The organism is Streptomyces sp. NPDC052023 (assembly GCF_044548465.1).
Taxonomy (GTDB): Bacteria; Actinomycetota; Actinomycetes; order Streptomycetales; family Streptomycetaceae; genus Streptomyces.
This window is the reverse complement of record NZ_JBIUBW010000030.1, coordinates 1-57,441: the sequence shown is the minus strand read 5'-3', so window position 1 is coordinate 57,441 and position 57,441 is coordinate 1. Positions and strand designations below refer to the sequence as shown.

General features: G+C 68.5%; 51 protein-coding genes and 4 pseudogenes (1 of these 55 only partly in view). 23 read left to right on the top strand and 32 right to left on the bottom strand.

Features of this window, described 5'->3' with window-relative positions; genetic code table 11:
- The 6 genes from ACIHCM_RS35230 to ACIHCM_RS35205 form a co-directional block, all read right to left on the bottom strand.
- Positions 1-1,122, bottom strand: partial view of a beta-galactosidase gene (locus ACIHCM_RS35230; protein WP_399905388.1) — the 5' portion only. It extends 912 nt beyond the left edge of the window; only the first 1,122 of its 2,034 coding nucleotides appear in the window; its start codon is at positions 1,120-1,122; its stop codon lies off the left edge, out of view.
- Positions 1,119-2,021: a carbohydrate ABC transporter permease gene (locus tag ACIHCM_RS35225; protein WP_399905385.1), complete on the bottom strand. Its 903-nt coding sequence runs from the start codon at positions 2,019-2,021 to the stop codon at positions 1,119-1,121. The genes ACIHCM_RS35230 and ACIHCM_RS35225 overlap by 4 nt, the downstream gene beginning before the upstream one ends.
- A complete protein-coding gene (locus ACIHCM_RS35220) occupies positions 2,018-2,950 on the bottom strand; it encodes a carbohydrate ABC transporter permease (RefSeq protein WP_399905382.1) in 933 nt (310 codons plus the stop codon). Before ACIHCM_RS35220 ends, ACIHCM_RS35225 begins: the two co-directional genes overlap by 4 nt.
- Before the next feature lie 64 nt (positions 2,951-3,014).
- Complete coding sequence (locus ACIHCM_RS35215) at positions 3,015-4,376, bottom strand: ABC transporter substrate-binding protein (protein WP_399905379.1); 1,362 nt, start codon at positions 4,374-4,376, stop codon at positions 3,015-3,017.
- 1,133 nt (positions 4,377-5,509) lie between these two features.
- A complete protein-coding gene (locus ACIHCM_RS35210; protein WP_399905376.1) occupies positions 5,510-5,779 on the bottom strand; it encodes a hypothetical protein in 270 nt (89 codons plus the stop codon).
- Positions 5,780-5,820: 41 nt separating this feature from the next.
- Positions 5,821-6,078, bottom strand: a complete 258-nt coding sequence (locus ACIHCM_RS35205; RefSeq protein ID WP_399905373.1) for a hypothetical protein — start codon at positions 6,076-6,078, stop codon at positions 5,821-5,823.
- A gap of 370 nt (positions 6,079-6,448) precedes the next feature.
- Between ACIHCM_RS35205 and ACIHCM_RS35200 the strand changes: the two genes are divergently transcribed.
- On the top strand, positions 6,449-7,495 hold the full coding sequence (locus ACIHCM_RS35200) for a LacI family DNA-binding transcriptional regulator (RefSeq protein ID WP_399905370.1): 1,047 nt from the start codon (positions 6,449-6,451) through the stop codon (positions 7,493-7,495).
- 291 nt (positions 7,496-7,786) lie between these two features.
- On the opposite strand, the gene ACIHCM_RS35195 is transcribed toward ACIHCM_RS35200, so the two are convergent.
- The 7 genes and pseudogenes from ACIHCM_RS35195 to ACIHCM_RS35165 form a co-directional block, all read right to left on the bottom strand.
- A complete protein-coding gene (locus ACIHCM_RS35195) occupies positions 7,787-10,060 on the bottom strand; it encodes a glycosyl hydrolase family 65 protein (RefSeq protein ID WP_399905367.1) in 2,274 nt (757 codons plus the stop codon).
- Complete coding sequence (locus tag ACIHCM_RS35190) at positions 10,061-10,903, bottom strand: carbohydrate ABC transporter permease (RefSeq protein ID WP_399905364.1); 843 nt, start codon at positions 10,901-10,903, stop codon at positions 10,061-10,063.
- Positions 10,900-11,853 (bottom strand): carbohydrate ABC transporter permease, encoded by a 954-nt coding sequence (locus tag ACIHCM_RS35185; RefSeq protein WP_399905361.1) that lies wholly within the window; start codon positions 11,851-11,853, stop codon positions 10,900-10,902. The genes ACIHCM_RS35190 and ACIHCM_RS35185 overlap by 4 nt, the downstream gene beginning before the upstream one ends.
- A 22-nt stretch (positions 11,854-11,875) precedes the next feature.
- Positions 11,876-13,222 (bottom strand): ABC transporter substrate-binding protein, encoded by a 1,347-nt coding sequence (locus ACIHCM_RS35180; RefSeq protein ID WP_399905358.1) that lies wholly within the window; start codon positions 13,220-13,222, stop codon positions 11,876-11,878.
- A 242-nt stretch (positions 13,223-13,464) separates the two neighbouring features.
- Positions 13,465-14,154: pseudogene (locus ACIHCM_RS35175) on the bottom strand (IS5 family transposase); the annotation flags it as partial.
- 638 nt (positions 14,155-14,792) lie between these two features.
- Entirely contained in the window at positions 14,793-15,875 is a 1,083-nt protein-coding gene (locus ACIHCM_RS35170; RefSeq protein ID WP_399905355.1) for an alpha/beta hydrolase, read from the bottom strand.
- A gap of 340 nt (positions 15,876-16,215) precedes the next feature.
- Positions 16,216-16,929 carry a cysteine hydrolase gene (locus tag ACIHCM_RS35165; protein ID WP_399905352.1) on the bottom strand — a complete coding sequence of 238 codons (714 nt, stop codon included), beginning with the start codon at positions 16,927-16,929 and terminating at the stop codon, positions 16,216-16,218.
- Positions 16,930-17,194: 265 nt separating this feature from the next.
- Between ACIHCM_RS35165 and ACIHCM_RS35160 the strand changes: the two are divergent.
- The 5 genes and pseudogenes from ACIHCM_RS35160 to ACIHCM_RS35140 form a co-directional block, all read left to right on the top strand.
- Positions 17,195-17,356, top strand: a pseudogene (locus ACIHCM_RS35160) (hypothetical protein); the annotation flags it as partial.
- Positions 17,357-17,493: 137 nt separating this feature from the next.
- Positions 17,494-17,718, top strand: a pseudogene (locus ACIHCM_RS35155) (hypothetical protein); the annotation flags it as partial.
- A gap of 389 nt (positions 17,719-18,107) precedes the next feature.
- The gene (locus ACIHCM_RS35150; RefSeq protein WP_399905350.1) at positions 18,108-18,320 is read left to right on the top strand and encodes a hypothetical protein; all 213 of its coding nucleotides are present in this window, start codon (positions 18,108-18,110) and stop codon (positions 18,318-18,320) included.
- Between the two features lie 15 nt (positions 18,321-18,335).
- Positions 18,336-18,740, top strand: coding sequence for an ATP-binding protein (locus ACIHCM_RS35145; RefSeq protein WP_399905347.1), 405 nt, complete (start codon positions 18,336-18,338; stop codon positions 18,738-18,740).
- Between the two features lie 311 nt (positions 18,741-19,051).
- Positions 19,052-19,966, top strand: coding sequence for a YceI family protein (locus ACIHCM_RS35140; protein WP_399905344.1), 915 nt, complete (start codon positions 19,052-19,054; stop codon positions 19,964-19,966).
- Between the two features lie 649 nt (positions 19,967-20,615).
- Here ACIHCM_RS35140 and ACIHCM_RS35135 read toward each other — a convergent pair.
- Complete coding sequence (locus ACIHCM_RS35135) at positions 20,616-21,014, bottom strand: hypothetical protein (RefSeq protein WP_399905341.1); 399 nt, start codon at positions 21,012-21,014, stop codon at positions 20,616-20,618.
- Positions 21,015-21,584: 570 nt separating this feature from the next.
- On the opposite strand from ACIHCM_RS35135, the gene ACIHCM_RS35130 reads away from it, so the two are divergent.
- Entirely contained in the window at positions 21,585-22,283 is a 699-nt protein-coding gene (locus tag ACIHCM_RS35130; RefSeq protein ID WP_399905338.1) for a hypothetical protein, read from the top strand.
- 359 nt (positions 22,284-22,642) lie between these two features.
- Here ACIHCM_RS35130 and ACIHCM_RS35125 read toward each other — a convergent pair whose 3' ends face one another.
- From ACIHCM_RS35125 to ACIHCM_RS35110, 4 genes are read right to left on the bottom strand one after another with little or no spacing between them, the layout of a single operon-like run.
- Positions 22,643-23,320 carry a hypothetical protein gene (locus tag ACIHCM_RS35125; RefSeq protein WP_399905335.1) on the bottom strand — a complete coding sequence of 226 codons (678 nt, stop codon included), beginning with the start codon at positions 23,318-23,320 and terminating at the stop codon, positions 22,643-22,645.
- A gap of 12 nt (positions 23,321-23,332) precedes the next feature.
- Positions 23,333-25,471 (bottom strand): glycoside hydrolase domain-containing protein, encoded by a 2,139-nt coding sequence (locus ACIHCM_RS35120; protein ID WP_399905332.1) that lies wholly within the window; start codon positions 25,469-25,471, stop codon positions 23,333-23,335.
- Between the two features lie 15 nt (positions 25,472-25,486).
- Entirely contained in the window at positions 25,487-26,023 is a 537-nt protein-coding gene (locus tag ACIHCM_RS35115) for a hypothetical protein (protein ID WP_399905329.1), read from the bottom strand.
- Entirely contained in the window at positions 26,020-26,943 is a 924-nt protein-coding gene (locus ACIHCM_RS35110; protein ID WP_399905326.1) for a hypothetical protein, read from the bottom strand. The genes ACIHCM_RS35115 and ACIHCM_RS35110 overlap by 4 nt, the downstream gene beginning before the upstream one ends.
- A gap of 225 nt (positions 26,944-27,168) precedes the next feature.
- Here ACIHCM_RS35110 and ACIHCM_RS35105 point away from each other — a divergent pair, with 225 nt between their 5' ends.
- From ACIHCM_RS35105 to ACIHCM_RS35075, 7 genes are all read left to right on the top strand, one after another.
- Entirely contained in the window at positions 27,169-28,197 is a 1,029-nt protein-coding gene (locus ACIHCM_RS35105; RefSeq protein ID WP_399905323.1) for a MarR family transcriptional regulator, read from the top strand.
- 354 nt (positions 28,198-28,551) lie between these two features.
- Positions 28,552-29,124, top strand: coding sequence for a hypothetical protein (locus tag ACIHCM_RS35100; protein WP_399905320.1), 573 nt, complete (start codon positions 28,552-28,554; stop codon positions 29,122-29,124).
- 128 nt (positions 29,125-29,252) lie between these two features.
- A complete protein-coding gene (locus ACIHCM_RS35095) occupies positions 29,253-29,777 on the top strand; it encodes a SigE family RNA polymerase sigma factor (protein ID WP_399905317.1) in 525 nt (174 codons plus the stop codon).
- Positions 29,777-30,481, top strand: a complete 705-nt coding sequence (locus ACIHCM_RS35090) for a hypothetical protein (protein ID WP_399905314.1) — start codon at positions 29,777-29,779, stop codon at positions 30,479-30,481. The genes ACIHCM_RS35095 and ACIHCM_RS35090 overlap by 1 nt, the downstream gene beginning before the upstream one ends.
- Before the next feature lie 1,454 nt (positions 30,482-31,935).
- Positions 31,936-32,466 carry a (2Fe-2S)-binding protein gene (locus tag ACIHCM_RS35085; RefSeq protein WP_399905311.1) on the top strand — a complete coding sequence of 177 codons (531 nt, stop codon included), beginning with the start codon at positions 31,936-31,938 and terminating at the stop codon, positions 32,464-32,466.
- The gene (locus tag ACIHCM_RS35080; protein ID WP_399905308.1) at positions 32,453-33,442 is read left to right on the top strand and encodes an FAD binding domain-containing protein; all 990 of its coding nucleotides are present in this window, start codon (positions 32,453-32,455) and stop codon (positions 33,440-33,442) included. The genes ACIHCM_RS35085 and ACIHCM_RS35080 overlap by 14 nt, the downstream gene beginning before the upstream one ends.
- Positions 33,439-35,655, top strand: coding sequence for a xanthine dehydrogenase family protein molybdopterin-binding subunit (locus ACIHCM_RS35075; protein WP_399905306.1), 2,217 nt, complete (start codon positions 33,439-33,441; stop codon positions 35,653-35,655). The genes ACIHCM_RS35080 and ACIHCM_RS35075 overlap by 4 nt, the downstream gene beginning before the upstream one ends.
- 122 nt (positions 35,656-35,777) lie before the next feature.
- On the opposite strand, the gene abc-f is transcribed toward ACIHCM_RS35075, so the two are convergent.
- Positions 35,778-37,433, bottom strand: coding sequence for a ribosomal protection-like ABC-F family protein (gene abc-f, locus ACIHCM_RS35070; protein WP_399905303.1), 1,656 nt, complete (start codon positions 37,431-37,433; stop codon positions 35,778-35,780).
- Positions 37,434-37,825: 392 nt separating this feature from the next.
- On the opposite strand from abc-f, the gene ACIHCM_RS35065 reads away from it, so the two are divergent.
- From ACIHCM_RS35065 to ACIHCM_RS35055, 3 genes are all read left to right on the top strand, one after another.
- Positions 37,826-38,701: a GNAT family N-acetyltransferase gene (locus ACIHCM_RS35065; protein ID WP_399905299.1), complete on the top strand. Its 876-nt coding sequence runs from the start codon at positions 37,826-37,828 to the stop codon at positions 38,699-38,701.
- A gap of 111 nt (positions 38,702-38,812) precedes the next feature.
- Positions 38,813-39,442 carry a TetR/AcrR family transcriptional regulator gene (locus tag ACIHCM_RS35060; RefSeq protein ID WP_399905296.1) on the top strand — a complete coding sequence of 210 codons (630 nt, stop codon included), beginning with the start codon at positions 38,813-38,815 and terminating at the stop codon, positions 39,440-39,442.
- A gap of 250 nt (positions 39,443-39,692) precedes the next feature.
- Positions 39,693-40,370, top strand: coding sequence for a type 1 glutamine amidotransferase (locus ACIHCM_RS35055; protein WP_399905292.1), 678 nt, complete (start codon positions 39,693-39,695; stop codon positions 40,368-40,370).
- A 72-nt stretch (positions 40,371-40,442) separates the two neighbouring features.
- On the opposite strand, the gene ACIHCM_RS35050 is transcribed toward ACIHCM_RS35055, so the two are convergent.
- Both ACIHCM_RS35050 and ACIHCM_RS35045 read right to left on the bottom strand, forming a co-directional pair.
- Positions 40,443-41,069 carry a hypothetical protein gene (locus ACIHCM_RS35050; RefSeq protein WP_399905289.1) on the bottom strand — a complete coding sequence of 209 codons (627 nt, stop codon included), beginning with the start codon at positions 41,067-41,069 and terminating at the stop codon, positions 40,443-40,445.
- On the bottom strand, positions 41,066-41,218 hold the full coding sequence (locus ACIHCM_RS35045) for a hypothetical protein (protein WP_399905286.1): 153 nt from the start codon (positions 41,216-41,218) through the stop codon (positions 41,066-41,068). Before ACIHCM_RS35045 ends, ACIHCM_RS35050 begins: the two co-directional genes overlap by 4 nt.
- A 311-nt stretch (positions 41,219-41,529) precedes the next feature.
- On the opposite strand from ACIHCM_RS35045, the gene ACIHCM_RS35040 reads away from it, so the two are divergent.
- Both ACIHCM_RS35040 and ACIHCM_RS35035 read left to right on the top strand, forming a co-directional pair.
- On the top strand, positions 41,530-41,964 hold the full coding sequence (locus ACIHCM_RS35040; protein WP_399905283.1) for a YidB family protein: 435 nt from the start codon (positions 41,530-41,532) through the stop codon (positions 41,962-41,964).
- Between the two features lie 405 nt (positions 41,965-42,369).
- A complete protein-coding gene (locus tag ACIHCM_RS35035; RefSeq protein WP_399905280.1) occupies positions 42,370-45,501 on the top strand; it encodes an FG-GAP-like repeat-containing protein in 3,132 nt (1,043 codons plus the stop codon).
- 159 nt (positions 45,502-45,660) lie between these two features.
- Here the strand turns inward: ACIHCM_RS35035 and ACIHCM_RS35030 are convergent, their stop codons facing one another.
- The 10 genes from ACIHCM_RS35030 to ACIHCM_RS34985 all read right to left on the bottom strand — a co-directional run bounded on the left by ACIHCM_RS35030 (position 45,661) and on the right by ACIHCM_RS34985 (position 53,396).
- Positions 45,661-46,086: a hypothetical protein gene (locus ACIHCM_RS35030; RefSeq protein ID WP_399905276.1), complete on the bottom strand. Its 426-nt coding sequence runs from the start codon at positions 46,084-46,086 to the stop codon at positions 45,661-45,663.
- Between the two features lie 214 nt (positions 46,087-46,300).
- On the bottom strand, positions 46,301-46,654 hold the full coding sequence (locus tag ACIHCM_RS35025; RefSeq protein WP_399905273.1) for a DUF6193 family natural product biosynthesis protein: 354 nt from the start codon (positions 46,652-46,654) through the stop codon (positions 46,301-46,303).
- A 582-nt stretch (positions 46,655-47,236) separates the two neighbouring features.
- Positions 47,237-47,491, bottom strand: coding sequence for a BTAD domain-containing putative transcriptional regulator (locus ACIHCM_RS35020; RefSeq protein WP_399905270.1), 255 nt, complete (start codon positions 47,489-47,491; stop codon positions 47,237-47,239).
- A gap of 367 nt (positions 47,492-47,858) precedes the next feature.
- Positions 47,859-48,818, bottom strand: a complete 960-nt coding sequence (locus tag ACIHCM_RS35015; protein WP_399905267.1) for a DUF1963 domain-containing protein — start codon at positions 48,816-48,818, stop codon at positions 47,859-47,861.
- Positions 48,819-48,821: 3 nt separating this feature from the next.
- Positions 48,822-49,651 (bottom strand): IS5 family transposase gene (locus ACIHCM_RS35010; protein WP_399905403.1). Its coding sequence is split into 2 segments (ribosomal slippage): positions 48,822-49,294 and positions 49,294-49,651, totalling 831 coding nucleotides; the frame shifts between segments, so codons are not numbered across the junction.
- Complete coding sequence (locus ACIHCM_RS35005) at positions 49,563-50,054, bottom strand: hypothetical protein (protein WP_399905406.1); 492 nt, start codon at positions 50,052-50,054, stop codon at positions 49,563-49,565. Before ACIHCM_RS35005 ends, ACIHCM_RS35010 begins: the two co-directional genes overlap by 89 nt.
- A gap of 96 nt (positions 50,055-50,150) precedes the next feature.
- Positions 50,151-50,717, bottom strand: coding sequence for a dihydrofolate reductase family protein (locus ACIHCM_RS35000; RefSeq protein ID WP_399905264.1), 567 nt, complete (start codon positions 50,715-50,717; stop codon positions 50,151-50,153).
- Positions 50,718-51,079: 362 nt separating this feature from the next.
- On the bottom strand, positions 51,080-51,298 hold the full coding sequence (locus ACIHCM_RS34995) for a DUF2180 family protein (protein ID WP_399905261.1): 219 nt from the start codon (positions 51,296-51,298) through the stop codon (positions 51,080-51,082).
- 97 nt (positions 51,299-51,395) lie between these two features.
- Positions 51,396-51,869 (bottom strand): VOC family protein, encoded by a 474-nt coding sequence (locus tag ACIHCM_RS34990; RefSeq protein WP_399905258.1) that lies wholly within the window; start codon positions 51,867-51,869, stop codon positions 51,396-51,398.
- Positions 51,870-52,475: 606 nt separating this feature from the next.
- Positions 52,476-53,396: a LysR family transcriptional regulator gene (locus ACIHCM_RS34985; RefSeq protein WP_399905255.1), complete on the bottom strand. Its 921-nt coding sequence runs from the start codon at positions 53,394-53,396 to the stop codon at positions 52,476-52,478.
- A gap of 250 nt (positions 53,397-53,646) precedes the next feature.
- Between ACIHCM_RS34985 and ACIHCM_RS34980 the strand changes: the two genes are divergently transcribed.
- The 4 genes from ACIHCM_RS34980 to ACIHCM_RS34965 all read left to right on the top strand — a co-directional run bounded on the left by ACIHCM_RS34980 (position 53,647) and on the right by ACIHCM_RS34965 (position 56,741).
- Positions 53,647-54,435: an SDR family NAD(P)-dependent oxidoreductase gene (locus ACIHCM_RS34980; RefSeq protein ID WP_399905252.1), complete on the top strand. Its 789-nt coding sequence runs from the start codon at positions 53,647-53,649 to the stop codon at positions 54,433-54,435.
- Between the two features lie 30 nt (positions 54,436-54,465).
- Entirely contained in the window at positions 54,466-54,810 is a 345-nt protein-coding gene (locus ACIHCM_RS34975; protein ID WP_399905249.1) for a carboxymuconolactone decarboxylase family protein, read from the top strand.
- 335 nt (positions 54,811-55,145) lie between these two features.
- Positions 55,146-55,568 carry a DUF308 domain-containing protein gene (locus ACIHCM_RS34970; RefSeq protein WP_399905246.1) on the top strand — a complete coding sequence of 141 codons (423 nt, stop codon included), beginning with the start codon at positions 55,146-55,148 and terminating at the stop codon, positions 55,566-55,568.
- A gap of 291 nt (positions 55,569-55,859) precedes the next feature.
- Positions 55,860-56,741, top strand: a complete 882-nt coding sequence (locus ACIHCM_RS34965) for a tetratricopeptide repeat protein (RefSeq protein ID WP_399905243.1) — start codon at positions 55,860-55,862, stop codon at positions 56,739-56,741.
- 435 nt (positions 56,742-57,176) lie between these two features.
- Here ACIHCM_RS34965 and ACIHCM_RS34960 read toward each other — a convergent pair.
- A pseudogene (locus ACIHCM_RS34960) lies at positions 57,177-57,266 on the bottom strand (e9imm peptide); the annotation flags it as partial.
- Positions 57,267-57,441 lie beyond the last annotated feature (175 nt).

The following is a 57,441-nucleotide window of genomic DNA, read 5'->3' as shown; positions in this document are numbered from 1 at the left end:
GTCCGTCCCGCCGTGCGGCAGCATCGCGGAGTGCCACTTCTCGGCGCCGGCGCGGGACTGCCGCCACTGGAAGAACATCAGCCCGTCCGCGCCGCGGGCGAGATGGGTCAGGCTGTTGCGGCGGGTCTCCCCGGGCCGCTTGGCCACGTTGACGGGCTGCCAGTTGACCGCGGAGGTCGAGTGCTCCATGAGCACCCAGGGGCGGCCTCCCGCCATACCGCGGGCGAGGTCCGCGTTGAGCGCCAGGTCGATGTGGCCGTCGGGGTCGGCGGCCGGCAGGTAGTGGTCGACGGAGACCAGGTCGCATGCGGCCGCGAAGGCGTAGCCGTCGACCTTCTTCTCCAGGGTGCCCATCACGTTGGTGGTGATCGGCACGTCGGGAGTGATCCGGCGCAGCAGGGCCGTCTCGGCGATGTGCCGGGTGAGCAGCGCGTCCGAGGAGAAGCGCCGGTAGTCGAGTTCCTGACCGGGGTTGCTGAAGGCGGTGGTGTCCCGGGGCGGGTCGATCTCGTCCCAGTCCCCGTAGCGCTGGCTCCAGAAGTCGGTGCCCCAGGCGTCGTTGAGGGCGTCCAGGGTCTTGTACCGCTCCTGCAGCCAGGTCCGGAAGTCGGCCGCGCTGGTGTCGCAGTAGCACAGGGCGTTGTGGTTGCCCCACTCGTTGTGGACGTGCCACAGGGCGAGGGCGGGATGGTCGCCGTAGCGGGTCGCCAGCTCGGTGACGAGGGCGTCCGCCGCCTCGGCGTAGGCGGGGCTGCTGGGGCAGAAGACCTGCCTGCTGCCGTGGGCGAGGCGGGTGCCGGCCGCGGTGACCGGACGGGCGTCGGGGTGCCGCCGGGTGAACCACGGTGGTGGTGCGGCGGTCGGGGTGGCGAGGTCGACGGCGATGCCGTGGGCGTGCAGCAGGTCCAGGACCTCGTCGTGCAGGCTCCAGTCGTACGTGCCGGGGCGGGGCTGGATACGGGACCAGGAGAAGACACCGACGGTCACGAGGTTGACGCCCGCCTCGCGCATCAGGCGGACGTCCTCGCGCCAGACCTCACGCGGCCACTGTTCCGGGTTGTAGTCGCCGCCGTAGGCGATGCCGCCGAGGCGGCGGTTCACTTCGGCGAGGGGGTGGTTCACGATTTAACGGCTCCAGCGGCGAGTCCGGCGCGCCAATAGCGCTGCAGGAGGAGGAAGGTGAGCACGATCGGCACGACCGAGACCAGGGCGCCGACGATGGTGAGGGTCTGCAGTTCGGGCAGGCGGCTGGTCTGCGACTGCCAGGTGAACAGGCCGAGGGTGACGGGGTAGAGCCTCTCGTCCTGCAGCATGATCAGAGGCAGCAGGAAGTTGTTCCAGATGACGACGAACTGGAACAGGAAGATGGTCACCAGCGCCGGGGACATCAGGCGCAGCGCGATGGTGCGGAAGATGCGGAACTCGCTCGCGCCGTCCATGCGGGCCGCCTCCATCACCTCGTCGGGGACGGACGCGGCGGCGAAGATCCGCGAGAGGTAGACGCCGAACGGGCTGACGATGCTGGGCAGGAACACCGACCAGAACGTGTTGGTGGCGTCGAGTTCGGCGAACATCAGGAACAGCGGCAGGGCGAGCGCCGTGGCCGGTACGAGGACACCGCCGAGGACGACGGAGAAGACCGCCTCACGTCCGCGGAAGGCGTATTTGGCGAGCGCGTACCCGGCCGCCGCGGCCAGCAGGGTGGCCACAGCCGCTCCCGCGCCCGCGTACAGCAGGCTGTTGAGCAGCCAGCGGGCGTAGACGCCGTCCTGCTGGGCGAAGAGCGAGGACAGGTTGTCGCCCAAGTGCCAGTCGGCGGTGAGAAATCCTGGGGTGGTGACCAGATCGCTCTGGCTCTTGGTCGACGACACGAGCAGCCAGTAGACCGGCAGCAGCATGTAGCAGGCGACCGCGATCATGAAGGTGATGGCGACGACGGTGGACACGCGGGTACGTGGCCGCCGCCGGCCGGTGGTGGCCATGGGGGCGTGGGCGCCCTCGGTGCGGGTGAGGAAGCTCATCCCTGCCTCCTGGAGGTGAAGCGCAGGAACGCGAACGACAGGACGAACGTGACGAGCGCGAGGATGACGGACAGGGCGGCGGCCTCGCTGTAGCTGTCGCCCGAGGCGAGCGAGTACGCGGCGATGTTCGGCGTGTATGTGCTCGTCACGCTGGTGGAGATGGACCGGAAGACCTGCGGCTCGGTGAACAGCTGGAAGGTGCCGATGATGGAGAAGACGCCGGTGAGGATCAGGGCCGGACGAATGATCGGGATCTTGATGCGCAGGGCGATGGTCCAGCCACTCGCTCCGTCGACGCGGGCCGCCTCGGCGATGTCCGAGGGCACGGCCTGCAGGGCGGCATAGATGATCAGCATGTTGTAGCCGGTGTACGTCCAGGTGACGACGTTGGCGATGGACCACAGGATCGCGTCCGGGCCGAGCAGGTCGACGTGCACGCCGGCCGACCTCAGCAGGTCCACCACGGGCGACAGCCGCGGGTCGTACAGGAAGGCCCACATCAGGGCGGCGACGACGCCGGGTATGCCGTACGGCACGAAGTAGACGAGCCGGAAGAACCGCTTGGCGCGCGCGACCGCGGAGTCCAGCAGCAGTGCGAGGACCAGCGCCAGCAGCAGCATCACGGGAATCTGCACGAGGGCGAAGCCGAGGACGCGCAGCAGGCTCTCGGCGAAGTAGTCCTCCCGCAGGACCCTGCCGTACTGCTCGAACCCGGCGAAGACCGTCTGGGTGCGGCCGAAGGTGCCGCCCGTGCGTTCGGTCTTGTGGAGGCTCTGCCAGAAGGCGTAGCCGACCGGGACGAGGGTGAACAGGCAGAAGGGGATGAGGAAGGGGGCGAGGAAGGCGTAGGGGGCGAGGGTCCGGCGCCGTCGTCGGCGCGCCGGGGCCGGGGCGCCGGCGGCCGGGGCGGGTGCGTTGGTGGTTGTCACGTGCAGCCTTCGATGTACTGTTCCCCGCCGCCCGGGGGCGGCGGGGAGACCAGGGAGGGACCGGTCACTCGGCCACGTCGAGCGACTGCTTGCGCAAGGACTCGACGCTCTGTGCGCCGGTGTCCGCGAGCACGTCACCGAGTGTGCTCTTGCCGGCGATGGCGTTCGCCGTGCCGTCGCTGAGGAAGCGGTAGGTGTCCGTCATGGTCGGACCCCAGGTGAAGTCGGTGTCCACGTTGGCGGAGGCCTGGGCGAAGACGTCGAAGATCTTCTGCTTGCCGTAGAAGTCGACCGGCTGCTTGAGGGCGGGCAGTTCCAGTCCGGCCTTGGCCGCGGGGTAGAGGCCACCCTCGCGGTTGAGGATCTCCAGTGCCTCGGGGTCGGTGTTCAGCCACAGCGCGAACTTGGCGGCCTCGGCGGGGTGCTTGGTCCCGGCCATCACCGTGGTGGTGGAGCCGCCCCAGTTGCCCGCCTGCTCCTGCCCGCCTTCCCACTGCGGCATGGGGGCGACCGCCCACTTGCCGTCGGTGGACTTGGCGTTGTCCCGGATGGTGCTGTAACCCCAGGCAGCGCTGATCCAGGTGACCACTTCGCCGGAGTTCCACGCCTTGTACAGCGCCGGCGAGAAGCCCTGCAGGTCGGTGGCGACGAGCTTGTCGTCGATCAGCTTCTGCCAGTAGTCGGCGACCTGCCGGCTTCCGGGCCGGTCGACGGTGACCTTCCAGGTGTCGCCGTCACGCTCGAACATGGTGGCCTTGTTCTGCCACAGCAGGCCGGTGAACCAGTTGGGGTCCGTCTGGGAGAAGTGGGTGATGAACTTGCCCTCCTGCTTGAGCTTGCGGGCCTGCTCCGCGTACTCGTCCCAGGTGGCCGGGGCCTTGAGGCCGAGCTTGTCGTAGATGTCCTTGCGGTAGAACAGGGCCATGGGGCCGGTGTCCTGGGGAACGGCCCAGACACCGTCCTTGCCGTCGGCGCCGAACTCCACCTGGGACCAGGTCCAGTCGACGAACTTGCCGCCCGCATCCTTGACGCCGGGGCAGGAGGAGATGTCCGTCAGTCCTTCCTTGAGCCGGAAGCTCGCCAGGGAGTCGTACTCGACCTGGCCGAGGTCCGGGGCCTTGCCGGCCTTCAGGGCGTTGGACATGTTCTGGTAGGTGCCGGCGTTCCCTGCGGGAGTCGTCTTCAGCCTGACCTGGATGTCGGGGTTTTCCTTGTTCCAGACGTCGATGGCCTTCTGCATCCCGGGGACCCAGGACCAGTAGTCCAGCGTGACCTTGCCCGAGGCGGGCTTGCAGGACGCCTCTCCCCCGCCGTCGGCCTCGCTGCCGCCGTCACCGCCGCCGCAGGCAGTCAGCGCCGTCAGGGCCGCTACCGTTCCGCCGATCACGCAGCGTCTTGCCAGGGATATGCGATCACGCATGGTCATGGGTTCTCCTTGCACCGAGGTCCGCTCCGCCGAGGCAGTGGGCACACGAGACCTCAGGAACTCACAGAAGTCAACATCTGATGACGAACTCATGAGCAATGAGGCCCCTTTGTTACCTGCCATGAACGAGACTCTGCGCGCAAAAAGGCGCGCTGAGCTGCTGCTTTCTGAAGCCACGCACGACCTGTGTTCACTCTCTCGTATTGCGGAATCGATTACGCTACGGTGCTCGAGCACGCCGGGAGGAGAGCGATGGCGTGCACCGAGGGCGGGGCGCCATGCCGGGCTGGACACCGCCCGGGGAGCCGGTAGGTACGCCGCGACGAGCAGTGAGTCCCACCCTTACCGTGCCGCGTCGCATAGTTGACGTGGCGTCACCCCGTGCGCTGTTCAGGGTGCCACGGCACCGTGACTCCCGGCAGGCAGCGACGTCGGCTTCGAATCGTCAGCTCGCGCCGTTTCGCCTGCTCAGCGCGCTCTCACCCGAACCAGAAGGCAAGACACCTCCATGCCTCGTCCGCCCTTGCGGCGGCTTCCCGAGTCCGCCGCAACTGGGCCGGGATATGCGCGGTCTGCGTGATGAGCGCGTTGCGGATGGCGGGGCCTTCCAGCCGTGCGGCAGGTGGATCAGGTGAAGGAAGCGGGTCGTGCGCTCGACCAGGGTGCCGATCGCGGAGCCCTCACCTCGGCCGACGATCCTGGACCGTTTACGGTGGCGCGAGTGGCAGCCGGTCTTGCCCCCGCAACGTGCTTGTCATAGCCGAGACGGTCGGTGATCCCGCCCTGCGGGGCGGACTCCAGCAGCCGCTTGGACAGCTGCTACAACAGCCCGCCCTCGCCGGTCAGCTGCAGGCCCTCAGCCTGGGCCCGGCTCACCAACTCGTCGGTCAGCCGGTCGTCCACGGCCTTCGTTGACACAGCCACTGCCGCCTCGACAGCCCTGCTCGGCCACGTAACTCACTGGTCATCGATGCGTCTTCCATGATCGGGAGTTACACCGAACGATGGTGCAGTCCCCCTGCGCCGGGAGATGTCCGGTGCCGGAGGTGACTCCGAGCCTGAACAGCCCGGCAGTGGGATCAGCGCAGGGCGGGCAGCGGGCGGCCACGTTGCTGGTTCCTTGAGCCCGGGCGTCAGTTGAAGCAGCTGGTTTTCGCCCTGTCCGTCTCGGAGCCGACCTCTATCTCGAATGCGGAGCCCGAATCGAACTCCGGCCCGGCGTCGTAGTCGTACTCGAACTTCAGGTCGCTGGCCGTAGTGAACTGCACGGTCAGCAGGAGGGCTTCGCCTTCCCCGCCTTTGGTGAAGCACAGGCCCGCCGTCGTTTCGGGGGTGTCCGGGTCTGAGGGGTCGTGCTGTAGGTGCCAGTCGTCCGCCTGGGCGGTGGTGCGGTAGAAGTCCACGACCTTCTGCCGGGAGCCGGGGAAGGCGCAGACGCGCGCGGCTACAGCCAGGCGTCGACGGTGTCGTCGATGCAGCGCGAGTGAACCGAGTTGAGCCCTTCCGGGGCGGTCGCTCCTTCGGGGACGGAGTTCAGGATTGACTGAGAGCGCAGGTCCTTCAGCCGCGCCGCCGTGTCGTCACATGTGCTGAACGGGGACATCGCGGAGCAGCCGGTCAGGCCGGCGGTCATCAGGGCGGTGGCCAGGAGCAGTGCGACGGGCAGGGCGAGCGGCCGGACGGGGCGCGTCAGCAGCGGCATGGGGATCTCCCGCAGGTCGTGGAGGGGGCGGCGGCTGGGGGCGGCGGATCCGGAGGCTCATCAGGACGAGCTCCGGGACCGGACGACCGCAACGGTGCAAGGAGGGAACCGGCCGGTGGTGGTGCGCGGGTGCCGGGCACGAGCACGGCCCCCCTCTGAACGGGGCAGAGGCCCCTGCCGCATGCTGCACCCGAGCAAGACGGCGGGGCGCTCGGGCAATGCCGTCCATGGGCCACCAGCGACGGGGCAGTCATGCTTGCGAACAGAGTCGACAAAGCAGGCTTGAACGATAAAATCGCCGACAAGCTGCGGCTCGTGTCCGTCCCCGCATGTGGTTAACCGTTCTGCCCAGACTACTCAAGGAGTGAGTGTGGCACTCGTCTCCGGGCGCGGGCGCCCTGCATCGGGAGGGTCCGCCACGATCACGGACGTCGCGCAGGCTGCAGGGGTCTCCCGCCAGACGGTGTCCAACGTACTCAACGCCCCCCAGCGTGTGCACCCGGTGACCCGCGAGCGGGTGCAGCAGGTCATCGCCGAGCTGGGCTATCACCCCAACCGTGTGGCTCGCTCGTTGCGGGCCAGCTCACCCGGGATGGTCGGGTACCGGATCAAGCCGGTATCCACCGAATCCGTGGCCGCCATTCACGACCGCTTCTTGCACGCGCTCGTCGAGGCGGGTCAGGCCGGGAATCACCATGTCCTGCTGTTCACGGCAGCGGACACGGACGCGGAGAGCGACCACTGCACCGCACTGTGGCGCACCGGTGCCGTGAGCGGAGTCGTGCTGTACGACATTGAGTCGGGCGATCAGCGGCCGGAGCGCCTCACCGCTGCCGGGGTCCCCTTTGTTGCCTTCGGACGCACCGCTGCAGGCGCCGAACGTTTCAGCTGGGTCGACATCGACAACGCCGACGGAACGGAGGCCGCTGTCGCTCACCTGGTGGCGGCAGGTCACCGGCGGATCGGGTTCATTGGCTGGCCCGAGGGGACCAGTGTCGGCGACGCCAGGGCGCGCGGCTGGCTCGCAGCAATGGACCGGCACGACCTGCTGGCGGAGAGCCACCGGCTTGACGTGCGCGGGCAGGACACGATGTCGACAGGAACACGGCTCATGGCCGAGCTACTGGACCGCCCTCAGCCACCGAGTGCGGTGGTTGCGGCGACGGACACGCTGGCGGCGGGCGCTCTGCAGGCCCTGCGTGAGCGCGGGCTGCGGGCCGGCGAGGACGTGGCCGTCGTGGGCTTCGACGACACCGCGGCGGCGGCGGCACTGGGGCTTTCGAGCGTGCGACAGCCGATCGAGGAAGTAGGCCGTCTGATCATGGCCGAACTCCTTCGGATGACGACCAGCCCCTCAGGCCTGGAACCCATGCAGCGCCTCCTGCAACCGGAATTGATCGTTCGGGCCACCGGCTGACCTGACCGGCGATGCAAGGAGCGACGGCCTGCGAAGCTCACTCGCCACGCGGCTCTCTCGCCAACGACACACGAACAGAGCCCGGCGTGCACTCGCCGTCGGCCCACTGCTGCCACCAGCATCTCCATCCGTGGACCCCGGCAGCAGCCAGGACAGTACGCGCTGCTGCCGGGCGCGGCGGGCACCGGCGGTAGGTGCGCTGAAGGGCGACAGCTACGCTCGACTGTTCTTGGCGGGAACCTGTTCTCCTGTGGCTTTCCGGAGGGCTGTTGGCCGCAGACCGCCGGTCGCTCAGTGAGCCATGACGGGTTGCCGGGTGGGGATGGCGATCTCGCCTCCACTGGGTACCTGGTACCGGCAGCCACCGGATCCGACTGGCATCGCGTCGCCCTCACGCAGCCGGATCACCGTTGTGTCCGGGCGGATGTCGATGTCGAAGGTCCGCTCCCGCCACCGCAGGCCACGCAGCGTGATGCCGTCCAGCTCAGTCGGCAGGATCGGGGCCAGCTCGATCCGGTCCGGCCGCCACCGTAGTCCCGAGTAGCCGTACAGGAACACCTGGAGGAATCCTCCATGGCCGGTGAGGAAGGTGAACGCGCCTCCGGTGCGGCCCTCCGCGAACTGGTCGAAAGGCGGGCGCAGGAAGGGCTCCACACTGCGCCTGGTGCGCTCGAACGCCCCCTTGGTGTCACCGACGTGGGCATGGAGGATCGCGTGTACGGAATCCGTCATCGACGGTCCGTCTTCGTCGGTGCGCGCGCTGTAGTACGCCAGGTCGGCCCGCGTCACCTCGTCAGCCTGAGGGTTCTCCCACGGGTACGCCAGCATGACGACGTCAGCCTGCTTGATCAGCTGTCCGGTGTAACCGGCGAACTCGGGGTGCACCTTGAGTTGTTCGTCGAACAGAACGACCATGCGGTCGGCAACCTCCGCCCACAAAGGGTCGGCCGGCTCGCCGAGCACCCCGGCCGCCTCGGCGGCAAAGCGCAGGACGGTGCGGGCGGCCACATTGGTGTAGGCGGAGTCGTCGTGGGGCTCGTCGGCGTACTCGTCGGGCGGGATCACGCCGTTGATGTGGTACGAACCGTCCGTTGCGGCCACCGCGCGGGAAGCCCAGAAGTCGGCCACCCCGCGCAGCACGGGCCAGCCCTTGTCCCGCAGCCAGCTCTCGTCGCCCGTGGCCAGCCAGTACTGCCAGAAGGCGAGGGCGACATCGGAACTGACGTGCTGTTCGTAGCGGCCGAAGGGAGCCCACCGGGGCGTGTCCTCGTGGCCGTGCAGGCCGCTTTCCCAGGGGAACCGTGCGCCCCGTTGGCCGCACTGCGCAGCATAGGAACGGGCCGCGTCCATCCGGTTGGCGCGGTAGTCGAGCACGCTGCCGGCAATATGGGGGTGCTGGGCGAGCAGGCTCGGCCAGATCCACGTCTCCGTGTCCCAGAAGACGTGGCCGTTGTAGCCGTCGCTGGACAGCCCGACGGGTGAGGGCGACCACGGCGAGTCTTCGCGCACGCTGGTGAGGAGATAGAACTTCGCGGCTCGCACCTGCCGCTGCAGTCGTGTGTCACCGTGTACGACGATGTCGCCCGACCATTCCCTCTGCCAGGCGCGGAAGTTGTCCCCGGTGAGCCGCCGGTAACCGGCCCGGGCCGCCTCTTCGGCCGCGGTGCGCGCCAAGGTCAGGGGGTCGTCCGCGTCATGGCCGGTGGCGATGCCCACGTACTTGGTGAAGGTGTACGAGCGTCCCGCCACCACGTCCGCTACTACCCTCCGCCCGACCGAACCATCGATTGCGGACTGGGCGCGCGAGGGGACCGCCGGCCCCCGCAGCAGGGACACCAAAGCGGCCCGGACACCACTGCCCTCGGCAGCCGTGGTGAGCCAGATGTCACCCTCCCCCGCCCCTGTCCGTGTGTCGCACAGCCGGATCGCGGCCCGGCCGTCGAGCGCGTCGGTCACGTCGAGCTGCCCGTCCCAATGCGGCCGAACGGTCACGGTCACCGCCGCGACGTGCGGCCTGGAGCGATCGGCGAGCAGTTCGTAGCACACGTCGGTGACCCGGCCGGCCGGCGAGGTCCAGCGGGCCCGGGTGGTGATGACACCGGTCCGTAGGTCGAGTGACTGCCGGTAGCGTGTGATGCCTCGGGCGAGAGCGGCCGGGGCGGAGCTGCCGACCGGCTCCCAGTCCCCGCCTACCAGGTGCTCCTCACCCGCCAGTTGCTCGTCGCGCTGTTCGCGCTCCCTCGGCAGGAAGGCTTCGTTGTAGGTTCCGCTGCCGTCGCCGATGTCGAGCGCCGACCAGGCGGGCAGCCCGGCTTTGCGCGACCACTCCCCCGGGTGCCCGGTGTACAGACCGACCACATGGAACTGCGTGCGGACGGGGGCCTCGGCGAATCCGTTGCCGGCGGCTGGGACCCGGGCGGCCAGGTAGCCGTTGCCGGTGAAGGTCGGATGGTAGCCGGTCAGCGCAGCGAAATTGTCGTCTTCAAGGCCGGAAGCTTGGGACGCGTCGTCGTCGGTGGAAAGCAGCCATGCGTCGGTGGCGGCTGATCTGATCGAGTCCGTCACTTACTTCAAACCTCCCGCGGTGAGCCCGTCGACGATTCGGCGCTGGAAGAAAAGCACCGCGACCACCAGCGGCAGCGTCACGACGACACCGGCCGCCATCTGCGTACCGAACGGCTGGTCATACTTGTACTGCCCGGTGAAAAGAGAAACGATCACATTCGCGGTCATCATCTCCCGGTCGTTGACAACGCTCACGGCTATGAGGAATTCGTTCCAGGCGGAGATGAAGACCAGGATCGCTGTGGTGAAGATGCCAGGCGCTGCAAGAGGGAGCACGATCTTGCGGAAGGCCTGCGCGGGCGTGCACCCGTCGACCTGAGCGGCCTTCTCCAGCTCGGCCGGCATTTGCCGGAAGAACGCGGTCAGGTTCCACACGGCCAGCGGCAGGGCAAAACTCATGCTCGGCACGATCATTGCCTGGTAGGTGTTGATCCAGCCCGCGTCCGTGAAGAACTGCAGCAACGGCACGACGAGAGTGATCGGCGGAAACATGGACGCCGCGATGATCAAAGTGAGGATGAGCGTCTTTCCTCGGAAATTGAGCCGCGCGAGCGCGTAGCCGGCGAAGATCGCGACGACAAGGGTGACCGCGGTGGTGGCTCCGGAGACGATGAGGCTGTTGACCAGCGCGCGGCCGAAGCCGTTGCGCGGGTCGAAAGCGGCAGCGTAGTTGTCGAAGGAGACCGGCAGGGGAAGGGGTGAGTTGGAGAACTGGTCGGAGGGCCTGCGCAGGCTGGAGACCACCATCCAGTAGAAGGGCGCGAGGCAGTAGAGGACGATCGCGGCGATGCCGATCCGCCGTGCCAGGGAACCGGTACGCAATCTGCTGATGGTCGTGGTCATCGTGAACTCCTCGTGCCCCGTCCGATCAGATCGGCACCGAACAGCTTGACGAACGCGAAGGCGACCGCGGCGATGTAGAGGAACAGCACGGTGGCGTAGGCGGCCGCGGTGCCGAACCGCAGGTTGCTCATTTCCTCGAAGGCGATCATCGAGAGTGTCTCGACGGAGTGCTTGCGTGGGCCGACGAGCACGTACGGCAGGTCGAACATGCGCAGGACGTCCAGGAGCCGGAACAGCACCGCGACCACCAACGCGGGGCGGACCAGCGGCAGCGTGATGCGCCGGAACGCGTACCAGGTCGAGGCGCCATCGACCCTGGCTGCTTCGTACAGTTCGCCTGGGATGATCTGGAGTCCGGCGAGGACCAGGAGTCCGATGAACGGCGCGGTCTTCCAGGTGTCGGCGATCACCACGGAGAGCCATGCCTGGAAACCCTCGCTGCTCCAGAGCACCCTGGCGCCCAGCAGCTCGTTGGCAACACCCTGGCTATTGAAGATCCACTTCCAGAGCAGACCCGAGATCGCCGTCGGGATCGCCCACGGGACAAGGATCGCGGCCCGCACCAACGCCCGCCCGCGGAAGGCCTGGTGCATGACCAGCGCCATGGCGACGCCGATGAGCACCTCGATGGCAACCGAGGCGAGAGCGAAGGAGGTCGTGTTCCACCAAGGGCGCAGGAAACGGTCCCCGGTGAACACAGCCGCGTAGTTGTCCAGACCGAAGGAGGTGGCGGTGACCTTGAAACCGGTCTGCGGGTCGATGGACTCGCTGGAGACGACGAAGGACAGCCGGAAGGCAGCGAGTACCGGATAGCCGACGACCAGACCGAGGACGATCAGGCTGGGAGAGAGCAAGGCGGCGGCCAGTCGGCCGGTCCCGGCCCTGCGCGAGTGACGCGAGGGCCGGGACGCGGTGCCGCGGCGTGGCTTCGCCTGGGAGAGGACGGACACCAGGTGACCCTTTTCCGTCGGCCTACTTCTCGGCGATCGCCGCGGACAGGTCGCGCTGCATATCGGCGAGTGCGGCGTCGACCGACTTCGATCCGCTCAGCGCCGCGGCCGCGCTCTCCTGGATGGCGGCTGTGGCATCGCCGTACTGGACGACCACGGGCCGAGGCACCGCGCCGCTCAAGGACTCCTTGAGGGTGGCCAGGTAGGGGAACTGTCGACGCAGGGCCGGGTCGTCATACAGGCCGGCATACGGCGGCGCAGCCGAGTTGACCTTCAGGTTGGTGCGGGCGTTGGCCTCGCTGGAGAAGAACTTGATGAAATCGAGGGCGGTTGCCTTGTTCTTGGCGAACTTGCTCACCGCCAGGTCGAGTCCGCCGAGGGAAGACTTACCCGGACCGTCCAGTCCGGGCAGCGGCGCCACCCCGAACTTGCCGGCGACCTTGCTCGAGCCGTCCTTGGCGTTGGCCAGTGCCCACTGGTACGGCCACTGCCGGTGGAAAAGCAGCTTTCCTGCCTGGAAGGCGCGGCGGCCGTCCTCCTCCTGGTAGGTCGAGGCCTCCTCGGGGAAGGTGCCCTCCTTGAAGCCGTCGGCGAGGAACTGCAGTCCCTTCTTGGCTTCTTCGGTGTCGACGGTCGCACGGCCCTCGGCATCGACGACGGTGCCACCCGCCGAGGCAACCGCCTCGGAGAAGTTGACGGTCAGGCCCTCGTACTTGTCGAACTGGCCCGCGTAGCAGTCGACGCCCTTCCCCTCGGGCAGCTTGGCGACTTCGGCACAGGCGTCCTTCATGTCGTCCCAGGTTGTGGGTGGCTGCACGCCCGCCTTGTCCAGCAGGTCCTGGCGGTAGAAGAGGAGACCCGCATTGGTGTTGTAGGGGATGGCGTATTGCTTGCCGAAATATTCGCCGGTCTTGACGACGGCAGGAAGCATCCTGTCGAGCGGGAACTGCGCGGCGGGAAGCTCGTCGATCCACTGGTTGGCGGCGAACTCGGCCACCCAGATGGGGTCCAGGTTCAGCACGGTGTAGGCGTCCGACTTGGTCTGCGCGTTCTGGATGAACTGCTGCCGCTGCTGGTCCGCGCTCTCGGGCAGCTCTACGAGGGTGACCATCTCCTTGGGGTGCTCGCTGTTCCAGCGGTCGAGCTGCTCCTGGATGGTACCGGTGGTGTCCTTGCCGGTGGCGAGGGTGATGGGGCCGCGCCCGGAGAACTTCCCCGGGCTGCCGGCCGACGGTTCGGAGGAGTCCCCGCCGCATCCGACGAGTGTGGTGGCGAGCGATGCGGCCAGCACCGCGACGGCCCAAGCCGGCCGACGCCCCCTCGTGGCTGCCTTGGTGGCTGCCCGGGTGCCGGCTCTCCTGCGGCTCATGTGCGACGAACTCACCGTACTTCCTCCTTCGCTGTACGCATGCTTGCCCACGACCCACGGCAGCGCCCCGTCACCGCGGTCCGAACAAGCTGATTTGATCGTTCAACATGGGCCCTGGGGAGCGCCGCGTCAACCCCCGGGAGGCACAGTGATTGGATCGTTCATATTGCGCGCAGTGCCCCGTCTGAAGTCCGGTCAGCGTCGCAGGTGTGAACACCGGATGCCCGAGCGGCTTACTGGTCCTAACAAAGCCGCTGGACGTGCCGGTGGGTGATCAGGCAGACGGCGAAGCCGAGAAGAGCTTCGTGGATGTCGTCGCGTCGTTCCAGCGGGTGCGCAGGCGGCGGATGGCGTGGAGCCAGGAGATGGTGCGTGCGACGACCCAGCGGAAGGTGCCCAGGCCGGTGCCGTGTTGTCCTCGCTCGGCGATCACGCGCCGGTCCCGCGCTGCCGTAGGAACCGGCGGTACTTGTCGTGGTCGCAGCCGCGATCCGCGAAGAGCATGTCGGGCCGCCGGCGTGGCCGGCCGACGGCTCCGGCCACTGCTGGGATCTTGTCGAGCAGGGGCAGCAGTTGGGTGACGTCGTTGCGGTTCCCGCCGGTCAGCGAGACCGCGAGCGGGATCCCTTGGCCGTCGGTGATGATGTGATGGTTGCTGCCCGGGCGTGCGCGGTCGATGGGGCTGGCCGCTTCTGGGCCCCTGCGGGGGGCCGGACGTGGGAGGAGTCGATCACCGCCCGGGACCAGTCCAGCTGGTTCTTCGACCTGCGCTTTCAGAAGCAGCTGGTGCAGTTGGTCCCAGACGCGGCTTCGTTCCAGGCAGCAAGGCGGCGCCAGCAGGTCATGGACGAGCCGAAGCCGAGTTCCTGGGGCAAGTACTCCCATTGGATGCCGGTGTGCAGGACGAACTGGATGCCGCACAAGGCCTGCCGCTGAACGACGGCGCGTTCGACCCGGTCAGCGTCCCGCCAGGGGCCTTGGTGTTCGATCAGTTCAGCCTTGCAGGTGCCGTTGAGGGCCTCGGCCATCGCGTTGTCGTACGAGTCCGCGACGGAACCCACCGACGCGGACGCGGGACTGGTCACTGACGTCGAGCAGGGAAGGCTCCGCACGGCGTAGCGCCGAGGCGGCCCTCGCTGCTGCGGGGCAACTCCGGCCCGGAGCAGGAGACCATGCCGGACAGCGACTTCGCATGGCATGTGAACTCCGGCGGAGGGAGTACCCGCGCATCGTCGCGTTTGCGCACGTCCGGAAAGTCCGGCGGAGCTGCATCTTTGGCACACCACCAGGCGCAGAAGCCCGCGCTTGGCGACAACATCGGCAAGGAACTGGTCACTCATGCCCCGAGCCCTCGACCTGCTTCCCTGCACGAGCCGCGGCCTCGTCCTCATCCAGACGAGCGACCTCGTCGCCACCGTGGGAACGGCTCGTTCATTGCTGGGCAGCTTTCAGAGCCCAGCGGCGAGGTGTCCCGGTCGGCGCCCCCGTCGCGGAGGAATGGCGCCCCCGACGGGCGCCATTCCTGGTCTGCTCGCGGTCGGCGGCCGAGGACCGGGGCCGCCAGGGTGGATCAGGAGCCGTGGTGCAGGTCGTCGTAGAGAAACTCGTTGACCTGCTTGACGGCGGCCTTGGTGGCGTTGGTGTCGGCCACGGCGTTGAGCATGGCGAAGTCGTGGATGGCGCCCTGGTAACGGACGGTGGTGATGTCGTTGCCGGCGGCACGGAGCTTGGCAGCGTAGGCCTCGCCCTCGTCGCGCAGTACGTCTCCCTCGTCGGTGATGAGCAGCGCCTTGGGCAGCCCCTTGAGCTGGTTGAGGTTGGCCCGCAGCGGAGAGGCGAGGATGTTCTTGCGGTCCTTCTTGTTCGGGGCGTAGTTGTCCCAGAACCACTGCATGGCCTTGCGCGTGAGCCAGGGACCGTCGGCAAAGGTGCGGTACGAGTCGGTGTTGAAGTTGGCGTCGGTGACGGGGTACATCAGCACCTGGCCGTCGAGCTCCGGTCCGCCCCGCTGCTTGGCCATGAGGGTGACGGCGGCGGCCATGTTGCCGCCGACGCTGTCACCGGCGATGGCGAGCCGGGAACCGTCGACGTTGATGTCCCTTCCGTGCTCGGCCACCCACTTGGTGACGGCATAGGCCTGTTCGATCGCGACGGGGAAGCGCGCTTCAGGTGAGGGGGTGTAGTTGACGAAGATCACCGCGGCGCGGGCACCGTTCGCGATCTGGCGCACCAGCCGGTCGTGGGTGTTCTCACTCCCCAGGACCCAGCCGCCACCATGGGTGTACACGACAGCGGGGAGTTTGCCCTTGACCCCCTTGGGGCGGACGACGCGGACGTCCACCGTTCCGGTGGGTCCCACCTTCAGGGTGCGGTGGCTGATGTCGGCAGGCGGCTTGTCGATCGGACCGGACTGGGCGTCCTCCAGGGCCTTTCGGGCGTCGGCGGGGGACAGCGTGTAGATGGGTGGAGTCTTGGCCGCGGCGTCGGCGAAGGCCTTGGCGTCGTGCTCCAGGACCAGCGGCCAATCAGGGGTGGACTTGGACTGGGCGGGAGCGGCCAGTGCGCTGGTGGCCGCGACCACCCCAAGGGTGAGGGGAAGCAGGGCGGCAACAGCGGTCTTGCGGCTGATGCCGCGTTTGCTGATCAAGGACATGGAACGTTCTCCTGGTGATCGAATGGCTCGGTGTGTCGATGACACCGCGATGTGCTGAAAGGGGTCTCAGGTGTTCAGGGCAGTAGGTGTCCGCGATACGGTCGCCGTCGCCGTTGTTCTCGACTTGGCCAGCGAGCGTGGCGATGACGCACCTCCGTAGGACGGTGCTGAGCCGTGACTCCTGCTGCTGGCCGCCACCACGAGCGGTGATGCCACCCGTGCCATTGATGGACGGGCGCACGAGTAGGCGGACGCCTCCCGGCACGCAACGGCTCCCTACGAGGGCCGCAAGTGTGACTTCGGCTCGCGAGGTATGTCCCTCGGTCGTCGGATGCGGTGGTCAGCGTTCGCGCAGCACCGTGACAGCTTCCGCCGTCGTCCATGACGTACTGGCCAAGTAGCGGTAGTTGACGAGCGCGGAGAGGTACCCGTCGCCTTCGGGCAGCCGGGCTCCGGCTGTGGCGTCACGCACGACGACCACTTCGAAGCCCTGCTCGATGAGTTCGCGCAGATGGCTCTCGACACACAGATTGGCGGCCATGCCGCCCAGGATGACCTGCGAGACTCCGTGCTTACGCAGTTGGAGGACGAGGTCGTTCGACTCGGGCCCAAAGATCTTGTGCGGCGAGGTGATGATGGTCCTGCCGTCGAGTATGTGTTCCCGGTAGGCGGGCAGAAAGTCGGCCCCGGAGTCGGCGAAGCCGTCCAGAGCGAGAGAACCCTGGCGCTTGAACATGCCCACGGAGTGCATGTATTGCTCCAACGGGCCGCCGAAATGCCATGCATCGTCGGACGGGTAGTAGTAGTGCGGCGAGATCGCCACGGTGATGTCAGCGGCCTTGGCGGCTTCCAGCAGTTGCCCGATATGGAGAACGGTGTCGTTGTCGGTGACGCTGCCACCGAAGACCTCCCATGTGGCGCCCGCCGGGCTGAGAAAATCGATCTGTGGGTCGGTGACGACGAGAGCCGTGCGTGACAGGTCGAGCTGGAAGCCGCTGTCCGGAAGTGCTGGGGCGGAAGGCTCCGCGTAGGGATCGGCCCGGTTGGACGCCATGGTGGACTCCTGAGTGGTAGCGCGAAGGTGCAGGAGCGGATGCATGGAGTTACAGAATTCGATCTGACTCGATTTGCACCTTTTAGCCAGTTGACCGGATGGCCCCTGAATCTGTGACAGCGCCGCAGCCGCGACTGGGGCCGGCCAAGATCGGTTGCCAGGGGCTACCCCGTAACCGCTGGCTGGCGACAGCATTGAGCCGCTCCCTGCGCCGGCCACCTTGGTCGCCGCGGGCGCTGTCAGTGGGCCCAGGCATACTGCCTGGATGACCGCCTCTTCATCCATCGCAGTCGTGGCGGCCCACGGCTCCCCTGTCCGGGTGGTGTCGATGTGCGGCCCTTTGATCGCCGTACCCGTCTCCGCCCCGAGTGCATGGCGAGGCTGCACCGAGTGCGGGGTCATGGCGGGAGGCGCCACCGCTCCAGACGACTACGGCCGGGCCTGTGCGGTGGATGATCTGGCCGGTGTGATCACCGTTGGGCGACAAGGGTGCGCAGGCACTGGTGCGGGCGGACGAGCCGGCCACCAGCTGCTACCTGCCCGAGCACCGAGCGTTCCTGCGGTGGAGTCCACTGGAAGACCGGAGCGCTGATCCCCTACGCCGACGGCCGTCCTTTCGCCTGGTTGGACGACGAGCAGAGCGAGCTGGATCAGGCGTACGTGACGGCCCACCGCCAAGGGCCCGCGCTCCTGCACCACGTCAGCCCGCGGATCGGCCTACGGGAGAACGACTTCCACATACTCGCCGACTTCGCCTGGTCCCTGATCACCTCACGAACCATCGGCTGAGCACCTTGCCACGTCGCGGTCTTGCCGATCTCTCTTCCTCGAGCAGATCGACGGAGTGACCGGCGCGCGCGACGTGCTCTCGTGGCTCCGGCACGGTGCCTCGGCACCGACGAAGCGCATCGCCTCGTCCCGGCCTCAGCGAGCGCGAGCATCTGCTGGTGATCACGTGGCGCACAGGCAGTGGCTCAGGGCAGCACACAGAGGCGCCCGGTGTGCCGAACTGATCTGGGCGCACCAGGCACAGGCGAAGGGATGCCCACAGGGGCGGGGTCAGCGACCTGTGGCGCTCTGCGTCTTGGACAGCCAGATGCGGTAGCCGCGCAGGGCCCTTCGCTGCTCAGCGCGTCACTGCAGAGAGGGTTCTCGACACCGGGGTGGCGGTCGTCGGCATGGGCACCTCCCTCGCGGTCAGCCCCGACCTCCCCGACCGCTGGAGGCAGTATCGGGAGGCGGATCGCCAGATGGAGCCGGTGACCTGGTCGGACAAGGCCCTTGCCTCCGCTGCCGGCATGGCAAAGGTCCGCCATCAGATGCGCCGCCTCGCCCGTGGCCGGAAATCCAAGCCCGGCACCCACCCGGCAATTGCCCTGATTTCCGAGTAGCGAAAAGCCTGACAGATGTCACCGTCCGTGGTGGAGCGCGCGGAGCAGATCGTGGCGGAGCTGGCAGCCAACGCGGCGCTGCACGGCCGTGCTCAGGGACGCGACGTCCGCCTGGCGCTCCGCCTCGACCCCACGGCCGGACTTCCGCGAATCGCGGTCACCGATGCTCGGGGCGACCACATTCCATCAGCCGTCACGGACTTCGAGACTCGGCCCGACAGTGAGACAGGCCGTGGCCTCCTCCTCGTCACTGCCCTGGCCGACCGCTGGGACACGGAACCGTATCCGCCGGGCGGCGAGACCGTCTGGGCGGAAATCGACTTCTCAACCGCCCAGGGGTCCGGATGGATGGACTCGACTGACGTCGGCGCGGGCGGCACGGACGCGTCCCGACGTGCGCGGAGTGTGTGGACCGCGTGATGGAGCGGCGAGCCCTGCGTAACTCTCGGGGAACTATGGGTGCCCTTCGCCCCAGCAGTGATGCAAAGCGCGAGGCCAAGGAGTCGCGGTATGGCCCGCAGAATACGGCCGTTGACGGTGGCGGACGCATTTGCAGTGCGTTGCCGTGTGTCGACATCAGTGAGCAACTACTCTCCACCACCTCCTCTATGATTGTTGAAGAGTAAATCTCATCGCGCCTGCAACTAGTTCCCGAAGACTCATTGCAACCGTGGACGTCCGCACGTTCCCGGGGTTCGCGGTGGTGACACGGCTCAAGAAAGGCGAATTGCATGGCCCTCGGACTGCTCCGGCGTCGGCGTTCCCGCACCGCTTTCGGTGCCCCGCCGGGCATCTCGGTACCCCTGCCGGCCGGCGCGGGCGCATACACCTGCGAGGTCGTCGATCCCATGGGGCAGCCCCTGGGGGGTGCCGAGGTCACGGTGACGGCGCTGGACAGCCACCGCGTCGTCACCTGCGGCACCACTGACCCGTACGGCCTGTTCATGGTGACCCTGCCGCCGGGCTCGTACAGCGTGATGGCCGCGGCGGAGGGGCTCACCCCCGCCCGCGAGCCCGTCGACATAGCCGCCGGAGTCGTCCTCGCCCCGGCGCGCATCACGCTGCTTGCCGCCCGCCAACTGGAACTCCCGCCGCCCGGCACCTGGTTGTTCGACCCGCCGCACACCGCGATCCGGTTCATCGCCAAGCACGTGGGCATGGCGCACGTCCACGGCCGGTTCACCCGTTTCGACGGCGGCATCCGCATCGCACCGGACATGGCCGACTCACAGGTCTCGGTACGCATCGACGCATCCAGCATCACCACAGGCAACAAGACCCGCGACAACCATCTGCGTTCCGGGGACTTCCTCGACGTCGAGCGTTATCCGTACATCGATTTCGCCAGCAACCGGTTCGTCTACCGCGGTGGCTCCAAGTGGACGCTGCACGGCACGCTCACCATGCATGGCACCAGCCGCTCCGTGAGCCTGGACACGTCGTACCTCGGTACGGTGAACGGCGGCTACGAGCAGGAACTGCGCTGCGCGGCGCTGGCGAAGGCGGAGTTGCACCGCGAGGACTTCACCCTCAACTGGCGTTCCATGCTCGCCCGGGGCATCGCGGTCGTCGGTCCGACCGTGCAACTGGAGCTGGACGTACAAGCGATGTACCGCACCCCCGAGACCCCCACGCCCCCGGAGTAGGCGACAGGCCGGTCCTCCGCGCCCCACCGAACCTGGGGTCGGCGGTCGCCCATGCCCCGGACCAATCCGACACAGGGTTGCTTCCAGCGGTAGCCCTCGGCCGCCTCGTCGCAGGGGCGCAGAAACGGCTGCGCCCCCCACGCACCAGGTCGGCGTCAGCCGGGGGCAGCGTCAGCGACGCGCGACGCATGCGGACGCTCCACGAGGCCGGGTCAGGGAACACCGACAGGCGCGGGACCAAGTCGCGCAGGGCCAGCCCCTCACGGCAGCGGTCCAGGCCGGAGACCTTCAGGCGGCAGCCCTCCGGAAAGGTCCGTTGCCCGAAGGCGACAGGCTCGTCCAGGGTCCGCACCGAACTGGCGATCGTGGCCCGGCCGACGACCCGTCCGAGGTCCCGCGTCGGATTCCGGAAGCAGCCCCGCGTAGAGGAAGATCTCATCGCCTTCCTCCAGCGCCCTGGCCGCCGCGCCCGCCCCGCGGGGAACGCCATCCGCTGCTCGGTCACCACCCCGCTCAGGGCGGCTCGGTCTCCGATGACCAGCAAGTGCGAGGCCAGCATACCGATCACGATAACTGGGAGGGGCGGGCCACTCGACGAGCGAAAGCTCATGAGTCCAGAGGACCCGTCTCCTCCCCCGTTCTGGTCGTCCTACAACCCCGCCCTCGCCAACAGCACGGGCAGCGCCTCGGGCTTCACCTTCTGCACCGACCTCACCTGTCCGAGGCCCAGTTCCTCCCGGCTGACCGGGCTGTCGTACAACGCGTCCGTGGGATCCGGCAGCAGTGTCACCTCGACTCGGTACGAGAACTCCGGGTCTTCTGGATCCTCGTACGGCGCCCCGTCGACCTCGGCGACCGCCGCGACGGCCGACTCCGGCGCACTGAAGAAGAACCACAGGCGGTCGCCCTTGCTCATACGGTTACGCCGGCTGAGCCACAGATCGAGCTCGGGTTCCTCCCGCGCGAGTCTTCGGATGGTCTCCTTGTCCGAAGGTTCTCCGTCGAGCGTGTCCTTGTTCGGGTTGAGGATGTAGATCCAGTCCTCCACGTTTCCTCCAACTCCCGCTGTCGCCCCGCGAGTACGGAGCTGTCCCAGCGTCCATCGTGTCAGCAGACAGAGCCGCCACACACGGGAATGACCAAGGCCCAGCAGCTTCGTGAGCTGCACAGTGTGCGTGCACGGCTCTTGCGGGCGCTGCAACCGAGGCTCGGGCTGGACGGGCGACCCTCGTCGACCCAGCCGGATGACGCCCCGCTGTCTTCCGTCGCCGCTCAAAGCAGCCCTCCCCATACATCACTGGTCCACGTCAGCGGTTCCTGCATCCGCGAGCGCGTCGTGTTCAGCGTGGGCGACGGCGGACTTCTCGTCTTCCGTGGCGGGCGCTGGGAACAGGGCAGTCCGGCCGGGGACAGTGCTCTCCTCGACACTCGCACCGAGGCGCTCCCGCACGCCTACAGCAGTGTGAAAGCATCCCTCCCCAGAAGGACCCCGAGTTCGCCGACCACCTCGCGCACGCCCTGAGGTCCCCCCGTTGTCCGATTTCCTTTGGCAGGCCCAGACCCGAGCCAAGTCCTACGACGACGACCGGACCGTCATCTGCGTGTGGGAGGAGGGGGCATGAGCACGGAGGACGGCGCGGACGTCGCCCGCGCATCGCTTGTGATGCGGGACCGGGTCGGCATCGGCGGCCAGGGCGATGTGCATGCTCTGGCCGACGGCTCCCTGCTCTTCAAGGAGTACAAGTACCCGTCCAAGGTCAACGGCGGCGCACTCGCCGACCTGGTCGCGTTTCGGCAGAGCCTCGGCCAGTCGGACCGGAGCCGCCTCGATTCTCTTGCAGCCTGGCCCCTCTGCCGGGTGGTCGATGGCGGGCGCCCGCTCGGATTCCTGATGCGGCGCGCCCCGTCCGACGTGAGCCGGCGCTCCGCTGTCGGGACCACGAAGCTACTTGAGCTGCAGTACCTGATCAGGCCGCCCAAGGTGGCCTGGCAGGAGGTGGCGCAGCCAAGTCCGGAGCTGCGCCGAGCACTGGCACTGGCACTGGCCTGTATGGAGGCCATCGGCTGGTTCCACAGTGCCGGGCTGGTGATCGGGGACATCTCGCAGGCCAACGTGCTGTGGTCCCTGAGTCCAGACACCGCCGTCCACTTCCTGGACTGCGACGGCTTCCGCCGAGTGGGGCGTGCGGCCGTGCAGGCCCAGGCCGCCACTCCCGATTGGAACGACCCGCTGGTGCCCTCCACCGATGCGACGGTGGACTCGGACGCGTACAAGACTGCGCTCGTGGCGGGACGCATCCTCGCCAAGGACCCTTAGGTCTCACCGGGAGAGGAGCTGGAACTCGTCGCAGGCTGCCTGAACGACCGGCAGGAAGCCGCGGTGCGGCGGCTCTTCTCGCAGGCCGCCGGCGAACGAGGAACGCCTCCCCGGCCGAGCGAGTGGCAGACGGCGCTGAGCGACCGCGGCACCATCGCACCGACCGCGGCCACTCCCCGCCCTCGGCCCGCCATAGACCACACGGTCCTGGACGGAGCGCGGGACCGGAGTCCCATCAACCTGCGCACCCCGGCACGGTAGCGAGGCGGTTCGCCGGAGCCGGGAGACGCCGCCCCGACGACGGGGCGCTGAAGGCCCTCGAAGCCTCCAGCGACCCGCCGCTCGGTGTCTCTCCGGGCTCAGGCGCCCTGAGCCTGGCGCAGGCGCCGGGCCTTGGCCCGTCGGTGCGGGGCCGCCGGGTCGGCGACCGTGCCGGCCGTCTGGGTGCGGGGCACGGTGGTTCGGCTGGTGTCCAGCCGGGCCGCGACCCGTGCCAGGGCTCCGTCCCCGGGACGCGCGGCGATGTGGAAGTGCGAGACCTTCACCGGGGTCAGGTCACCGCCCCACACGACCGTCCCGTCACAGTCCGCGAGGATGTCCCGCACGATCGCCTCCTGGTGCGGCCACAGCCGCTCGCTCCCCTTCAGCGGATAAGCGGTGGGGTGGAGCGCGATCGCGGTGCCGGACAGATGGTTGGACTCGAAGTCGGCGCCGACCGTACGCCGCGTGGTGTAACCGGCGACACCGCCTCCCTCACCCGTGTCGATCGCGGCGATCTCGTAGTGCCAGCGCCGCGCGACGTGCAGCAGCACCGTCGCGACCTCACCATGCCGCAGCCCGAGCGACGCGGCGGACCCCTCGACGTGGTGGACGGTGACGGTGGCGGGTTCGATCCGCCAGCCGTTGGCCGAGGCGCCACCCGCCCAAGGCCGCGTGCGTGGCACGGCCGCCGCTTCGGGGGTGGCCAGGGCGCCCGACGCCACGGCCAGCACGCCCGTGCCGACGGCGGCCCCCAGGAGACTGCGTCTGGAGATCATCGGCTTCCTCCCTCATCCTCGGCCGACGGCGGAGACGCCGGGATCGCCGCCGTCGCGCCAGATGTTGTGGTCCAGGCCCCAGCCCGCCTGGAACTCGTACTCGTGGATCTGGTTGAACGACCAGTTCTCCGGCAGCGGGAAACCGAGGTTCCCCGAGAACCCCCAGGACATCCCGGACACGAACGACCAGCGGGCGCCGGCGTCCTTCGACACCCGGATGCACACGTTGCGGGAACCGTAGACGCCGAAGGTGTAGCGGCTGCCGAGTTCGGCGAGAGCGGCCTTGACGCCGTTGAAGTACGGCACGACATGGCTGGTGATCTCCTCGTCCGTCGCGTCGTAGTCGACCCCGAAGTAGATGCACGTACCGGCGCCGATCCCGTGTTCGGCGGCCTTCGCGTGGGCCTTCTTCCCCTGGTCGTAGCCCTTGTCATAGGTGAAGTTGCCGAGCTCCGTGCCGTTGTACTGGAAGATGGGGAAGAACCTCAGCCCGGCGTTCAGAATGGCCTGCGGCTCGCCGGGCTTGAGCGCCTTGCCGAGATAGCCCTCGTCACCCGGGGCGAGATGCTCGTCCAGATAGCGGCCGACGATGTGGTAGCCGTTGGCCTTGAGCAACTGACCGCGCTGCGGGGTGATCTCCGTGATGCAGTCGCAGCCGGTGGCGTCCCGTGAGGTGTCACCGGACGACACGAGGAGCTGCGCCCAGGTCGCGTAGTCGTTGTGGCCCGTGACCGGGAGCTGGGAGAACCTCTGGAAGGCCTGGAGCCACCCCACGTGCGTGCCCGTGCGGGCGTCGGTTCCGATGTCCGCCGGCAGGTAGTGCGCCTGTCCGTTCGCCGTGTATGTCGGTGAGTTGACGTAGCACGCGGCGCGGAACAGGTACCGCAGATCGCCCGTGAGGGTCGCCGATCCCCGTCCCTTGAGGGCTGCCTGCGTGCCGGGTCCGAAGTACCCGTTGATCGAACCCAGCGCGATCCCTGTCTCGTACTGGATGGCCATCATGAGCCCCTGCTGGACATCGCGGGAGTAGATCCCGTCGCAGGGCACCAGACTCATCGCGGGAATGCCGATGCCGGCCACATAGCGGGCGTTCAACCGCTGCTGGATCGCCCGGACGTGGGGGTCGCCACCCGGCACGAGCCGGAACTGGTCCATGCGCAGCAGCGACTTCAGGACATGCGGCCACATGGCGAGGCGCTGCCCGGCGTTGGCATGGTCCAGGCCCATGTCGGCGTACAGCTGCCGGAGGGATGCCTCGGACTCCTCGCCCCATCCGCCGAGGAACTGGGAGGCCCAGTAGCCCTTGCACCACAGCGCCCCGTTGTACAGGCGCAGCAGATTCTCGTTCCGCTCGAACTCCGGCACCGACTCGCGGTTCTTCACCGCGTTGAACGTGCCGGGGCCGAAGTTCTGGACGGTGGGAGATATGCCGAGTTCGTGCTGGAGGCCCTGGGTGAGGGAGAGCACGGTGTTCCAGCCTGTGTAGCCGGTCTCGGGGCAGAACACGTACCCGGGTGCCGCAATGTAGGTCGCGTTCACCCACTTCTGCGTCCGGTACACATAGATGTCGGCAGGTCCCCGCCATGGCGCGGACGGATCGATCGTCGTCCCCTGACGCGCATACATGTGCAGGTTGCCGGGGCATTCGGTGTCGTACTGGAAGGAGTGCGGGAGGATTATTTTCCCGGTCTTCCTGGGAGCCTCGTGACGCAGATGGTCGATGAGGTTTCTGATCGAGCGCAGCATGGCCTCGCTCGCCACGTCCTGCGAGCGGATCATGCCCAGGATTGAATAGAATCCTTCATTACGCCCCACGCCCTCGATGAACGGCGCTTTGCCGGCGTTTCCTGCACCGCGTTCGTATCCGCGCCCCTGGTAGATGTGGCCGTGCGGGCAGACGAGGAAGTTGTAAGCGATGTCTCCCTCGTATTCGCTGCTGTTCACGTGATCTTCGTAGACGCCCGCGACCGCCCTCCGGCAGTCCTCCTCCGTCTGAAGGTTGCTGGTGCTGCCGGTGCCCAGGTAGTGCAGGAAGACACCCATGTGCCCCGACCACGGCTCTCCCGGAACGGGCGGCAACGAGGCGTGTTCCTGTCTGAGCCAGGGGGCGTACTGTCCCCAGGTGGCACGCAGGTTGATGGTGATGGCCACTTTTTCTCGCTCCGGTCAGCAGGCGTAGTGCGGGTCGTGGATGTAGTCGGCGTCGTCGGTGAACCAGCGGTGCCCGCTGATCGCGTTGTCCGCCCAGCCGCCGTCGAGGAACTTCTCGTAGCCGAGGGACAGGTCGGCGTAGTAGCTGCCCGCCTCGATGCAGAACGACGACTGGTTCGTGCTCGGGTTCACGTCACGGCGCAGCGCGACCTCGCTGAAGAGGCCGGGGAAGCCGTTGTTCCACACGGAGGTGGCGCGGTCGTTGAAGTTGCCGCAGTCGTTGCCCCACCACTCGTCGTTGCGGTCCCACCGGCACCAGTCGCCCCGGAAGTTGGGCAGGTCGTAGGCGTAGAGGTAGCCGTCCGCCCCGTCGGCCGCGGCCAGTGCGCTGAGGTCGGCGCCGGGCCGTACCGGGGTCGGCGCGCCGGGCGTGGCGCCGGCCGCCGCCGGTGCGGATGGTCCGGTGTCCGAGTCGGCCATCGCGGGACCCGCGGTGGCGACCAGCCCGATCACGGCCGCCATGGCCAGGATGCTGCGTACGTACTGCTTCATCTCGTGCCTTTCTTGTGGGTGTTGAGCCGCGACGGGTCTTCGTCGCGGACGATCCGGTCCGCCTCCGGCAGTGCGGCGAGCCGCATCCGGCGGGCGTGGATCACGTCGGCGAGGTACTGCTCGCGCACCTGCGCGAGATGCCGCTCCTCGACGTCCGTGGCGACGTCCGCGAGGCCTGAGCCGACGGCGCAGGCCGCCTCAGCGACGGCGTACTCGATCTCCTTGGCCTCGGGCGCCGAGTCGCCCAGCGCGGCTCGCAGCCGCTGCGGGGACTCATGCGGTAGCCCACGTCCGGCCGCACAGTCCGACCAGTCCCGCAGCGCCTTCGTGAACACCGGGTCCGCCTGCGCCCGGCTCATGGCCAGCGCCGTTACCCCGCGGTCCACGGCGTCGGCGCCGAACCAGGTGCGGAAGTCGCCGTACAGCTCACCGCGCGCCTCGCTGGTGCAGCCGCGGGTGCTCCGCCCGGTCGTCATCCCGCCGGGCAGGGTGACCTCGACGGTGTCGACGCCACCGCCCTGCCAGGCGCGCAGCGCCTCGGCGCGCCGCTCGGGCGTCAGGGCCCGGAGGCGGTCACCCACTGGGTCGTCCGCGCGCAGGCGGGCGGTCTCCTCGGGGGTACGGACGCGGGTGCCGTAGCCGTGCTCGCGGGCCCAGGCCACGTCGGCCAGGACGAGCGCCATCGGTGGCGGCTCGGGGCCGCTGCGGGCAGGCTGGGGTGCGGCGGGCAGAGCGAACCCGGCGCGGGCCATGCAACGGCGCTCCAGGATTTCCTCGGCCCGGCGGAGGGTCGCGAGTTCCTCGGTGGTGGCCTCGCGTGGGAGCGTCGCGTCCGGCTCGGCGCGCGCGCCCGGGTCGCCCGGTCCGCAGGCGGCAAGCGTTGTGATCAGCAGCAGTGACAGCGCGGCGAATCTGCGCACCAGGTCTCCCCCACACCCGTACGTCTCCGGTCGCCTTCGGGATGTCCGGGAGGCCGACCGTCCTCGGTCGCCTTCAGGGTGTCCGGTAGGCCGAACGCACCGCACGCACTTTCGGTCTCACCCGAAAAGCCCTGCCGCACAGGGCCGTTGTGAAGGAAGCGACGCAACTGCCGCGCCCCTGCGTCCCTCTTACCTCACAGCCAGTCACCTCGGGGGGTTTCGCCTGTGCTGAACATTCATTTCTCTTCCGATGACCTGGGCCGGGTCCGTCTCGCCACCGCACCGGACCCGTCCTGGGAGATGTTGCTGAGCCTGCACGCGCTCGGCGCCTCACCGGACCACATCGTCTTCGGGCCCTGGCGGGCCACGGCCCTCAATCCACTCGATCCGGCGATCTCCCTGCTGCGCCGGCTGGCACCGCCGCGCGGCTACTCGCCCGATTTCCTGACTCCGGGCGTGGGCATCGACCTGGAGTCCGCCGTGGACGCCGTCATGAGCGTCGGCCGCGCCCGCCTGCGCGGCGAACTCGCCCTGCTGCCCGCCCGGCGCCACGCCGATCCGTGGATGCGCGGGCTGGCCCTGGGCGAGCCGGAGACGATGCACCGGCTCGGCGGGGCCATGCGCCGCTACCACCAGCAGGTACTCGCACGCCCGTGGCCCCGCATCCGTGCGGTGATCGACGGCGAACGTGCACTGCGTGCGCGCGACCTGCTGGACGGCGGCGTCGAGCGGCTCCTGGGCAACATCCATCCGCTGGCCCGTTGGGAGCCGCCGGTGCTCACAGTGGACTACCCGGTGCGCCAGGACCTCTTCCTCAACGGCCGCGGACTGCTGCTGATCCCCTCGTACTTCTGCTGGCGCCGCCCCATCACACTGCGCGACGGGGAACTGGACCCGGTGCTGGTCTATCCCGCCAACCGCGGCCTCCAGCTCCTCACGGAGGACGGGGGAACCCCCCAACTGACCGCGCTCGCCCGCCTTCTGGGCCGCACCCGCGCGGCGGTGCTGGAGGAGATCGCGTCGTCCAACGGCACGACCGGTGGGGAGCTTGCCCGGCGGCTGGGCATCTCGGCCGCCTCGGCAAGCGAGCACGCCGCGACCATGCGGGACGCGAACCTGATCACCAGCCGGCGGGTGACGAACACCGTCTGGCACACCCTGTCCCCGCTCGGCCAGGCGCTGCTCGAAGGGCGCAGACCGGACGACGAGCCGCCCGGTCCGGGACGGGCCCGGATCGGCGCGCGGTCGGCATGACCCGGCGACGGTGTGCGCCCCGTCTGGCAGCGGGGCGTCGCTCCACCGCCCATCGACAGGAACCCGCACCCGCCCCAACTCCTTCGACCATCTCGGATGTCATCGTTCCCAGGCCCACCTCGAAGCCCCCACGACGGGCACACGCGGCTCCCCGCGTGCGCTCGCGAGGCGACCATCGGTCGTGTGAACGTCGCGGGCGCAGCTTGGCGGCCTGCCGAGCGGGATCCGGTGGTGTGATCGGGCAGTAGGTGGCGGATCGTGTCATCGGGATGGTGAGCGGGCGGAGTTACAAGGGGTGGAGAGGGCGCCCTCCACTCTGATTGCTCGCAACGATCCGCAAGGAGTGCCACATCCATGACTCGGATGACGACAACGAAGAAGTGCGCGGCCGCCGTGGCGGTCGCGGTCGCGCTGGCGGGAGCGCCGGCGGCGGCCCAGGCCGTCGCGCCGGAGCAGGTGCCGGCCGCCGCGAAGGCCCACGGCCGGTCCATCGGGGCGACCGCACACGCGGCGGACACGGTGCGGGTGGTGGCGCCGGGGCAGCGTATCGATGCCGGGGCAGGCGTCGAGCTGTGGCTGACCGGGGAAGGCAAGCACTGGTCGACACCTGAGATGGACTACCAGTTCCGTAGCGTGGTCGACGGCAACATCGACCTGGGCACTCCCGGCATCGGCCTGATGACGGAGCCCCTGGGCGACCGCTACTTCCTTTCCGGGATCTACGTGACCAAGCACAGCACCGTCCGGGTCGTCGTCGACACCAGCGACGGCAAGGTCGCGGCCTCTGTCGTCCGGCTGGCCGGCAAGCCCGGCTGGGGCGTCTGGTACACCGACGCCCCCCTCCACGACAACCTCACCATCAACAGCGTCACCCTCTACGACAAGCACGGAAAGAAGATCACGTCCCTCACCCCTTCCCACCCGTAGGCAAGCCCGGGTCCTGACGGCTCTTCAGAGGTGACCCTCCTGGGCGAGGGCCGGATCCTTCCGGCCCTCGCCCTGGCCACCCAGCCGACCCCGTCCCCTACTCCCCCCAACTTCAAGGATCCGTTGTCGTGACGCACGAGAGCCACGCCGACTTCACCGAGTTCGCCACCGTGGCCTGGCCCCGCCTGGTGCGTACGGCTCATATGCTCACCGGTGACTTCCACGAGGCCGAGGACCTCGTCCAGACCACGCTGGCCAAGGTGTACGCGCGGTGGCGGAAGATCCCGCGTGACGAGGTCAACGCCTACATACGCCGGGCTCTGGTCAACAACAACATCAGCCGGGTACGCAAGAAACGTATAGCCCACCTGCTCATGCCGTTGCTGCCCGAGCCGATGCACCGGTCGCACGGCGGGCACGCCGAGGCCGTCGAGCAGAGTGCCGTACTCGTCCAGGCCCTCGCGGTCCTGTCCGCCCGCCAGCGTGCCGTGGTGGTGCTGCGCTACTGGGAGGACATGAACGAACAGCAGATCGCCGAGGCGCTGAACTGCTCCGTCGGCACCGTCAAGACGCATGCCCGGCGCGGCCTGGAGGCCCTGCGCAGCCATCCCCACCTCATCCTCCACCCAGCCCACCAGGAGGCGAAGCGCTGATGTCCCGGACCTCTGGGCCCTTCTCCGAGCTTCGGTACGAAGCCGAACGACTGCACGACGCATTCAGCGAGGTGGCCGACGCCGTCACACCTTCGCCCGTGCCCCTTGCCGCCATCGAACGGGCGGGCCGTGCCAGGCGGCGCCGACGCGCCGCGGGGCTGGCGATCGGTTGCTGCCTGCTCCTGGCTCCGCTGACCTTCGTCACGGCCCGCGCCGTCCTCCCCGACCACAGCCCTCCGGAACGGACCGAGGTCGCCTCACGCCCCACGCAGTCGGATACATCGGCCGAGGACACGGTGCGGGTAGTGGTACCGGGCGAGCGGGTCGACGCCGGGGCAGGCGTCGAGCTGTGGCTGACCGGGGAAGGCAAGCACTGGTCGACACCTGAGATGGACTACCAGTTCCGTAGCGTGGTCGACGGCAACATCGACCTGGGCACTCCCGGCATCGGCCTGATGACGGAGCCCCTGGGCGACCGCTACTTCCTTTCCGGGATCTACGTGACCAAGCACAGCACCGTCCGGGTCGTCGTCGACACCAGCGACGGCAAGGTCGCGGCCTCTGTCGTCCGGCTGGCCGGCAAGCCCGGCTGGGGCGTCTGGTACACCGACGCCCCCCTCCACGACAACCTCACCATCAACAGCGTCACCCTCTACGACAAGCAGGGGGAGGAAGTCGCCACCACGACCCCCACCCAGCCATGACGACCCGCGCCTTCCGGTGTGTGCTTCGGCGCCTCCCTGCGAGGATGCAGACCTGACCGGCCGACTGTACGAGAGGCGGCGTGCGGCACTTGAGTCGCCGTTCGTGGAGTGCTCACTTGCCGCGACGGCCACGGGCGGAAGTACGAGGCGCACGCTGCTGGGCCGCTACGACAGGGCGCGCCGCCTGCAACAGAGCGGACGCAGCCGGACAGTGCCCCTGGCCGTCGGCCTCGCACCGGCGAACGCACTGACCCCGTCGACCGGTTCCCACCCCCTGCGGGCGGGGTGGACGTCCTCGGCAGGCTCGGAAACGCGACGCTCACCGGGCGTCGTCCCAGGGCAACTCGCCAACGCGACACCCGGCGGCTTGCTGACCGAGCCCCACCAACTCCTTCGCGAACCGTGGACCAATTCGGCTGTCAGTCACTCGCCAGGGAGGCCGGTGTGCTGGCGGCGGTCGGCTGCCATTGCTTTCGCCGTGGTCGCTCTGGGAGGCGCGGTCGTTGGCCGCCCAGTCGAGATGCAGCGGACTGGCTGGTCGTGGTTGAGGAGGACCGCGATGGCCAGAACTGCTCCGTCGTCGGCCAAGTCGCTCGCCAGGTAACCTCGTCGTCAAGGGCAGCCCTGACGTCGGTGAGGGGTTTGGGGAGTTCGGGCTGGTCGTGGGTGACAATCCGGGGTAGCAGCCGGCCGCCGCTCTGGTCGATCGCGACGCAGTGGTGGTGGGCCTTGCCTTCCTCGACGCCGACTCAGATCGGTTGTAGTGCCGCAACGCGATGTGTTGCGGGCTGATTCCTCACGACCGACCTCGCTGTCGATTCCCTACGGAGCGATCATTCGCGATTCCTCGTCAGCAGCCGCGTTGTCGTGTGGCGTCGGGCGGCCAACCGATGGAAGCCACAAACAGGCGAAGCTCGAAAGCCACATCCGACGTTCCTGCTTGGGCGAACCACATGAAGGACTCGCGCTCTCGCGGAGAAGACGAGGCAAGTCATGAGCACACGACAACGACGATGCCATCCACTCTGATCCGCTGCGGAACCGGTCTCGGTGATTCACCCACCAGCCGCTCCAATCCCATCGTCAGAGTCCCCAAGCGGGGCGTTGATCCACTCCGGCCTGACTGCGGGATCGACCGGCTACCCACTGTGTGGCTGTACAGCTTGAGCGACTGGGCCGAGACGGGGCGATTCGCCGGCGCCGGAACACAGACTGGGACACCCTTCAGTTCGGCGATCAGTGCCGGCAGGGGTCTGGCGCAACGGAAGAGCACCTGCGCAGCCCTGTGGAGGCCAGCGGCGGGTTACGTCCGGCCGCACCTGAGATCGAAGCGGTGTCCGCTATGCCATGAATGGCGAGGCCCGGTGGGCCGTTTTACCATCAACTAATGGTGCTTCGCGCTACGAGGCGCCCCCTCATATCGCCATGGCCAGGATCGATCGGATCGAGGCGCTATGAAGCAGGAAAAGGCCAGGGCGCGCCGCAGCGAAGCACCGCCGGATTTCCCGGCCGTGAGCGTCACCCTTGAAGTCAACGGCGAATCCTATCGTCTGAACTTGGATTCGCGAGTGACACTCCTGGACGCTCTGCGTGACCATCTGGGGCTCACCGGGGCCAAGAAGGGCTGTGACCAGGGTGCCTGCGGTGCCTGCACCGTGCTCGTCGACGGGAAGCGCATCGTTTCGTGTCTCGCACTCGCGGCCCAGTACGACGGTCGTCGGATCACCACGATAGAAGGCCTCGGGGACGACAGTGAGCCGCACCCGATGCAACGGGCCTTCGCCCGTCACGACGCGTTCCAGTGCGGTTACTGCACGCCCGGGCAAATCATGTCCGCCGTGTGTCTGCAGGCCGAGGGCCGGGCAGGCACCGAGAAGGACATCCGTGAATTCATGAGCGGAAACATCTGCCGCTGCGGCGCCTATCAGAATATCCGTGCCGCAATTCGCGAAGTCGTGGCGGAGGGTAACGATGCGTCCCTTTGAGTACGTCCGGCCGACCGAATCCGACCAGGCCGTGGCGGCCGTGACCGCTGATCCGCAGACGTCATTCCTCGCCGGTGGCACCACGCAACTGGATCTCATGAAGGACGGCGTCCTCAACCCCGATCGGCTGGTCGACATCACCGGACTGCCGCTGCGGGGCATCATGCACACCACCACGTCGGTGCATGTCGGTGCCCTGACGACGATGGAGGAGCTCGCGGCGGACGCCGTACTGCGTGAGCGGCTGCCGTTCGTCCGGGAGGCACTGCTGCTCGGGGCCTCCACCCAGCTGCGGAACATGGCCACCATCGGCGGCAATCTCCTTCAGCGTGCGCGGTGCCGCTACTTCCGCGACCCCACCGTGGGGGCCTGCAACAAACGCGACCCCGGTTCGGGCTGCGCGGCCATCAGCGGTATCCAGCGCATGCACGCCATTCTGGGCACGAGCGAGCACTGCATCGCCCTGCACGCCTCGGACGTGGCGGTCCCCTTCGTGGCGCTCGACGTGATCGTCCACGTACAGGGTCGTGACGGCCCCCGGACCGTTCCGCTGACTCGGTTCTATCTCCCGCCAGGTACCACTCCGCACGTCGAGAACGTCCTGAACCACGGTGAGCTGATCACCGAGGTGGAGATCCCGCTGCTGCCGGTAGGAACCAGGTCGCACTACGTCAAGGTGCGTGATCGCGTGTCCTACGAGTTCGCCCTGGCCTCGGCCGGCGTCGCCCTGGAGATGGACGGCGACACCGTCCGCGAGGCCCGGATCGGCCTCGGCGGAGTGGGGACGATTCCGTGGCGGGCCTGGGGCGCCGAAGAGGTGTTGCGGGGGGCCGTGGCCGACGGCGACACCTTCCGGGCCGCGTCCGAGGCGGCCCTCGAAGGCGCCCGGACACTGCCAGGCACCGCGTTCAAGGTGGAACTGGCCAAGCGCACCCTGGTGCGCACTCTGGAAATCGTCGCGGGAGCGCAGTCATGACCACCGTCGAAACTCGCACGCCGTTGATCGGCGAAGGCATCGACCGCGTCGACGCCCCCCTGAAGGTCACCGGGACGGCGAACTACCCCAATGACTTCAGCTACCCCGGCATGGTCCACGCGGCCCTGGTCGGCAGCACCATCGCCGCCGGACGCATCCGGAGCATCGACGCCTCCGAGGCGCAGGCCGCTCCGGGCGTCCTCACCGTCATCACGTACCTGACCGCCCCTCATTTGGAGCGCGGACCGGTGACGTTGCTCGGGCCGTCCGTGCCGGCGCCGCTGCAGGACGACCGAATCCTGCACTACGGCCAGCACGTGGCGGTCGTCGTGGCCGACACCCCGGAACAGGCCCGGCATGCCGCGTCCCTGGTGCGCATCGACTACGAGCCGGCCGCCGAGGCGCTGCTCGACACGGAGGACCCTCGCGCGCAGATCGTGGAGGACCCGTGGGGCAAGGACCACGAACGCGGCGACGTCGAGGCGGGTTTCGCCCAGGCCGACGTGGTGATCGACGAGCGGTACACCACTCCGGACAACACCAACAATCCACTCGGCCTGATGGGCACCATCGCCGCCTGGCACGGCGACTCGGTCACCATCCACGACTCCACGCAGTGGCCGCACAACGTGCGCACATCCATCGCGCAGATCTTCGGGATCCCGGAGAGCGGAGTCCGTGTCCTGGTTCCCTTCATCGGCGGCGGTTTCGGCGCGGGCCTGCGCGTGTGGTCCCACACCATCCTCACCGTGCTGGCCGCTCGCGAGGTCAGGCACCCGGTGAAGCTGGTACTCACCCGGCCGCAGATGTTCACCTCGGTCGGGCACCGCCCCGACAGCGTGCAGCAGATCAAGATCGGCGTCACCCGGGACGGTGACCTCACCGCCATCGAACACCTCAGCATCTCGTCGGTGACCATGGACGACGACGACTACGAACCGGTGGCGTCCGGCACAGCCGTCGCCTACGCCTGCCCCAACGCCCGCACACGGGACCGGCAGGCACGGCTGAACATCCCGTGTCCCGGCTCCATGCGAGCGCCTGCGGAGGCACAGGGCAACTGGGCCCTGGAGTCCGCCATCGACGAGGCGGCCCACGCCATCGGCATGGATCCGCTCGCCTTCCGCCTGCGCAACTTCGCCGAGGTCCATCCCGTACTGAATCTGCCCTGGTCGAGCAACGCGCTGCGCGAGTGCTACACGCTGGGCGCGGAACGGTTCGGCTGGTCCATGCGCACGCCGGAGATCGGCTCCATGCGCGACGGCCGCTGGCTCATCGGGTGGGGGATGGCGGCCGGGGCGTTCCCCTTCTTCCAGACCCCGTGCCAGGCACGGGCGTCGCTGCGCCACGACGGCTCGGCCTACGTGCGCAGCGCCGCCGCCGACCTGGGCACCGGCACCTACACGGTGATGACCCAGCTCGCGGCGGAACTGCTCGGCCTGGAGATCGGCAAGGTCCGCTTCGACCTCGGCGACTCCGACATGCCGTACGCGCCCATGGCCGGCGGGTCAGGTCTGACCGGGACGCTGTCGGGCGCGGTCAAGATCGCCTGCACCAAGCTCATCCAGGAGTTCCTCGACGTCGTCCGCGACGACGAGGCCTCCCCGCTGCGCGGCGCCGGACCGGAGGACGTGAAGGTCGGCGAAGGCCGGCTGTCCCTCATCGACTCGCCGGACCAGGGCGAGGCCTTCGTCGACATCCTCGCGCGGCACGGCCTGGAGGAGCTCAGCGCGGACGGCCGTAACACTCCGCCCGTGGCCGAGAGGATCGGGATGGCACCCGCCGGGGCCTTCGGCGCCAAGTTCGTCGAGGTGCGCATCGACCCCCAGCTGGGACTGCTGCGAGTGGCTCGCGTGGTCACGGCCATCGACGGCGGACGCATCCTCAACGAGAAGACCGCCCGGAGCCAGATCATCGGCGGGACTGTCGGTGGCATCAGCCAGGGGATATTCGAGGAGACCGCGACCGACGCCGGCACGGGTCGCATCGCCAACGCCACCTTCGCCGACTACCTGATGCCCGTCAACGCGGACATCCCCGACATCGAGGTCATCTTCTGCGGCGAACCCGACCGCGCATCGAGGGTCGGCACCAAGGGCGTGGGGGAGGTCGGCCTCGTCGGCCTGGCCGCGGCGATCGGCAACGCCATCCACCACGCCACCGGCCGCCGGCTGCGGTCCCTGCCCATGACCATCGAACAACTGATGCTCTGAGAACGGCCTCCCGCACGGCCGCCCTGTCCGCGGTCGTGCGGGAGGCCTGCCTAGGCGGCCAGGGTCGCAGTGGTCGTCACGTCCACGAACTCGGGGCGACGACCGCCTCCCGCGCCCGCGGTTCAGCACCTGCGGCCTGCACTCAGCTCCAGTTGCTCCCCCTCGAAGCGTGCACGGAAGCCGCGGTCGTGCGAGACCGCGACCACTGCCCCCGGGTACGCGGCGAGCGCGTCCTGAAGGTCCTCGACCAGGTCGAGCGCGAGGTGGTTGGTGGGCTCGTCGAGGACGAGGAGGTCCGCGGGCCGCGTCACCAGGGTGGCGATCTGCAGCCGCCGCCGCTGTCCCGCGGACAGGGCGGCGACCGGGACGTGCAGGTCCTCCTGCCGGAACAGGCCCAGTGCCAGCAGTTGTTCGGCGTACTCGTCCGGCAGTCCGGGCCGCCCGGCGGCGAACGCGCCTAGCAGCGGAAGCCGCGTGGAGTGGGCGGGCAGTTCCTGTGCGAGATAGCCGATCCGGGCGGGGCGTCGGGCTGTGCCCGCGTCCGGCTCCAGGTCGCCCGCCAGGACGCGCAGGAGCGTCGTCTTGCCCGCGCCGTTCTCGCCCGTGACCAGCAGCCGTTGGCCGGGCGCGATGGCCAGGAGACCGTCGAGACGCAGCCGCTCCCCTACCCGTACGCCGTCGAGTTCGGCGAGGGAGCCCTGGGCCGGGCCGCCGTCCGCCGCCGACAGCGCCGTCGTGAAGCGCAGAGGTGCGGGAGGTGCCGCCACCGGGTTGCGTCGCAGCTGCGCCAGGCGCTCCCGGACGGAGCGTACCTGCCCGCCGAGCTTCGCCTCACTGGAGCGGCGGTGCTTGCCGAAACCCTGCTTCGGGTCACGGCCGGTGGTGGCAAGCCGCCTTTCCGCGGCCTCGAGCAGTTCTTCCATGCGGGTCATCTCCTCGACCCAGTCCGCGTACCGCTGTTCCGCGCCGCGCCGGGCGGCCGCCTTCGCGGCCCGGTAGCCGGCCCAGCCGTCGCCGTAGCGGCGCACGGTGCGCTGATCCCGGTCGACCTCGAGGATCGTGGTGGCGATGCGCTCCAGGAAGCCGCGGTCGTGTGTGACCGCGACGACGGTGCCGCGGTGTGCGCGCAGGTGCTCCTCCAGCCAGCGCACGGCCGCCGCGTCGAGGTGGTTCGTCGGCTCGTCGAGGAGCAGCAGTTCGGGGGCCGCGGCCAGGACGCAGGCGAGCGCGAGCCGCGACTGTTCTCCGCCGGAGAGCGAGCCGAGCCGGCGGTCGCGGGTGATCCGGGCGAGCCCGAGCCCGTGCATCGCGGCATCCACACGGGCGTCCGCCTCGTATCCGCCGCGTTCCTCGTATGCGATCAGCAGTTCGCCGTAGGCGGCGAGTTCCTCGTCCGACGCGTCTCCCAAAGTCTCCTCCGCCGCACGGAGCCTTCGCTCCATGTCGCGCAGTTCGCTCAGGGCGAGGTCGACGGCGTCCTGCACGGTGCGGGACGCGTCGAGATCGAGAGTCTGGGCGAGGTGTCCGGTACCGCCGGGGAAGCTGACGGTGATCTCCCCGGCGTCGGGAACTTCGGCCGCGGCGAGCAGCCGCAGCAGGGTGGACTTGCCGGAGCCGTTCTCGCCGATGACGGCGGCCTTCTCGCCCGGCCGGACGGTGAAGGAGACCTGGTCGAGTACCGTCCGGGTGCCATAGGACTTGGTGACGTCCTTGACGGACAGCTGCGCCACGGCAGCGTGGGCGGTGGGGGACAGAGCGGTGTGGGCGCGGTCGCGCATATGACTTCCCTGAACATGCGAAGGGCCTACGGGCAGCAGAAACGGCGGCATCGGCCGTGCCCGGGCTCAGACGAAGAAGAGGAAAGCCATGCCCCCACCTTAACAAGACGGATCGTCTCGCCTCAACTCGTTCCGCACAGGGCGGGCAGTCGTGACGTATGGCACGCCGCCGGGAGCGCCTGGAGAGGACACTTCGAGCTTCGCGCCTACTGGGCCGGGCGCTCGTGCGCGTGGACGTGCGATGACCGACGCCCACAGGGGCCCGGGGCCCACCCGGTGACCAGGTACAACTCACGTGAGATTAGGCGGGATCGGCAGCGCGAAAGGGGATGACGGAGTCTTGTCTTCAGGTATCGGCTCCCCACTGGTGGTTCGATGCGGGATCATGCGGCATGCACTCGGATGCCTGGCGTCTCTCCGAAGACCTCGACGACCTCCTTGCCCGCGCCGGAGCCTTTCTCTGCTCGCGCCCCGTCCTGCACAACACGCCGCTCACCGTGCTGGAGAAGTGGCGCACCAGCCCAAGCGCGTACACCCCTGGCAGTGTCCTCTTCGGCCGCCTGGAGTCGGAGGGCGAGACCCAGGCGATCTTCTTCCGGCCGCCGAGCCGCCGTCTGACGCTCACTCCCCTCTCCATCGAACAAGCCGACGCTCTGGCCGCCGAGTTGGCCGCCCTGGGCCACACGCTCACCGGCGTCACCGCGGACCACGACACCGCCACAGCCTTCGCCATGGCCTGGCACAAGCACACCGGCGCGACGCCGACGCTCCGGGTACGGATGCACCTTTACCGCCTCGGCACACTCACCCCGCCCGAGCCGCATCCAGAGGGACACGGCCGGGCAGTGGGCGACGAGGACCACGAGCACCTCATGCATTGGTGCCGTGAACTCGCCGCGGACCTCGGGGAGACCGTCACCATCGACGCCGCTTCCTGGGCGAGCACCCGCTTCGCCGAGAAGCAGTACACCTTCTGGGAGACCCCGGACGGCACCCCCGTCTCCATGGCCGGCGCGAACCCGATGGTCGCCGGCATGGTCCGTGTGGACCCCGTCTACACCCCTGCCCACCTCCGCGGCCGCGGCTACGCAGCCGCTGTGACCACCGAGGTCACCCGCGCCGCGCTCACCGCGGGTGCCACGGAGATCGTGCTGTACACGGATGCGGGCAACCCCACCAGCAACGCCCTCTACCAGCGCCTCGGCTACCGTCGGGTCACCGATTGGGCCCCGTACGACTTCACGTACGCCGAACCGGCACCCAGGTGAGCAGGTGGGCGACCCCGCAGATTGCCGCTGGGGCGCTCACGGCACCAGTGCGCGCACCGGAAAGCTGTGGATCTTCCTCAGCTAAAGTAAAGCAAGCGTTATACTTGTGCCATGGAGACTGAGAGTGCGCCTCAAACGCGGCGCCGTGGTGGCCGGGGAGCGCGCGAGCGCATCCTGCGCGCGGCCGCGAAGCTCTTCTATGAAGAGGGCATCCACGCCACAGGTATCGCGCGCCTGGTGGAAACCGCCGAGGTCTCCACGCGTACCTTCTACCAGCACTTTCCCACCAAGGCGGCGCTGGTGGAGGAGTACCTGCGCAGCTACGACGCCCGGCTGGCGCTGCGGATCGATCAGCACGTCACCCGTGAAGATCTCACGCCCAAGGAACAGCTGCTGGCCCTGTTCGGCATCGTCGCCGAGGCAGCCCCTGGCTCTTCGGGGGCAGTGAGCACCCGCGGCTGTCCGCTCCACAACGCTGCCGTCGAAGCCGCGGAGAGCATGCCGGACGTGCGCAAACTCGTCCAGCAGAACAAGCAGGGCATCACACAGTTGCTCATCGACATCTCCACCCGCGCAGGGGCGGCGGACCCGGAGCGCCTGGGGCGCCATCTGGCCGTCCTCGTCGCGGGAGCTACCGCTCTGTCGACGTCGCTGGACAGCCCCTGCCCGCGTCACGACGCGCTTGAGGCCGCCCGCGTGCTGATCGACAACGCCCTTCCCGAGGATCAGCCCGCCGGCTGAGGGGCGTCCGCGACGCGGTCGCCGGTCCGCCTTCTGCTGGGGTAAGCAACGGCCGGGCTGGCCGGGCGCACCGTCGGCCGCACAGAGGCCGACTTCCCGCCGGTCCCCCTGCCCGCGAAGAAGCGCGGGCGGTTCGGCCACCCCGGATCGAGCGGCACTCGGTCCCCAGTCCCCCGAACCGTCCGGGTGCCGCTCCTCCTGCCTCACCAGCCCGCTCAGGCCCCGCCCTCCCACACCGAAGGAGACCGGCATGTCCGACCGTCCGTGGCACGTCCTGCAGCATGTCCCTTTCGAGGGCCCCGCCCTTCTCTCGGGTGCCGCCGCCGAAGCCGGTGCGGAGCTGAAGGTGCACCACCTGTGGGACGGCGACCCCGTGCCAGGCCTGCGTGATACGGGCGGACTCATCGTCCTTGGGGGTCCGATGAACGCCCTGGACGACCGACGCCACCCACACCTGGCCGCCGAACGCCGCCTGCTGCGGCAAGCGCTGCGCGAGCGGGTACCGGTGCTCGGTGTGTGTCTCGGAGCCCAGTTGCTGGCCGCGGCGGCGGGGGCGGACGTGACACAGGGACCCGAGCCGGAGATCGGTCCGGGAAGCGTCTCGCTCGAGGCGGCCGCCCAGGACGATCCCCTTTTCCACGGCCTCGGCCCGCGGACGCCGGTGTTCCACTGGCATCAGGACACCTTCACGCTTCCTGAGGGTGCCCTTCTCCTCGCCTCCAGCGGACGGTACCCGAACCAGGCATTCCGGCTCGGTCCCCGGGCATGGGGCTTGCAGTTCCACATCGAGGTGGACGCGGCGGCGGTCGAAGGCTTCGGCCACCTGCTGCCGGAATCCACCCGCCCGTCGGAGGAGGAGATCGACGCGATCGCCGCCGTCGGCGGCGTCGTCCTGCCCCGGCTGTTCCACTCCACGCAAGCGATCTGACACACCGGCCTGGGTGACCGACGACGGCAGCCGGCCGCGGTGACCAGTTCGGAGAACGTCGCCCGGGAGGATTCAGCGGAGCTTGGTGGGGTCGAGGATCTGGTCCGGCGGCGGCGGGGTGGTGTCGACGGGCTTGTTGTAGTCGCTGAAGGTGACGTCCGCGGGCTCGTTGCCGCCTGTGACAGTGGCCTTCAAAATGTAGGGCTTGCCCTCTTTGGCGATGTAGACGGTGGTGGTCTCGGTCGTGGTCCTTTCGGCGAGTACGGCGACCGGTCGGCCGCCGACGACGGCATCGGCTTCGCGGGTGGGGTTTCCGCCGGATGCAGGGCTCAGCGCCTCGGTCAGAGAGCCGAGGCGGTTGCACATGCGCCCGGCAGTCGCCGACATCAGTCTGGGGGGCTTGACCCAGCGGCCCGCGAAGAGGGCGACCATCGCCTCGGTCTGCTCGGCTGTCATCTCGCGGCTGAAGGTGGCGCGCCAGAAGTCGTCCTGTGCCTTGACGTAGACGAGCGGACCGCTCTTGATGATGTGCATGATGCCCAGGGAGTTCCCGACCGCCCCGTTGCAGGAGCCGAGGGCGTCCAGGGCCAGGTCGACCTCCAGTTGTTGACCATCACTGCTGATCGTCCCGGCAAGGCGGAGGCTTGTGGCGTTCCTGAAGGCTTCCCGGGCCTGCTTGTCGATCTGCTGGGTCGTCATGGTGTCGAAGGGGTGCTTCGTCCGGTCGCCGACGCTGTCTTCTTCGCGCCGTCCTCGGCACGGTCCTCCGAACTACAGCCGCTGGTTGCCACGGTGGCGGCGGCGCACAGCACCGCGGTGGCGGCGCGATGAACGATGGAGTGCTTCACGTGCGGGTTTCCTCCCCTGTTGATCTTCGCTGACTGTATGCGGTCAAGGCCGGCACGTGCAGGGGGCTTCGCTCCAGCGTGGGCCGAAGTCCGTGCCGCCGGTGGAGACCACGTCGGTGCGGCCCCGTCGCCTGGTGATGTCGCCGACGCAGCAGCGGAGGAGAGTGAACAGCGCCTGCGATTCCGGCACCTCGTCTCAGGTGACTCTCGTGCACTCCCGGACCAGGGATCTCCGTTTGCGACCGACGCGGGCTGCGGTGATCGTGAGGAGAGGTGCGAAATTGCTGCGCCCCTTACGGAAGGTGCACGCCATGGCGGGTAATGATCTTGGCTCTCTGCTCGGCAGTCTGCTGGGTGGCGGCCAGGGAAGCAGCGGCCAAGGAGAAAACATCCTCGGTGCGCTACTGGGCGCGCTGATGCGTGGTGGCGCCGGCGGTGCGCAGGCGACGGGGAACGGAGACAACCCGCTGGCCGGCCTACTGGAGATGCTGGCCAAGAGCGGCCTCGCCGAGCAGGCTCAGTCCTGGGTCGGGACGGGTGGGAACCAGCCCGTCACCGGCGCACAGGTTGCCCAGGCCCTGCCCGACGAGACTCTGCGGCACGTTGCCGAGCGAGCGGGCGTCCCTCCCCATCAGGCCGCCGACGAGATCGCCCAGGTGCTTCCCCAGGCCGTCGACAAGCTCTCCCCCAACGGTCACATCCCGTCGGGCTCGCTGGAAGACATCATCAGGCGGCAGCGACTCTGACCCCGACGCGGGCTTGCCCGCCCCGCCGTATCGTCCTCCATGGAAGACGAGGGCCGGCGACGCTGTCACAAGCGTCACCGTCGACTCCCCTGTGTGCGCCGCTCGCTGATCGAGAGCGGCGCACAGCCCATTTGGTGGTGGTACGGCAGGCCGCCATGAACGGCTTGTCTTCCCTGTCCCACCGTCAGCCGTGCCCGCCCTCGTCGGGGCACACCCGGCGGCCGCCGGTCCGGGGGCGGCTGCTCCGGTCGAGCGGGCCGAGCCAGGGACCGGAAGCCCATACCCGAAACCACGGTGGCGACTGTAAGATCACCTGGATTTCGATGAGGCGGATACGACGGCCGGGGGGCCAGGGACACCGCAGGACGGTGTGCGTCCCGCCTCAATTCCATGGGGAGGACCGTCTTGGCTCGTCATCTTTCACGCACGCGTGTCGCCACCGCCCTGGTGGTGTCGCTGTCACTGGCCGTAGGTCCGCTCTCCTTGCAGGCCTCGGCCGACGCGGGCACGTTCGGCGAGACCAGGATTCCCGCGACCATGCGCGTCATCCCGGCGTACGGCTCCGTGACCAGTGTCGGGCCCTCCGGTTTTCTGCACGTCGCCGTAGACCCGAGCGGTGCCGGGGGGCTGGAGTGGACGGGCCTGGACGGTTCGAGCCGCAAGCTCGCCGGCACGCAGTCGGTCGACCCCGTCGAGTACTACGGCACGGCATCCGATGTGGTGGCGCTGCCCCCTGCCCGTGGCACGAGCGACGTGCAGCTGCGCGACATGGCCACCGACGAGACCATCACCCTCACTGTCCCGTCGGGCCAGAGCTACAACAGAACGATCGGCACCACGGTGGTGACCAGGGGCGGGGTCAGGGCCGACGGCGAGTGGACGGAACTGCATCTGCTCGACGACGACAACGGCACCACGGTGGACCGCCCCGTGACGGGCCTTCCGGAGGGCTCCTCCATACTCTTCGTCCTGCGAGCCGGCCTGCACGGGTTCCTCACGATGCTCAGGGTGCCCGGGCAGGACACCACCCAGTACGCCTGGATCGACCTGGACGCCGCCCACGCCACGCCTCTGCCCTACGGCACGGTGTACGGCAACTCCACGGTGACGGCTCGTCACCTGGTGACGCCCCAGCCCGGCGGCGTACGGATCTATGAACAGGGCCGGTTCGACGCACCCGTACGCGAGGTCGAGGTCAGCTTGAAGGACTCCAAGGTCCTCGGCGTCGTCGGCGACTCCCTGATCGTGGCAAGGTACGACCCCGCGTTCGGAACGAAGACGTACCAGGCGGCCCAGTACAGAGTCGTGGCCGTACCCTTCGACGGCTCCGGCGAACGCACGCTGCTCGCCCGTGCCGTGGCGGACCGGATCGCCGTCCGGCCGGACGGCGGCGTCCAGCTCGTCGGCGGCCAGTCCGCCGAGGACTACGGCTACCAGGCGATCACCGCCGGGGCGGACGGCGTACCGAACGCGACGCGTGTGCTGCGTGTTCCCCCGGTCCCGATGCAGATCCAGCGGCTGACGGTGGATCACGGCATCGTCCGCACGCTGGAGTACGGCGACGGGATCACGCACGCATACGACCGGCGACTCGTCGAAGCCCAGCCCGGGTACGGCGAGCGCCGGCGGATCGGTAGCCTGCCTGTTCCCCTCAACAGATGCTCGTCCGGCAACGGGTCGTGCCCCGAGCTGTACCCCACCGGCGACGGCCGGAGCGTGTACCGGGGAATGGTGAGCCGGGACGGCACATGGGAACCGACGCTCTTCGTCGTAGGGAGGGGCGAGGCGTTCCCCGGCACCCCGCGCGAGACGGGGCTGCAGGACAGCTTCGACGAATCCGACCATCAGGTGCGGATCATCGGAGCATCCGGAAACCTCGTGCTGGTCGAAGGCACACCCGTCGGCGGCGGGAGGGAACTGCGCGTCATCGACATCGACTCCGGCAAGGTGGTGCACAAGGAGTCGTACCGGGCAGGCGCGCTCTGGGGGACCACGCTGTGGACCTCCACCCCGAACGGCACGGTGACAGCCAGGGACACACGTACCGGAGCCACACTGACCACCGTCACCGTGGGCACCGGATGCGTCTCCATCGTCGATCTGCAGGCGGTGGGCAAGTGGTTGTACTGGCGGTGCCAGACCAGCAGCGCTCCGTCGGCGGCAGGTGTGTACGACCTCCAGGCCCGGAAGTCCCTCGCGCTTCCCGCCGTCAACGCGACCACCTACCTCGCCGGTCAGGCCTACCTCGGGGACGGCCGCATAGCGGTCCGCGGCCAGCAGGGTCTCGATGTCTACGGCCTCCAGACCGGAACGCCGGTGCGGCAGGCGACCGTCGGTGCCGGCCTGGTGGCGATGGACGCCCGCAACGGTGACATCGCGTACACCGCGCCGGGTCAGACCGTCCATGTCCTGCACACCGGGCGCCCCGCGGCCGCCCTGGTCTCGCCGTACCGGAGCGTCGGCGCCCGAGTGGAGACGGACTCGACCCCGCTGACCTGGAAGGGCGAGTGGTGGCTCTCCGAGCCGGCGGCCTCCTGGACAGTGGAGGTGCGGCACAGGGCCACCGGCCGACTGGTGGCCACGCGCAGTGGCGGACCGGCCGAGTACTCCGTGGCGACGCAGTGGGACGGTCGTGACGCGGCCGGTGGGCTGCTGCCCAACGGCGCCTACACCTGGACGCTCACGGCTCAGCCGGCCGACGGCCAGGGCGCACCGCTGGTGCAGTCGGGCACGGTCGGCCTGACGGGCGGCACGACGGTGTGGCGGGACCACATCGGCGGCTCCACGCTGCCCGACGGGATCGGCGACCTGCTCACGGTGAGATCCTCCGGGACGCTCACCTTCCACCGGGGGGACGGCGCCGGGAAGTTCTCCTCGACGATGTCGACCGGCGGCTGGCCGGCATCCGTCAGGGCGCTGCCCTACGGCGACCTCAACGGCGACCGGTGCGCCGATGTGCTGGTCCGGCCGGGCGACGGCACCCTGCGTCTCTACAAGCCCGCGTGTGGGTCGGTTCCGAAGCCGACGACGCCGTACACCTCGCTCGGCAGCGGCTGGAATCAGTACGACGTGATGACGTCACCGGGCGATGTCACCCAGGACGGGCGGCCGGACCTCATCGCCCGGAACAGCTCGACGGGCACGGTGTACCTGTACAAGGGCACCAGCACCGGCCGGCTGTCCGCGCGGGTGAAGCTCTGGGACAACTGGAAGGTCTACAAGAAGATCGTCGGCGTCGGGGACATCAACGGCGACGGCATCGGCGATCTCCTCGCGCAGGACACCTCCAACAACCTGTACCGGTACTCCGGCCGGGGCAACGGGGCCTTCACACCCCGAGTGAAGCTGTCCGCCAACTGGGGCGGGTCGTACAACACGGTCGTCGGCGTCGGCGACATCACCGGGGACGGCAAAGCCGACCTCGTCGCGCGCCACGCCACCGGGACTCTCCACCGACTCACCGGCTCCGGCAGGGGCACGTTCAGCGGCCCCGTGAAGATCGGTACGGGGTGGCAGATCTACAAGACCCTTTCCTGACCCGGTCTCAGGTCAAGTCGCGACGCGGGCCTGCTGAGGTTGTGTCCGACCTCAGCAGGACTCGCTCCCGTCGGGCAGCGACCTCGGGTCGCTCGGAATCCCTGTGCTGAACGCCCCCGGTCCGCCGGGCGGAAGCGGGGGCGCCGAGCCGGGGTGCGCTCAGTCGTTGTCGTAGTACCAACTGGTGCAGAAGCTTGCCCCGTTGAAGCGGGCGCATGCCCGCATGGAGTAGTGCAGGTTGTTCAGGTCGTTGGAGAACTGGCTGTTGAACGGGCCGCACTGCGTCCAGTTCCTTCCGCCGTCGGTGGAACGGTCCACCCAGGTCTGGTCGCCGGACCGGTAGCCGCTCCGGATCGCCGCGAACGAGTGGTCGCTCAGCCGCTGGTTGACCAGCGCGATCTTCACCGTCCGCCCGCCGTGCGTCACGGTCAATGTCTTGACGTCGTGGTGGGCTATCCCGTTGCCCGGCCAGCTGCCGCAGTTCGTGTCCGCCACGGCGGTCGGCGCCGCGACCACCGACAGGGGCAGGGCGAGCGACGCTGCCGCGAGCATCAAACCGGTACGTCGCCGGATCCTCGACACCATTGACTTCCTCTCTGAACCTGGATGATGGGAATGAAACAGGACGGCCTCCCGGCGCGTCGCGGACAGTCTGACCGGTCCATACGGCCCTGTCCTCGCTTTCCGATATTTGGCATGCGACTGCCAACAGCGCCCGGACTACCAGGGAGGCGGTCACACCCTGCTAGTTGGCACCGGCCGCGGGAACAGTGCCGGTCAGTGGCTTCGGGTGCGCGCATCATCCCTCTTGTTCGGCGGTTCCCGCGACGGCCGGGCCGAGATCGGCGGGGAGATGGCGCACCGCCAGCGCGACGGCTTCCCCGGCCGTGGCGGCCTCGCCCAGGACGTCGCCGGACTGCGGATGCTTCTTCAGGCGGAACGGGCTGCCATGGTGTGACGGCACGATGGCAACCTCGTCGCGGAACGGGTAACCCGTGCAGGAGCTGAAGCCGAGTGTCCAGTGACTGGAGAAGACATAGAGCTGTCGCAGCCGCTGTTCTGCATGGGCCGCTTCCACGAGTTCACCGAACCCTGTGAACTCCGGTGCCTCGGCTGCCTGCTCCCGCATCGTGCGCCACTGCAGCTCCACCACCGCTGCCGGCCCGCGTTCATGTGCTTCGGCGCGCTGACTGGAGCGAAGAAACGACAGCTCGGCCCGCAGCTCCCGCAGGCTCCTGCCCGCCCCCCCACGCCGCTCCAGCCCTGACGACATCCGCCAAGTCGGGCGTGGCTCCGGTGATGAGTTCGACTCCGCGACTCCAACCGGAGACACCGAACCAGCGGCTCTCGGCCCCGATGTGAACGGACAGCGGCTTGCGCTCAGGGACCGACGAGGCGATGCCGGCCGACACCCGTGGGCCCCCATCGCCAGGTACCAGGGTGAGATCGACGCCGAGTTCGACCGCCTGGTGTTCCAGCGCTGCGGCCAGGCTGCCCGACGCAGCCAGTTCAGGGTAGAGGTTGGAGTCCATCTCCCTAGTCTGCCGTTGTAGCCACTCCTCGCGGCCCGGTCGCCGGCCGCGACGTGAGCCGGCGACATACCCACCTCACTCCTGGCGGGGTGCAGCCACGGGTAAGTCGGGAGCCCGTGCTGCTGCCCTACCTGGATCTCGACGCCGAGCAGGTGCCGGGCCCGCCGTAGCGCGGCCAGTGCGTCTCCCTGACGGTCGCGGGCTCACAGCGCCAGGGCCGGCAACCGCCAGCCCTCCTCGTGCAGCGGCTGTTCCCGGGTCAGCGCGCCCGCGTCGGCGAGGGCCTGCGCGGCCTGCCCGCAGCCGAGCCGGGCCGCGGCGAGACGTACTCGAGCGGTGCGGTGCACCTCCTCCAGACGGGCGCGTTCAGCAGCGGTCCACGGCTCGTCCGGGAATTCCGCGTACGGCTGCCCGCCCCCACGAGGCGAGGACCTCGGCGAGGCCCTCGGCGGCGACATCAGCGGGCAGCTCCGCGGCCGAGCAAGCCGCCACCCGGCTTTCGAACACCCAGGCGCCCACCGCGTCCTGCTCCAGGGCGAGGGCGTAGCCGTAGGGCTCGCTGACCAGCAGCCGCGCAGGCGTGCGCGGCGCCCGCTGTGGCTCGAGTACGCGGCGCAGACGTGCGATGCAGGCATGGAGTGATGCCTGCGCGCTCGACGGGAGACCTACAGCGGGCTGAGGGATGGACCGACGCGAATCCCTTGTTCCGCGCGGGCAGTTGACAAGGCGGCAAGGCGTGCTTCCGAGAGGCGGATGTGCATGGGCTCACCAGCAGGCTCCCTCGCCGCCGCGGTAAGAACTCCTAACAAAATGATCTTCGAGCGGTCAGGATAGGTCCGGGGTGGGGGTGGCCTGACTGAAGTCGCCGACGTGCAGGGCCGCGGTGGGTATCGCCCAGTGCAGGGTGCCGCCGTCGCCGCCCATGTACCACTGGTCGTTTCCGGTCAGTTGGAGCAGGTGATGGTAGTCGTTCGGGTCGGCGTCGGCAGGCAGGTTCGGCCCGTTGCTTGTAGTGCCCTGGTGCCGGCCGAAGGCAAGGTCCACGCGGTCTCCGGGGCCCGGGGGTTCGATCACGCCGTGCGGCCGGTCGGACCATCGGGGGAATATCTCCTCCAGGAACACGAAGCTGCCGCCGCAGGTTTTGTCATCGAGCTCGGGCCCGAGGTTTACGGTCTGCCAGACGGGATCGAAGGTGTGGGGAAGGAGGAGCCCGTAGGTTGCGGCCCATGGGGTCGGCTCGAAGACGCTGGCGCGGGCTGGCGGGTCCACCTCGACCGTATGTGCGGAACGAGCCGCGAGCACGCAGCCCAACGCCCGCTCGTTGCGGAAGCCGTACTTGTCGTACAGGTCCCAGGCGTCGGGGTGGGCCTGTTTGGACTGGGTGTCGAGGTAGAAGAAGTTGAGCAGGCCGGTCCCCGGCGGGACGAGGCCGTCGAGCCAGGGGGCCAGCGGATCGGTGTCCAGGACGGCGTGCAGGCTCAGCGGAAAGCCGTCACAGGTCGGCCAAGGCGTGCCGGGCTCGAGCAAAGCCCTGCCGCCGAAACGGCTGTACCCCGCCGCCTCGCCAGGCCCGGCTGGGGTCAGGGCGAATCCTGGCCGGGCGAGCTCGACGATCCGTGCGGCGACCTCCGCGTCGACTTGCGCGGCACAGAAATCCCGCAATGCGGAGAGCATTGCCTGCGGGCCCATCGGGTCAACTGAATCCATGCAGAAGAGTAGAGCACCCGCCTCTGACAACCTGACCGCATCGACGGTCGCGCACAGTTCCTCGGCGCTGTTGGCCATTTCCTATCGGAACGGCTTCAGGCGCCGCCAGCAGATGAGTGCGCATCCGAGGGTGAGGAGGGCTTGGTGGATGTCGTCGCGGATCTCCCAGCGGATCCGCAGGCGGCGGAACCAGTGCAGGTGGGCGAAGGCGCGCTCGACGACCGAGCGTTGTGTGCCCAGTCCCGAGCCGTGCTCGGTGCCGCGGCGCGCGATCAGCGGCTTCACGCCGAGGCCCCAGACCAGCCGGCGGTACTTGTCGTGGTCGTAGCCGCGGTCGGCCAGCACCATGTCCGGACGGCGGCGGGGTCGGCCGCACTTGGCTCGCACCGGCGGCACGGCTTGAAGGAGTGGAATCAACTGGGTGACGTCATTGCGGTTGCCGCCGGTCAGGGTGGCAGCGAGCGGGATGCCGGTCGCATCGGTGATCAGGTGATGCTTACTGCCCGCCCTGCCCCGGTCCACAGGGCTTCGTCCTGTCTTGGATCCCCCTTTAACGCCCGAATGTGGGAGCCGTCGACCGCCGCCCAGGAGAAGTCCAGGGCATTCGCTCGGCGCAACTCGGCGAGCAGGACCTCGTGCAGACGTGGCCACACCCCGGCCTCGGTCCACTCGGCAAGGCGGCGCCAGCAGGTCATGCCCGAGCCGAAGCCAAGTTCCTGCGGCAGGTGTTCCCAGGAGATCCCGGTGTGCAGCACGAACAGAATGCCCTGGAACATCAGCCGGTCCGGATGCCGTTTACGTCCCGGATGCCGCCTCCGGCGCTCAACTGTGGGCAACAGCGGCTCGATCACCGCCCACAACCCGTTGTCGACTTCCCATGGCTTCGACCGTGCCACCCCACACTCCCACATCAACGGTCCCAGAGAGTGATCCAATCACCTCGAAGATCATTTCGTTAGGAGTTCTAAGGCGCTCGGTGAGGGTGTAGACGGCATCAGCCGTAGGCGCTGTGCACAGCAAGTGGACCTCGACGTGAAGCAGCCACAGACGACTGGTCAGGTCCCGGACCTCGTCGGCCGCCGCCTCTTCGCCGGCGTGGCCACGCTCCGCGACCCGCTCGACTTCTCGGACGAGCGCGAAGAAGCGGATCAGGACGTCCTTGCGTTCGTCTCGCAGTCGGAGCTCAGCCGCGCGTTGTTCTTGATCAGCTGATGTGCGCGCACGCCACCGTTCACCGAGAAGAGAGCCGGTGATGCCGATACCGGCGCCGAGCAGACCGCTGACTGCGGTAATGATGCTCACCCAAATGCCCACGCCACCACTGTGGTGCAATGCTGAGAGCTACGTCCCCAGTTCGGTGAAGCTGCTCCTGTTCGCTGTACGTGTCTTCACTTACTGACGGGGCTCTCCCTAACGCGCCACGCGGTGGCGGAGGTAGACCACTTTCGAGCTGAAGGTGCGGGTCTCGACGAGTTCGAGGTCCACCCGGCGCTCACGCTGGGGAAAGAACGAGATGCCGCCGCCGACCAGCACCGGATAGACCATGGCCCGGTACTCGTCGATCAGACCCGATGCGGCCGCCTCGGCGGCGAGGGTCGCACCGCCGATAGCGATGTCGCCCTCCCCCGGCTCCTCTCGCAACCGCTCGATCTCCTCCGCCAGACCGCCGGAAGCCAGGCGGGCATGGCCCTGCACCGCGGACAGCGTGGTGGAGAACACCACCTTCGGCAGCGGTTTCCAGAGCGCGGTCCACTCGAGCATGGCGTCGTCGAGCGATGGATCCTGCTCGGCGGTCTCCCAGTAGAGCATCGTCTCGTACAGCCGTCGTCCCATCAGGTGGACCCCGACCTCTCGAATCTCGTCGATCCAGAAGCGAAAGACCTCCGAGTCGGGGGCCGTCCAGTCGAAGTCGCCGTCAGGCCCGACGATGTAGCCGTCAAGTGAGACGCTCATCGAATAGGTCACGCTGCGCGCCACAACGTCCTCCTCGTGCACCGATGGAGAGGGCGCTGCGAATGACGGGAGCGAGACAGCCTTCGCGGCTCACGGAAACCCTCACCTGAGGAACCAGCATGCCCAGTGGGCAGCTGTCCGCAGTCATGGTCGCGAACCGATTCAGCGCCCACCAGGGGTTACGATCGCCGCCGGGCGGCGGGGTGGCACGCGTGGGTGCGTGCCCGTCCGCGGGCGGGCCGAGCGTCACGGCAGCGCGTCACGGCAGCGCGTCACAGCATACGCACTCTCCACATGCGGACGGACAGAGCGCCGAGTTGCACGCCACGGTGTTCCAGCCGCCGGCCGACTCTTGCTCGGAACCGACGGGTACGGTGCGCGGCCGCTCAAGCCAGACCAGCAGCGGCACGCTCCGCCGCAAAGCAGACGTCGCACGTGAGTCGTCGGGCTTCGGGCCTGGGTGGAGGGTTGGGCACACCAGGAACCGATTCGCTGGTGACATGCAGGTGCGTGCGGCACATCCCAGCTCCGCACCGGGCGCACGAGGCTACCGCGACGGCCTGTACCGGTTGGAGCGCATTGGTAGCGCAGTCGTAGCAGTTCATGGCGACCGGCCTTTCTCGACCATAAAGCTACTGACGAGACTTGCTGTCATTCCCCCCCCCACCGTCGAAGTACTCCCTGAGCCTGACATGCGTAGTGTCACCGCCCGGGCTGGCGTTCCGTGATCTCCTGGAGGACCCAGCCGTTGCCGTCCGGATCGCTGAAGGTGGCGTAGGAGGCGTAGGAGGTACGGTCCGGGTGTACACCGGGAATCCTCTCCTGACCTGCGCCGCGGTGGACGGCGTCTCCGGCCTCGTGGCCGTGGTGCAAAAGCCCTCCGGCGTCGTGGAACACCTCGCTCACCTCGATGCCTCGGCCGACGAGCTCCGCGCGGGCCTGCTCCACGTCCGAGACTATGAGGTAGAGGCCCTGGGTCGAGCCGGGGGCTGCGGAGAGCGTGCCCTTGCCGAAGATGATCGAGCACCCGGATCCAGGCGGTGTGAAGTGCACCAGCCGGTAGTCGTCGCTGAACGTGTGGTCGACGTCCAAGCGGAATCCCACCGCCTCGTAGAAACTCTTGGCCCGGTCGACATCAGAGACGGGCAGCATGATGACTTCGAGCTTCAGCTCCATATTCGCACACACCTTATGTTGTGACGTACGCGGATTCCGCGCGTTACCAGCCGAGTACTCGGAAGGAAACCAAATTCGTCACCTGCCAAACTGACTTTCACCACCATCGGGCAAGGGGACATCTCAGCAGACGGGCGGAACTCGCCCTTCCAGCGTGCCTCCAGCGCGGCGCACGCGCACCCTGAGGAGCGGTCCTCATTCGCACTCGGGCCGGTACGCCAAGGCGGGTTGCGTCATGGATGGTGGAGAGATGGACCTTGCGAAGTCGAACTGCCGGTCTACCGAGCGTAGCGGGCAGTCACCTCTGGTCACGAGGTCACTGTTCGTGACCCACTTGGGAATATGTAATCGTCGCTCCCATCACCGTCGGCCAGAATTCATGAAGGTGGGTCGGCGCCCTCACATGCAAGGCGGGAAGTGTTCTTGCACAATCCGCTCGCTTTCCCTGCAGAATCCGACGCGCAGAACTCGCGCACTCGCACCCATCACGGCCACACCCAAGCGCCGGTCCAACGGCTCTGCACGCGGCCCCCGCCTGGGGCGATTATGCGATGTCCCCGTCGTTCATCAGGCCGCGGGAAAGACGTGTCCCCCCGCCGCACCTGGCTAATCCGCCGCCACTCGGAACCCCGTGTCGCGTTCGACCAGTGGGGCCTCTTCGCCGCCAGTGAGCGCCGTGACCAATTCGTCCAGGTCCGCTCCGAGCGGAGTGTCGCAGTCCCAGACCGCCTCGTAAGCGATCTCGACGGGTGTTCCCGCCTGGAGAAGGGGACGACAACTCGTGTGCTCATGAGTGATCTTGGAGCGGGGCAGGAGTGCCGCGCCCAGCCCCATCGCCGCCCACTCGTCCACCGCCCTGAAGCTGGCGGCTTCCCCCGGGTATGCACGAAGTGCCAGATCGTGGGTCTGGAAGAGTTCGGTGGTGAAGGTGGTCAGTCCGCAGGTACTGGGCCCGAGGATGTAGGCGGCGTCCGCCACGGCCTTGAGTTCGACGGGGCTGTCGTCCCCGTCGACGGCGGGATCGATCACCACCACCGGTTCGCGGGCGATGACGCGGTGCCGCAGGGTGGGCATGCCAGGCACGGCGGGGACGAGCACGATGTCCAGTCGTCCCGCCTGCAGATCGGCGCGCAGCGGGTCAAGGTCCGCCTCCCGCAGCACGAGGTCGCGTGGACGTTGCAGGGTACGGGCGGCCCGGAACGCCCGAGCGACGAGTTCGGACCCGATCACTGGTGACACGCCCATGCGAATGGTTTCGGTGACCGGACTGGACAGCCGCTGAGCCTCGGCGGCCAGGGTGTCGAGGGACCCTAGGACGTGGTCGATCAGGGGCAGGATCCGTGCGCCGTCCTCGGTGGCCTTCACCCCACGCGGTGAGCGGTCGAAGAGGCGAACACCGAGCTCCTCCTCCAGCCGGGCGACGCCGTTGGACAGGGACGGTTGCGTCACCCCGTACTCGCGTGCAGCGGCACTGAAGGATTTCGTCCGAGAGACGGTCTGGGCATATCGCAGCGCCTCGATATTCACGGCTCTCTCCTCCTGGCGATAGCCGCAGGCTATACCCGCATTCACTCAGATCCTCTACCGGACCCCTGTGGAGCGCCCTACAGTCATAGGCATCACCCGGACATATGGGACGGGATGGACGCGAACCCGCGCCGTCACCGCACACCAAGAGTTGAGGCTCACGGCGCTCACCGTGAGCATCGATGTCCGATATGTGAAGTTTTGCACATCACAGCAACCACGCATAGAACGCGCATCAAGGAGCAGCAGCATGCCCAGCAACGCCCTCGACTTCACCGGGCAGAAGGTCATCGTCATCGGCGGGACCAGCGGTATCGGTCTGGCCGTCGCCCGCCGTGTCCTCGAAGGCGGCGGCAGCGCCGTCGTCACCGGCCGGTCCGAGAAGAAGGCCGCGGAGGCGGTGGCCGAGCTGGCCGTCCACGGGGACGCCGTCGCTCTGACCACCGACCTGTTCGACCGCGCGGCCGTGGACCGTCTGAGCGCCACCCTGACCGAGCAGCACCCCGACGCCACCCTTCTCGTCAATTCCGCCGGGATCTTCGAGCCCAAGTCCTTCCTTGAGCACACCCAGGACGACTACGACCGCTACCAGGCCATCACGCGGGCCTTCTACTTCGTCACCCAGGCCGTGACCGCCAACATCATCGACCGCGGCAGCAAGGGAGCCGTCGTCAACATCGGCGGCATGCTGGCCCACCAAGCCATGGCCGCCACTCCGTCCTCGGCCTACTCCGTGGCCAAGGCCGGTCTGCACTCCCTCACCCAGCACCTGGCCATGGAGCTCGCTCCGCACGGTATCCGCGTCAACACCGTGGCCCCGGCCGTGGTCCGCACACCGATCTACGAAGCCTTCCTTCCCAAGGACGAAATCGACAGCACTCTCGACGGGTTCAACACCTTCCACCCTCTCGGCCGCGTCGGGACCCCGGACGACGTCGCCCCCGCGGTCGCCTTCCTGCTGTCCGACCAGGCCGACTGGATCACCGGCGCCACCTGGGACGTCGACGGCGGCGTCAGGGCCGGACGCAACAACTACTGACCGGCCCCGTCGACGCCACAGGAGCGCATCGTGTCCTACCACGAGCACAACGACCATCAGTACGCCAAGCACATCCGCGCCGGCGCCCCGGAGGCGTTCAAGGCCTTCATGGCCTGGGACAACCAGGTACTGCGTGGCAGCAACAACGTCATCTCACGCAAGCACACCGAACTCATGGCGGTAGCGGTGGCCCTGACCACCCAGTGCGCGTACTGCATCGAGGCCCACACCAAGGCCGCGCACTCCGCGGGCGCGACGCAGCAGGAACTGGCGGAGACCGTCATGATCGCAGCGGCGCTGCGCGCCGGCGGCGGCTACGCACACGGCTTCATGGCCATGAAGTTCTTCGACCAGGCGGAGACGAACGCCGCCTAGGGAGCCGACCCGGCAGCCGCAGCCGCAGCCGCGGTCACTGCCGCTGGCGCTGCCGGGCACACCCGAGCGGTGTGCCCGGCGGCGGCCGTCGCCCGCCACGATGCTTCCCTCCCGCCATCCCCATCCCCCATCCCCCATCCATCCGCATCTGCCATCTGCCATCTGCCATCTGAGAAAGACTCACCCGTGAGCACCCTCACCCCCACATCCCACATGCCTGTCGTCTCCGACGGCCGCTCAGTCCTCATGCGGCTCTACCTGGGCCGCGGTGTGCTGGCCGTGGGCTGGGCCGTGGCGTTCGCCGCGTACAAGGATCCCCTGGGCGCCGCAGCGCGGTGTCGTCACTGATCGACTACCGCGCCCGCACCGACAGGTCCGAACGCCGCGTCACGATGTTCAATGGCGTGCTCAGCACCCTCTTCGTTCTCCCCCTCGGCCTGGCGGGGGCCAGCGGTGTGCCGGCGGTGCTCCATGTGTTCGGCGCCTGGGCCATCATCTCCGGCGTCGCCCAGGTAGCGGTCGGCGTTCGCCGTCGCAGCGTCGAACTCGGAAAACAGTGGCCGATGCTTCTCTCCGGCGGTCTGTCCGTCCTCGCGGGCATCTTCTGGAACACTCTGGCCCTTGCCGACGACCCCATGCTCGACGTACTGGTCCACTACACCGCGGCCGGCGGCACCTTCTACATCGTTCAGGCCTGCCTGATCGCCCGCCGCACCCACACCGGCCCCGGCGTGCGCTCCGGGGCGGCGGCGACATGACATCGCCGATTCCCCGGGACGTCAATGGCCAGCGAGTGCGGCCGCGAACCGGTGCGGTTCGCTGCGACCCTTCGCTGGTTCGGCCGTCTCGAACGGTCGGCAGTCAGTGAGTCAGTGGTCGATTGTCAGAGTGCGCGCGGAGCGGGCGGTGCCGCCCGGCGATCCGGCTACACACAAGGCGCCTTGCGCCAGAAGCTCCCGCCGGTTCCACTGCCGAGCTGACTCGGCCTTGGGGTCCTTCGCCGAGGACTGCCCGAAGGAGCATGGCCGGAAGGATCGTAGAGTGCGCTCATGCGCGAGATCATCGAACCGCCGACGGGTGCCCCGAGACCAGCTGCGTTGACAGACTTGCTGGATCGGGGCCGGTCCGCCGCCCAGACCGGAGACTGGGTCGCCGCAGCCCACGCCTGGGTCCAGGCCGCCATGCGAGGCAGCCGTGCGGGAGCGGAGTGGGCCACGCAGGCAACCGCCGAGATCCGGCCGTTGGCCGATGCCGGCTCGGCGGAGGCCGCCGCGCTGTTGTCCGGGATCTTGCTGGACTACTTCGACGAGTCGGCATTGCCGCTGGCTGTGGCGTACGCCAAGGCGTCGGCAGAGGCGGGGAATCCGGCAGGTCAACGCACCTACGGGTACATGCTCGTGGAAGGTATCGGTGTCGAGCAGGACCCCGGGGCCGCGGCCGAGATGTTCCACGCGGCAGCCGAAGGCGGCGACAGGTATGCGGCCTTCAATCTCGCCCAGCAAACCGCTGACGACGGAGAATCCCTGCGCCTGCTGAAACGTGCCGCGGAGCAGGGCCTCGCCGAGGCCGGCGCCGTGCTCGCCGACCGGCTCTCCGAGGTGGATCGGGATGAGGAGGCGATGAGCTGGTACCTCTGGGCAGCGGAACGGGGCCACACGGGGGCCATGTACGCGGCGGGCTGCTGGTACCGCGACGGGTTCGGCGTCCAGCCTGACCCGGTCCAGGCGGTGCGCTGGTACTTCACGATGTTCGACCACGGTGACGGCAACGGAATCCACGATGCCATCCAACTCGCGAAGGCCGGTGCCATGACGGAAAGCCAGATCCGAGAGGCCGGTCAGCTCGCGGGCCTGCCGGCCGCGGCGGAATCACTGATCGATGTCGTACAGGGCAAGCGACCTCCGAACAGCTGGCACCAGAGGCTTCGTTGAGTCTTCCGGTCCGGGCGCGGGCGTAGGGAGTCGTCGGTGGGTGAAGGCAAGATGCAGGCAGCACTCGACGCTCTCCTCGGCTATGCGAGGGCGTCCATCGCGGGCCTGGCCGGCACATACCAGCCATCACCGAACTCCCATCGAAGCGGTCGCGCGTGCGCCGCGCCCTACGCCTCCAGCGCGCCCCGGATGAACTCCAGCACGGTCCTGATCCGTCGAGCATCGAACCCACCGGGCTCCACGTTCGGGGGCCGGCCGGCGATCCAGCCGGCCGTCACCTCTGCATTCCGCTCCCTGTCCCGTCCAGCCTGATGCACCAGTCGCGCAGCGCGCCGCCATGCTTCATGAGTGCGGACCGGGGTGCGCGGCTACTGTCTTCCCCTGCACGGCATCAGCACGGCTCTGCCTATCGGCTGTCGGAGTTGAGCACCGACCTCACAGAGCAATTGGCCGATACGCTCGCGCCTGATCGACTACTTCATCCGCGGAAAGCTCCCGCTCCGACGGCCAGAAGATCAAGTCGCGAATAGCTGCACGAGGGCGACCGCCTCCGCGCGGCTCATCTCCACAGCACTCAATCGATTCCCTCCAGAGCTTCACCCTAATAGGACTCCGTTAGGTCTGTCTCGATCTTGTTGTCGTACGGGCTCTGGTGGGGAGGGGTTGCTGGCAGCTGGTGCAGATGCCGGTCCAGCACCTC

Coding starts and splice junctions, on each gene's coding strand:
- ACIHCM_RS35085 (WP_399905311.1), top strand. CDS start 31,936: ATGAAGCAGGAAAAGGCCAGGGCGCGCCGCAGCGAAGCACCGCCGGAT.
- ACIHCM_RS34965 (WP_399905243.1), top strand. CDS start 55,860: ATGCGCGAGATCATCGAACCGCCGACGGGTGCCCCGAGACCAGCTGCG.
- ACIHCM_RS34980 (WP_399905252.1), top strand. CDS start 53,647: ATGCCCAGCAACGCCCTCGACTTCACCGGGCAGAAGGTCATCGTCATC.
- ACIHCM_RS35170 (WP_399905355.1), bottom strand. CDS start 15,875: ATGTCCTTGATCAGCAAACGCGGCATCAGCCGCAAGACCGCTGTTGCC.
- ACIHCM_RS35125 (WP_399905335.1), bottom strand. CDS start 23,320: ATGATCTCCAGACGCAGTCTCCTGGGGGCCGCCGTCGGCACGGGCGTG.
- ACIHCM_RS35140 (WP_399905344.1), top strand. CDS start 19,052: ATGGCCCTCGGACTGCTCCGGCGTCGGCGTTCCCGCACCGCTTTCGGT.
- ACIHCM_RS35130 (WP_399905338.1), top strand. CDS start 21,585: ATGAGCACGGAGGACGGCGCGGACGTCGCCCGCGCATCGCTTGTGATG.
- ACIHCM_RS35115 (WP_399905329.1), bottom strand. CDS start 26,023: ATGAAGCAGTACGTACGCAGCATCCTGGCCATGGCGGCCGTGATCGGG.
- ACIHCM_RS35100 (WP_399905320.1), top strand. CDS start 28,552: ATGACTCGGATGACGACAACGAAGAAGTGCGCGGCCGCCGTGGCGGTC.
- ACIHCM_RS35020 (WP_399905270.1), bottom strand. CDS start 47,491: ATGTCGCCGCCGAGGGCCTCGCCGAGGTCCTCGCCTCGTGGGGGCGGG.
- ACIHCM_RS35225 (WP_399905385.1), bottom strand. CDS start 2,021: ATGAGCTTCCTCACCCGCACCGAGGGCGCCCACGCCCCCATGGCCACC.
- ACIHCM_RS35215 (WP_399905379.1), bottom strand. CDS start 4,376: ATGACCATGCGTGATCGCATATCCCTGGCAAGACGCTGCGTGATCGGC.
- ACIHCM_RS35165 (WP_399905352.1), bottom strand. CDS start 16,929: ATGGCGTCCAACCGGGCCGATCCCTACGCGGAGCCTTCCGCCCCAGCA.
- abc-f (WP_399905303.1), bottom strand. CDS start 37,433: ATGCGCGACCGCGCCCACACCGCTCTGTCCCCCACCGCCCACGCTGCC.
- ACIHCM_RS35150 (WP_399905350.1), top strand. CDS start 18,108: ATGGGCACCTCCCTCGCGGTCAGCCCCGACCTCCCCGACCGCTGGAGG.
- ACIHCM_RS35030 (WP_399905276.1), bottom strand. CDS start 46,086: ATGGTGTCGAGGATCCGGCGACGTACCGGTTTGATGCTCGCGGCAGCG.
- ACIHCM_RS35180 (WP_399905358.1), bottom strand. CDS start 13,222: ATGAGCCGCAGGAGAGCCGGCACCCGGGCAGCCACCAAGGCAGCCACG.
- ACIHCM_RS34995 (WP_399905261.1), bottom strand. CDS start 51,298: ATGAACTGCTACGACTGCGCTACCAATGCGCTCCAACCGGTACAGGCC.
- ACIHCM_RS35050 (WP_399905289.1), bottom strand. CDS start 41,069: ATGACGACCCAGCAGATCGACAAGCAGGCCCGGGAAGCCTTCAGGAAC.
- ACIHCM_RS35040 (WP_399905283.1), top strand. CDS start 41,530: ATGGCGGGTAATGATCTTGGCTCTCTGCTCGGCAGTCTGCTGGGTGGC.
- ACIHCM_RS35145 (WP_399905347.1), top strand. CDS start 18,336: ATGTCACCGTCCGTGGTGGAGCGCGCGGAGCAGATCGTGGCGGAGCTG.
- ACIHCM_RS34990 (WP_399905258.1), bottom strand. CDS start 51,869: ATGGAGCTGAAGCTCGAAGTCATCATGCTGCCCGTCTCTGATGTCGAC.
- ACIHCM_RS35090 (WP_399905314.1), top strand. CDS start 29,777: ATGTCCCGGACCTCTGGGCCCTTCTCCGAGCTTCGGTACGAAGCCGAA.
- ACIHCM_RS35065 (WP_399905299.1), top strand. CDS start 37,826: ATGCACTCGGATGCCTGGCGTCTCTCCGAAGACCTCGACGACCTCCTT.
- ACIHCM_RS35205 (WP_399905373.1), bottom strand. CDS start 6,078: ATGCCGCTGCTGACGCGCCCCGTCCGGCCGCTCGCCCTGCCCGTCGCA.
- ACIHCM_RS35060 (WP_399905296.1), top strand. CDS start 38,813: ATGGAGACTGAGAGTGCGCCTCAAACGCGGCGCCGTGGTGGCCGGGGA.
- ACIHCM_RS35055 (WP_399905292.1), top strand. CDS start 39,693: ATGTCCGACCGTCCGTGGCACGTCCTGCAGCATGTCCCTTTCGAGGGC.
- ACIHCM_RS35080 (WP_399905308.1), top strand. CDS start 32,453: ATGCGTCCCTTTGAGTACGTCCGGCCGACCGAATCCGACCAGGCCGTG.
- ACIHCM_RS35015 (WP_399905267.1), bottom strand. CDS start 48,818: ATGGCCAACAGCGCCGAGGAACTGTGCGCGACCGTCGATGCGGTCAGG.
- ACIHCM_RS35190 (WP_399905364.1), bottom strand. CDS start 10,903: ATGACCACGACCATCAGCAGATTGCGTACCGGTTCCCTGGCACGGCGG.
- ACIHCM_RS35075 (WP_399905306.1), top strand. CDS start 33,439: ATGACCACCGTCGAAACTCGCACGCCGTTGATCGGCGAAGGCATCGAC.